58 protein-coding genes, 4 tRNA genes and 1 pseudogene (1 of these 63 only partly in view) are annotated in these 53,811 nt (G+C 74.7%); 33 read left to right on the top strand and 30 right to left on the bottom strand.

Features of this window, described 5'->3' with window-relative positions:
• A protein-coding gene (locus OO57_RS01280; RefSeq protein WP_033250327.1) for a response regulator transcription factor crosses the window boundary here: on the top strand, positions 1–637 show its 3' portion. The gene continues 41 nt to the left of window position 1, outside the view; only the last 637 of its 678 coding nucleotides appear in the window; its start codon lies off the left edge, out of view; it ends in the stop codon at positions 635–637.
• Positions 630–2,123 carry a sensor histidine kinase gene (locus OO57_RS01275; protein ID WP_051776331.1) on the top strand — a complete coding sequence of 498 codons (1,494 nt, stop codon included), beginning with the start codon at positions 630–632 and terminating at the stop codon, positions 2,121–2,123. Before OO57_RS01280 ends, OO57_RS01275 begins: the two co-directional genes overlap by 8 nt.
• 7 nt (positions 2,124–2,130) lie before the next feature.
• On the opposite strand, the gene OO57_RS01270 is transcribed toward OO57_RS01275, so the two are convergent.
• Positions 2,131–5,493, bottom strand: coding sequence for a PAS domain-containing protein (locus tag OO57_RS01270; RefSeq protein ID WP_051776329.1), 3,363 nt, complete (start codon positions 5,491–5,493; stop codon positions 2,131–2,133).
• Positions 5,494–5,694: 201 nt separating this feature from the next.
• Between OO57_RS01270 and OO57_RS01265 the strand changes: the two genes are divergently transcribed.
• The 3 genes from OO57_RS01265 (at position 5,695) to OO57_RS01255 (ending at position 6,155) form a co-directional block, all read left to right on the top strand.
• Positions 5,695–5,785, top strand: a tRNA-Ser gene (locus OO57_RS01265).
• 184 nt (positions 5,786–5,969) lie between these two features.
• Positions 5,970–6,045: transfer RNA gene (locus tag OO57_RS01260), tRNA-Arg, on the top strand.
• A 34-nt stretch (positions 6,046–6,079) separates the two neighbouring features.
• Positions 6,080–6,155 (top strand) — tRNA-Arg (locus OO57_RS01255).
• A gap of 111 nt (positions 6,156–6,266) precedes the next feature.
• Here OO57_RS01255 and OO57_RS01250 read toward each other — a convergent pair.
• Both OO57_RS01250 and OO57_RS01245 read right to left on the bottom strand, forming a co-directional pair.
• On the bottom strand, positions 6,267–7,466 hold the full coding sequence (locus tag OO57_RS01250) for a globin domain-containing protein (RefSeq protein ID WP_051776327.1): 1,200 nt from the start codon (positions 7,464–7,466) through the stop codon (positions 6,267–6,269).
• A gap of 10 nt (positions 7,467–7,476) precedes the next feature.
• Positions 7,477–7,893, bottom strand: coding sequence for a globin family protein (locus OO57_RS01245; protein ID WP_033250326.1), 417 nt, complete (start codon positions 7,891–7,893; stop codon positions 7,477–7,479).
• A gap of 299 nt (positions 7,894–8,192) precedes the next feature.
• Here OO57_RS01245 and OO57_RS01240 point away from each other — a divergent pair, with 299 nt between their 5' ends.
• The 3 genes from OO57_RS01240 to OO57_RS40565 all read left to right on the top strand — a co-directional run bounded on the left by OO57_RS01240 (position 8,193) and on the right by OO57_RS40565 (position 14,148).
• Complete coding sequence (locus OO57_RS01240; protein WP_033250325.1) at positions 8,193–11,618, top strand: Ig-like domain-containing protein; 3,426 nt, start codon at positions 8,193–8,195, stop codon at positions 11,616–11,618.
• Positions 11,619–11,830: 212 nt separating this feature from the next.
• A complete protein-coding gene (locus tag OO57_RS45060; protein ID WP_051776325.1) occupies positions 11,831–13,198 on the top strand; it encodes an SPFH domain-containing protein in 1,368 nt (455 codons plus the stop codon).
• Complete coding sequence (locus OO57_RS40565; protein ID WP_063737470.1) at positions 13,195–14,148, top strand: C40 family peptidase; 954 nt, start codon at positions 13,195–13,197, stop codon at positions 14,146–14,148. The genes OO57_RS45060 and OO57_RS40565 overlap by 4 nt, the downstream gene beginning before the upstream one ends.
• 77 nt (positions 14,149–14,225) lie before the next feature.
• Here the strand turns inward: OO57_RS40565 and OO57_RS01225 are convergent, their stop codons facing one another.
• The gene (locus tag OO57_RS01225) at positions 14,226–15,182 is read right to left on the bottom strand and encodes an aldo/keto reductase (RefSeq protein ID WP_033250324.1); all 957 of its coding nucleotides are present in this window, start codon (positions 15,180–15,182) and stop codon (positions 14,226–14,228) included.
• 150 nt (positions 15,183–15,332) lie between these two features.
• Here OO57_RS01225 and OO57_RS01220 point away from each other — a divergent pair, with 150 nt between their 5' ends.
• Together OO57_RS01220 and OO57_RS01215 are read left to right on the top strand one after the other, a co-directional pair.
• Positions 15,333–15,536, top strand: coding sequence for a hypothetical protein (locus OO57_RS01220; RefSeq protein WP_033250323.1), 204 nt, complete (start codon positions 15,333–15,335; stop codon positions 15,534–15,536).
• 104 nt (positions 15,537–15,640) lie between these two features.
• Complete coding sequence (locus OO57_RS01215) at positions 15,641–16,489, top strand: tyrosine-protein phosphatase (RefSeq protein ID WP_051776323.1); 849 nt, start codon at positions 15,641–15,643, stop codon at positions 16,487–16,489.
• Positions 16,490–16,505: 16 nt separating this feature from the next.
• Here OO57_RS01215 and OO57_RS01210 read toward each other — a convergent pair whose 3' ends face one another.
• The 9 genes from OO57_RS01210 to OO57_RS01175 all read right to left on the bottom strand — a co-directional run bounded on the left by OO57_RS01210 (position 16,506) and on the right by OO57_RS01175 (position 22,469).
• Positions 16,506–17,372: an RNA polymerase sigma factor SigF gene (locus tag OO57_RS01210; protein WP_033250439.1), complete on the bottom strand. Its 867-nt coding sequence runs from the start codon at positions 17,370–17,372 to the stop codon at positions 16,506–16,508.
• 156 nt (positions 17,373–17,528) lie between these two features.
• On the bottom strand, positions 17,529–18,458 hold the full coding sequence (locus OO57_RS01205) for an RNA polymerase sigma factor SigF (RefSeq protein WP_081973386.1): 930 nt from the start codon (positions 18,456–18,458) through the stop codon (positions 17,529–17,531).
• 203 nt (positions 18,459–18,661) lie between these two features.
• Complete coding sequence (locus OO57_RS01200) at positions 18,662–18,955, bottom strand: Dabb family protein (RefSeq protein ID WP_033250322.1); 294 nt, start codon at positions 18,953–18,955, stop codon at positions 18,662–18,664.
• Between the two features lie 76 nt (positions 18,956–19,031).
• Positions 19,032–19,196, bottom strand: coding sequence for a hypothetical protein (locus OO57_RS44520; RefSeq protein WP_199811186.1), 165 nt, complete (start codon positions 19,194–19,196; stop codon positions 19,032–19,034).
• Positions 19,197–19,792: 596 nt separating this feature from the next.
• Positions 19,793–20,458 carry a DUF4328 domain-containing protein gene (locus OO57_RS01195; protein WP_051776319.1) on the bottom strand — a complete coding sequence of 222 codons (666 nt, stop codon included), beginning with the start codon at positions 20,456–20,458 and terminating at the stop codon, positions 19,793–19,795.
• 165 nt (positions 20,459–20,623) lie between these two features.
• Positions 20,624–20,710, bottom strand: a tRNA-Ser gene (locus OO57_RS01190).
• Positions 20,711–20,763: 53 nt separating this feature from the next.
• Positions 20,764–21,357, bottom strand: a complete 594-nt coding sequence (locus tag OO57_RS01185) for a nucleoside deaminase (RefSeq protein WP_081973384.1) — start codon at positions 21,355–21,357, stop codon at positions 20,764–20,766.
• 29 nt (positions 21,358–21,386) lie between these two features.
• The gene (locus OO57_RS01180; protein WP_033250435.1) at positions 21,387–21,947 is read right to left on the bottom strand and encodes a hypothetical protein; all 561 of its coding nucleotides are present in this window, start codon (positions 21,945–21,947) and stop codon (positions 21,387–21,389) included.
• A 285-nt stretch (positions 21,948–22,232) separates the two neighbouring features.
• On the bottom strand, positions 22,233–22,469 hold the full coding sequence (locus OO57_RS01175) for a hypothetical protein (RefSeq protein WP_033250321.1): 237 nt from the start codon (positions 22,467–22,469) through the stop codon (positions 22,233–22,235).
• A gap of 156 nt (positions 22,470–22,625) precedes the next feature.
• On the opposite strand from OO57_RS01175, the gene upp reads away from it, so the two are divergent.
• A complete protein-coding gene (gene upp, locus OO57_RS01170; protein ID WP_030457462.1) occupies positions 22,626–23,261 on the top strand; it encodes a uracil phosphoribosyltransferase in 636 nt (211 codons plus the stop codon).
• A gap of 103 nt (positions 23,262–23,364) precedes the next feature.
• Here upp and OO57_RS01165 read toward each other — a convergent pair whose 3' ends face one another.
• From OO57_RS01165 to OO57_RS01155, 3 genes are all read right to left on the bottom strand, one after another.
• Positions 23,365–24,060 carry a LytR C-terminal domain-containing protein gene (locus tag OO57_RS01165; RefSeq protein ID WP_033250320.1) on the bottom strand — a complete coding sequence of 232 codons (696 nt, stop codon included), beginning with the start codon at positions 24,058–24,060 and terminating at the stop codon, positions 23,365–23,367.
• A gap of 204 nt (positions 24,061–24,264) precedes the next feature.
• Complete coding sequence (locus tag OO57_RS01160) at positions 24,265–24,561, bottom strand: type II toxin-antitoxin system VapB family antitoxin (protein WP_014136828.1); 297 nt, start codon at positions 24,559–24,561, stop codon at positions 24,265–24,267.
• Positions 24,562–24,682: 121 nt separating this feature from the next.
• Complete coding sequence (locus OO57_RS01155) at positions 24,683–25,846, bottom strand: hypothetical protein (RefSeq protein WP_033250319.1); 1,164 nt, start codon at positions 25,844–25,846, stop codon at positions 24,683–24,685.
• A 94-nt stretch (positions 25,847–25,940) separates the two neighbouring features.
• Between OO57_RS01155 and OO57_RS01150 the strand changes: the two genes are divergently transcribed.
• Positions 25,941–26,789 carry an alpha/beta hydrolase gene (locus OO57_RS01150; RefSeq protein WP_033250318.1) on the top strand — a complete coding sequence of 283 codons (849 nt, stop codon included), beginning with the start codon at positions 25,941–25,943 and terminating at the stop codon, positions 26,787–26,789.
• 75 nt (positions 26,790–26,864) lie between these two features.
• Complete coding sequence (locus tag OO57_RS01145) at positions 26,865–27,383, top strand: YbhB/YbcL family Raf kinase inhibitor-like protein (protein WP_033250317.1); 519 nt, start codon at positions 26,865–26,867, stop codon at positions 27,381–27,383.
• A 6-nt stretch (positions 27,384–27,389) separates the two neighbouring features.
• On the opposite strand, the gene OO57_RS01140 is transcribed toward OO57_RS01145, so the two are convergent.
• Positions 27,390–27,884 carry an FBP domain-containing protein gene (locus OO57_RS01140; RefSeq protein ID WP_033250316.1) on the bottom strand — a complete coding sequence of 165 codons (495 nt, stop codon included), beginning with the start codon at positions 27,882–27,884 and terminating at the stop codon, positions 27,390–27,392.
• A gap of 112 nt (positions 27,885–27,996) precedes the next feature.
• Between OO57_RS01140 and OO57_RS01135 the strand changes: the two genes are divergently transcribed.
• On the top strand, positions 27,997–28,512 hold the full coding sequence (locus OO57_RS01135; RefSeq protein ID WP_033250315.1) for a SixA phosphatase family protein: 516 nt from the start codon (positions 27,997–27,999) through the stop codon (positions 28,510–28,512).
• A 37-nt stretch (positions 28,513–28,549) separates the two neighbouring features.
• A complete protein-coding gene (locus tag OO57_RS01130; RefSeq protein WP_033250314.1) occupies positions 28,550–29,146 on the top strand; it encodes a hypothetical protein in 597 nt (198 codons plus the stop codon).
• Here OO57_RS01130 and OO57_RS45055 read toward each other — a convergent pair.
• From OO57_RS45055 to OO57_RS43450, 4 genes are all read right to left on the bottom strand, one after another.
• Entirely contained in the window at positions 29,137–29,493 is a 357-nt protein-coding gene (locus tag OO57_RS45055) for a TolB family protein (RefSeq protein ID WP_234337178.1), read from the bottom strand. The genes OO57_RS01130 and OO57_RS45055 overlap by 10 nt on opposite strands.
• Positions 29,490–29,975 (bottom strand): hypothetical protein, encoded by a 486-nt coding sequence (locus tag OO57_RS45050; RefSeq protein WP_033250312.1) that lies wholly within the window; start codon positions 29,973–29,975, stop codon positions 29,490–29,492. The genes OO57_RS45055 and OO57_RS45050 overlap by 4 nt, the downstream gene beginning before the upstream one ends.
• 233 nt (positions 29,976–30,208) lie before the next feature.
• A complete protein-coding gene (locus OO57_RS42095) occupies positions 30,209–30,532 on the bottom strand; it encodes a TolB family protein (protein ID WP_033250311.1) in 324 nt (107 codons plus the stop codon).
• 110 nt (positions 30,533–30,642) lie between these two features.
• Positions 30,643–31,182 (bottom strand): hypothetical protein, encoded by a 540-nt coding sequence (locus OO57_RS43450; RefSeq protein WP_051776317.1) that lies wholly within the window; start codon positions 31,180–31,182, stop codon positions 30,643–30,645.
• A gap of 313 nt (positions 31,183–31,495) precedes the next feature.
• Between OO57_RS43450 and OO57_RS01105 the strand changes: the two genes are divergently transcribed.
• Positions 31,496–32,293: a VOC family protein gene (locus OO57_RS01105; protein ID WP_033250310.1), complete on the top strand. Its 798-nt coding sequence runs from the start codon at positions 31,496–31,498 to the stop codon at positions 32,291–32,293.
• Between the two features lie 3 nt (positions 32,294–32,296).
• Positions 32,297–32,818 (top strand): DinB family protein, encoded by a 522-nt coding sequence (locus OO57_RS01100; RefSeq protein WP_033250309.1) that lies wholly within the window; start codon positions 32,297–32,299, stop codon positions 32,816–32,818.
• 14 nt (positions 32,819–32,832) lie between these two features.
• On the opposite strand, the gene OO57_RS01095 is transcribed toward OO57_RS01100, so the two are convergent.
• On the bottom strand, positions 32,833–34,332 hold the full coding sequence (locus OO57_RS01095) for an amidase (RefSeq protein WP_234337177.1): 1,500 nt from the start codon (positions 34,330–34,332) through the stop codon (positions 32,833–32,835).
• A 71-nt stretch (positions 34,333–34,403) separates the two neighbouring features.
• On the opposite strand from OO57_RS01095, the gene OO57_RS01090 reads away from it, so the two are divergent.
• Positions 34,404–34,886 carry a hypothetical protein gene (locus OO57_RS01090; RefSeq protein WP_063737468.1) on the top strand — a complete coding sequence of 161 codons (483 nt, stop codon included), beginning with the start codon at positions 34,404–34,406 and terminating at the stop codon, positions 34,884–34,886.
• A gap of 6 nt (positions 34,887–34,892) precedes the next feature.
• Here the strand turns inward: OO57_RS01090 and OO57_RS43445 are convergent, their stop codons facing one another.
• A complete protein-coding gene (locus tag OO57_RS43445; protein WP_051776312.1) occupies positions 34,893–35,579 on the bottom strand; it encodes a Crp/Fnr family transcriptional regulator in 687 nt (228 codons plus the stop codon).
• Positions 35,580–35,828: 249 nt separating this feature from the next.
• Between OO57_RS43445 and OO57_RS43440 the strand changes: the two genes are divergently transcribed.
• The 5 genes from OO57_RS43440 to OO57_RS01060 are packed head-to-tail and all read left to right on the top strand — an operon-like array spanning position 35,829 to position 39,070.
• Positions 35,829–36,581 (top strand): hypothetical protein, encoded by a 753-nt coding sequence (locus OO57_RS43440; protein ID WP_158714993.1) that lies wholly within the window; start codon positions 35,829–35,831, stop codon positions 36,579–36,581.
• Positions 36,578–36,886 (top strand): hypothetical protein, encoded by a 309-nt coding sequence (locus OO57_RS43435; protein ID WP_033250308.1) that lies wholly within the window; start codon positions 36,578–36,580, stop codon positions 36,884–36,886. The genes OO57_RS43440 and OO57_RS43435 overlap by 4 nt, the downstream gene beginning before the upstream one ends.
• Entirely contained in the window at positions 36,883–37,632 is a 750-nt protein-coding gene (locus OO57_RS01070) for a sigma factor (protein WP_033250307.1), read from the top strand. Before OO57_RS43435 ends, OO57_RS01070 begins: the two co-directional genes overlap by 4 nt.
• A gap of 17 nt (positions 37,633–37,649) precedes the next feature.
• Complete coding sequence (locus OO57_RS01065) at positions 37,650–37,922, top strand: helix-turn-helix transcriptional regulator (protein ID WP_033250306.1); 273 nt, start codon at positions 37,650–37,652, stop codon at positions 37,920–37,922.
• On the top strand, positions 37,919–39,070 hold the full coding sequence (locus OO57_RS01060) for a hypothetical protein (protein WP_033250305.1): 1,152 nt from the start codon (positions 37,919–37,921) through the stop codon (positions 39,068–39,070). The genes OO57_RS01065 and OO57_RS01060 overlap by 4 nt, the downstream gene beginning before the upstream one ends.
• A gap of 392 nt (positions 39,071–39,462) precedes the next feature.
• On the opposite strand, the gene OO57_RS01055 is transcribed toward OO57_RS01060, so the two are convergent.
• Both OO57_RS01055 and OO57_RS01050 read right to left on the bottom strand, forming a co-directional pair.
• Positions 39,463–39,843 (bottom strand): MerR family transcriptional regulator, encoded by a 381-nt coding sequence (locus tag OO57_RS01055; protein ID WP_051776308.1) that lies wholly within the window; start codon positions 39,841–39,843, stop codon positions 39,463–39,465.
• The gene (locus tag OO57_RS01050; RefSeq protein WP_033250304.1) at positions 39,840–40,826 is read right to left on the bottom strand and encodes a helix-turn-helix transcriptional regulator; all 987 of its coding nucleotides are present in this window, start codon (positions 40,824–40,826) and stop codon (positions 39,840–39,842) included. The genes OO57_RS01055 and OO57_RS01050 overlap by 4 nt, the downstream gene beginning before the upstream one ends.
• Positions 40,827–40,987: 161 nt before the next feature.
• Between OO57_RS01050 and OO57_RS01045 the strand changes: the two genes are divergently transcribed.
• From OO57_RS01045 to gap, 5 genes are all read left to right on the top strand, one after another.
• On the top strand, positions 40,988–41,524 hold the full coding sequence (locus OO57_RS01045) for a DinB family protein (protein ID WP_033250428.1): 537 nt from the start codon (positions 40,988–40,990) through the stop codon (positions 41,522–41,524).
• Between the two features lie 144 nt (positions 41,525–41,668).
• A complete protein-coding gene (locus tag OO57_RS01040; RefSeq protein ID WP_051776306.1) occupies positions 41,669–42,598 on the top strand; it encodes a sigma-70 family RNA polymerase sigma factor in 930 nt (309 codons plus the stop codon).
• Between the two features lie 16 nt (positions 42,599–42,614).
• Entirely contained in the window at positions 42,615–43,283 is a 669-nt protein-coding gene (locus OO57_RS01035) for an NAD(P)-dependent oxidoreductase (RefSeq protein WP_033250303.1), read from the top strand.
• Positions 43,284–43,988: 705 nt separating this feature from the next.
• Positions 43,989–44,945, top strand: coding sequence for a GlxA family transcriptional regulator (locus OO57_RS01030; RefSeq protein ID WP_033250302.1), 957 nt, complete (start codon positions 43,989–43,991; stop codon positions 44,943–44,945).
• A 127-nt stretch (positions 44,946–45,072) separates the two neighbouring features.
• Positions 45,073–46,068, top strand: coding sequence for a type I glyceraldehyde-3-phosphate dehydrogenase (gene gap, locus OO57_RS01025; protein ID WP_033250301.1), 996 nt, complete (start codon positions 45,073–45,075; stop codon positions 46,066–46,068).
• Positions 46,069–46,148: 80 nt separating this feature from the next.
• Here the strand turns inward: gap and OO57_RS01020 are convergent, their stop codons facing one another.
• A complete protein-coding gene (locus tag OO57_RS01020; RefSeq protein WP_234337176.1) occupies positions 46,149–46,667 on the bottom strand; it encodes a beta-lactamase family protein in 519 nt (172 codons plus the stop codon).
• 88 nt (positions 46,668–46,755) lie between these two features.
• Between OO57_RS01020 and OO57_RS01015 the strand changes: the two genes are divergently transcribed.
• On the top strand, positions 46,756–47,394 hold the full coding sequence (locus OO57_RS01015; protein WP_063737466.1) for a SigE family RNA polymerase sigma factor: 639 nt from the start codon (positions 46,756–46,758) through the stop codon (positions 47,392–47,394).
• A complete protein-coding gene (locus OO57_RS01010; RefSeq protein WP_033250300.1) occupies positions 47,391–48,266 on the top strand; it encodes a lipase chaperone in 876 nt (291 codons plus the stop codon). The genes OO57_RS01015 and OO57_RS01010 overlap by 4 nt, the downstream gene beginning before the upstream one ends.
• 11 nt (positions 48,267–48,277) lie before the next feature.
• Here OO57_RS01010 and OO57_RS38300 read toward each other — a convergent pair whose 3' ends face one another.
• The 4 genes from OO57_RS38300 to OO57_RS00990 form a co-directional block, all read right to left on the bottom strand.
• Positions 48,278–48,694 (bottom strand): hypothetical protein, encoded by a 417-nt coding sequence (locus OO57_RS38300; protein ID WP_158714992.1) that lies wholly within the window; start codon positions 48,692–48,694, stop codon positions 48,278–48,280.
• A gap of 106 nt (positions 48,695–48,800) precedes the next feature.
• The gene (locus tag OO57_RS01000; RefSeq protein WP_033250299.1) at positions 48,801–49,580 is read right to left on the bottom strand and encodes an ABC transporter permease; all 780 of its coding nucleotides are present in this window, start codon (positions 49,578–49,580) and stop codon (positions 48,801–48,803) included.
• Complete coding sequence (locus tag OO57_RS00995) at positions 49,577–50,590, bottom strand: daunorubicin resistance protein DrrA family ABC transporter ATP-binding protein (protein WP_033250298.1); 1,014 nt, start codon at positions 50,588–50,590, stop codon at positions 49,577–49,579. The genes OO57_RS01000 and OO57_RS00995 overlap by 4 nt, the downstream gene beginning before the upstream one ends.
• Before the next feature lie 165 nt (positions 50,591–50,755).
• Positions 50,756–51,427, bottom strand: coding sequence for a DUF4097 family beta strand repeat-containing protein (locus tag OO57_RS00990; RefSeq protein ID WP_033250297.1), 672 nt, complete (start codon positions 51,425–51,427; stop codon positions 50,756–50,758).
• 246 nt (positions 51,428–51,673) lie between these two features.
• Here OO57_RS00990 and OO57_RS00985 point away from each other — a divergent pair, with 246 nt between their 5' ends.
• The 3 genes and pseudogenes from OO57_RS00985 to OO57_RS45035 all read left to right on the top strand — a co-directional run.
• Positions 51,674–52,414 carry a helix-turn-helix domain-containing protein gene (locus tag OO57_RS00985; protein ID WP_033250296.1) on the top strand — a complete coding sequence of 247 codons (741 nt, stop codon included), beginning with the start codon at positions 51,674–51,676 and terminating at the stop codon, positions 52,412–52,414.
• 181 nt (positions 52,415–52,595) lie between these two features.
• Positions 52,596–53,420 (top strand): annotated as a pseudogene (locus tag OO57_RS45045) (cellulase family glycosylhydrolase); the annotation flags it as partial.
• 247 nt (positions 53,421–53,667) lie between these two features.
• The coding region (locus OO57_RS45035) for a carbohydrate-binding domain-containing protein (protein ID WP_324606760.1) at positions 53,668–53,811 on the top strand (144 nt) is incomplete at its 3' end.

Here is a 53,811-nt window from a genome sequence, read left to right as displayed (position 1 = left end):
CACGCTGCAGCGCGGGCTGCGGGCCGAGGGCTTCGCCGTCGACCTCGCCCACGACGGCGAGGAGGGGCTGTGGGCGGCGACCGAGCACGACTACGACGTGATCGTGCTCGACATCATGCTGCCCCGGCTGAACGGCTACCGGGTCTGCGCCCGGCTGCGGGCGGCCGGTGACGACACCCCGATCCTGATGCTCACCGCGAAGGACGGCGAGCTCGACGAGGCCGAGGCCCTGGACACGGGGGCCGACGACTTCCTCTCCAAGCCGTTCTCGTACGTGGTGCTGGTGGCCCGGCTGCGCGCCCTGGTCCGCCGCACCGGGCGCCGCCTGCCGCAGACCCTGGAGTTCGGCGACCTGGCGATCGACCCGGCCCGCCGGACGTGCACCCGGGCGGGCACCGAAGTGCGGCTCACCGCAAGGGAGTTCGCGGTGCTGGAGTGCCTGGCCCGGGCGTCCGGCGGGGTGGTGTCCAAGCGGGAGATCCTGGAGAGCGTCTGGGACTCCGCGTTCGACGGCGACCCCAACATCGTCGAGGTGCACATCAGCGCCCTGCGCCGGAAGATCGACGCCCCGTTCGGCCGCAGCGCGGTCGGAACGCTCCGCGGGGCGGGCTACCGGCTGGCGGTGGACGGTGGCTGACCGGGCGCGGCGCCAAACCCTGCACCAGGCCCTGCGCCGCGCCCTGCGCCGCCTGGTGCCGCGCTCGGTGCGGGCCCGGGCGACCTTCGCCGCCACCGCCGTGGTGGCCCTCGCCCTGGGCGGGACGGCGCTGGCGCTGCTCGGCGTGCTGCAGGCCAACCTGACCCGGGACGTCCGGGAGAGTGCCGTCCGGCAGGTCGACGAGGTGGCCGCGGTGGCGGTGCGCCAGCACCTGCCGCCGGTCATCTCGAACCCCGGCGGCGGTTCGCTCCGGGTGTTCGACGCCGAGGGGAACCTGATCTCGGCCACCCTGGACGCGCTGCCCCGGCCCCTCCCCCCGGTCCCCCTCCCGCCGTCCGTCCCCGACCTCGACGAGGACAGCGTGACGCCGTTCGAGCGCCGGCTCCCGCGCCGGGGCGACGAGCAGGAGATCGTCAAGCTGGTGGACGGCAGCGGCCGGCGGGTGGTCTCGACGTCCGTCTCCGGCCCGGACGGGCAGGTCACCATCTACGCCTCGGTCTCGCTGGGCCCGGTGGACGCGGCCAACCGGACCGCCACCGCCGCGCTCGCCGTCGGACTGCCGCTGCTGGTCGCCCTGGTGGCGCTGGTGACCTGGCGGGTGACCGGCCGGGCGCTGCGCCCGGTGGAGGCGATCCGCTCCGAGGTCGCCGAGATCACCGGCCACGACCTGCACCGCCGGGTGCCGGTGCCGGACACCGGGGACGAGGTCTCCCGGCTGGCCGTCACCGTCAACTCCACCCTGGACCGGCTGGAGGACGCCGGGCAGCGCCAACGCCGCTTCATCGCCGACGCCTCGCACGAACTGCGCAGCCCCATCGCCGTGCTGCGCACCCAGCTGGAGGTCGCCCTGGCCCATCCCGACCCGGAACTGTGGCCGGAACTGCTCGCCGACGCCCTGCAGGACACCGTCCGCCTGCAGGACCTCGCCGCGGACCTGCTGCTGCTGGCCCGGCTGGACGCCGCCGACCCGGTCGCCACCGAACTCCTGGACCTGGACGTGCTGTTCGCCGACGTGCTGGACGCCCGGCCCGCCGACCGCGTCCCGCTGCGGGCCGAACTCGCGTCCGAGGCAAGGGTGCTGGGCAACCGCACCTGGCTGACCAGGCTGCTCACCAACCTGGTGGACAACGCCCAGCGCTACGCGGACGGCCTGGTGGAGGTCCGACTCGCCGTCGAGGAGGGCGGGGTGGTGCTGGAGGTGTGCGACGACGGCCCGGGCATCCCGGAGCCGGACCGGGAGCGGGTGTTCGAGCGGTTCACCCGGCTCGACGACGCCCGCAGCCGCGAACTCGGCGGCGCCGGGCTGGGGTTGGCCATCGCCCGGGACCTCGCCGAGCACCACGGCGGCACCCTGGCCGCCGAACGCCCGACCCGCGCCGAATACCCGACCGGCACCGAACACCCTTGCGGCGCCCGCCTAGTGGCCCGGCTCCCATCGGCCGGGCCACTCCCGCAAGGCAGTTGACGAGACGTCAGTGCGAGGCGCCGCTGCCCGCCGTCACGGCCTGGCCCAACATCCCGACCCGGGCCAGCAGTTCGACGATCCGGCCCTGCACGTCCTCGGTGGTGGAACGCTCGGCGAGGAACAGCACGTTCTCGCCGGTGCGCAGCCCGGCCCTGGCCTGCGGGTCCAGGTCGGCCGAGGTGTAGACGACCAGCGGGGTGCGGTGCAGGCGGTCGTTGGCGCGCAGCCAGTCGAGCAGCCCGAGGTGCTGGCGCTCGATCCGCTGCAGGTCCAGCACCACCAGGTTCGGCTGGATGCTGCTGGCCCGGGCCACCGCCTCGTTCTCGTCGGCGGCGTGCTCGACGTGCATGCCGCGCCGCTCCAGGCTGGCCACCAGCGCGGCCGCGACCTCCGGGTCGGACTCCACCAGCAGCACCCGGGCCGCGTGGTTCTCGCCGTCCCGGGGCGCGAGCGCCCGCAGCAGCACTGCCGGGTCCGCGCCGTACGCGGCGTCCCGGGTGGCCTGGCCGAGCCCGGCGGCCAGCAGCACCGGCACCCGCCCGGCCAGGGCGGCGGTGCGCAGCGACTGCAGCGCGGTGCGGGTGATCGGGCCGGTCAGCGGGTCGACGAAGAGCGCGGCGGGGGTCTGCGGCACCTGGGCGTCCACCTCCTCGCGGGAGGCGACGACGACCGGGCGGAAGCCGCGGGCCTCCAGCGCGCCCCGGGTGGACGGGTCGGGCTCGGGCCACACCAGCAGCGGGCGCGGGCCGTCCGGCGCCTGCTCGCGGGCGGGGGCGAGCTCGGCCATCGGCCGGGGCGGGGTGCGCCCCTCGACCGCGGCGCCGCCGGGCAGCGCCAGGGCCGCCCCCGGCCCGCCGCCCTCGCCGGGGCCGCCCTGCGGGGCCTGGCCGTTCAGGCGCTGCCCGTTCAGTGCCGTGGGGTCGACCGCGGGCGGGGTGCTCCCGGCGGCGGGCAGCGCGTTCGCGGCGGGCGCCTGACCGGGAGCCGGAGGGCCGGGGAACGCGGACGGGAAGGCGGCCTGGAAGCCGCCCATCGGCCGCGGCGGCAGCAGCTCGCCGAGCCCGCTGCCGACCGGCTGCGGGCGCTGCTCCCCGGCGGCGTCCGCGGCGGGCAGCGCCGCGGCGGCGGGCCGGGCGACCTCCAGCGCGGCGGACTCCGGCGCGCCGGACGGCGGCGCGGACGGCTGCGGCGGGGCGGCGGGCGCCTCGGGACCGCCCGGTGCGCCCGGCGCGGGGTCGGCGGCGGGGACGGGCGGCAGGACCGTCGTGACCTCCTCCGCGCTCTCCGCGAGGTCGGCGGGCAGCGCGAGCCGCCGCCGACGCCCGGTGGGCTGGGCGGTCGGCGTGACCGGTTCCGGCGTGGAAGCGGCCAGGGCGCTCTCCAGGCCGGGGTAGACGGGCGTCCCGGGGTCCGGCACGCCGGGGATGTGCAGCGCCCCGGAGCCGTCCCCGGCCGCGGCCTGCGCGGAGGCGGCCCGGCGGGCCCGCCGCCCGGAGCGGCCGCCGCCCTCGCCGCCGGAGGTGTCGTCCGCGGACGACGGCCCGGCACCGAGCGCGATCGGCCCGCGCGGGGCCTGCCCGGGCTGCGCCGCGTCCGGTGCGTCCGGAGCGCCGGGGGCACCAGGGGCGTTCGGCGCGTCCGCGGTGCGGGCCCGGCGCCGTCCGGAGCCCTGGGTGTCGTCGGCGCGCGCCTCGGCCCCGGCCCCGGTCTCGTCCTCCGCGGCCGCTGACGGCGTGTCACCGGCCGGTCGGAGCTCGGGCGGGACGCCCTGGCCCGGCAGGTCCGGGATCATCGCGGTGTCGGAGTCCTCGGGGACGTGCTGCTGCTTGTCCGGCGCGCCGGACGCCTCGCCGTCGGGGTCGAGCGGCAGTTCCACCACGTAGGTGGCCCCGGCCCCGGCGGGCAGGTCGTGGCGCTGCAGCACCCCGCCGTGCCGCTGGACGGCGGCCCGGGCGATCGGCAGGTGGACGGCGCTGGAGCTGCGGGCGGGGCCGCGGACCTCGACCCGGGCGACGTCGCCGCGCCGGGCGGCGGCCAGCACCACCATGGGCGGCTGCTCGCCGGCCGGTGCGGGCCCGGCGAACGGCACCCCGGCGGGGGCGGCCTCGCCCTCGGCCCGGGCGGGCCCGGGGGCGGGCGTGACGCCGCTGACGTCGGCGACCAGGTGGGCGAGCGCCTGGGCGAGCCGCTCGCGGTCGGCGAGCACCTTCACGGCGGCGGCGTGCACCGAGTAGCGGACCCGGCCGGGCCCGACCAGCTCCCCGGCCCGGTCGACGGCGAGCTGCACGACCTCGTCCAGGCCGACCCGCTCGCGCTCCAGGGCGGCCTTGCCGCGGTCGGCGGCGGCCTCGAAGCGCTGGTGCTCCAGGACACCGTCGATCAGCTTCCCGAACCGGCGGCACTCGTCGGCGAGCCGGCGCAGCGTCCAGTTGGCCTCGGGCCACAGCTGCCCGGCGGGGTCGGCGGCGAGGGCGTCGATCCGGCCGTGCAGCGCGGTGAGGGCGCCGCCGAGCTCGGTCTCCAGGACGGCGGTGAGGTGCTCGTTGCGGGCGGCGAGGGCGAGCTCGCGGGTGCGGTCGGTGAAGGTCATCACGGCGCCGACCAGCTGCTCGCCGTCCCGGACCGGGGCGGTGGTGAGGTCGACGGTGACCGGGCGGCCGTCCTTGCGCCACAGCACGGTGTTGCGGATCCGGTGCTTGCGGCCGGAGTGCAGGGTGTCCATCAGCGCGGAGCTCTCGGCGGCCAGCGGGCTGCCGTCGGGCTGCGAGTGCTGGATCAGCGGGTGCAGCTCGCGGCCGCCGAGCTCGCTGGCCCGGAAGTCCAGGATGTGCGCGGCGGCCGGGTTGACCAGCACCACGCGGCCCTCCAGGTCGACGCCGAGGACGCCCTCGGCGGCGGCCCGCAGGATCATCTCGGTCTGCTTGTGCTGGCGCCGCAGCTCGGTCTCCACCCCCAGCCGGGCCGACATGTCGCGGACCAGGAGCAGCAGCAGCCCCTGGTCGTTGGTGCTGAAGGACAGGAAGCCGTGCGCCTCCCCGCCGCCCTCGTCGGTGAAGTCGTTGCCGGACACCTCGACGGTGAAGGCGGTGCCGTCGGTGCGGCGGGCGGTCATTCGGACCGGTCGGTCCAGGCTCTCGGTCTCGCTCGCGGGGGGCCGCATGGAACCCGGGATCCGACTGGGGTCGAACTCCGGCAGCAGGTCCAGCACGCCCATTCCGACCAGCGAGGTGCCGGGTGCCTGCAGGCTCTCCACGGCGGCCTTGTTGACGTCGACCACGGTGCCGTTGCTGTTCACCAGCAGCAGCGGGTCGGGCAGTGCATCGAGTATCGCGGCGAGGCGAGCAGCGCCTCGGGTCGGCCTGCTGCTCACGTCGACAGGTCTCCTCACGGCTTCGGGCCGCCGCTGCGACGGGCGGCTCTGGCTCTCCTCGGAGACCGAAGTATCTCATTCTTCTTTGCGCCGTGGACGACCCGGCCAGTATCGTTGTGGTGGTTGGTGCCGGGGCCGTCGGCTATGGCATCATCTCAGTCGCACGGAACGCGCCGGAGTGCCGGTCGCGGTCCGGGTGTTGGAGGCGTCGCCTAGTCCGGTCTATGGCGCCGCACTGCTAATGCGGTTTGGGCTTTACCGTCCATCGAGGGTTCAAATCCCTCCGCCTCCGCTCACCGGGAGCCCCGTCGGTCACTGACCGGCGGGGCTCCTGCGTTCTCCCGCAGGGCTCCGGCGGGCTCCGGGCGGGGTCTGGACAGGGCCCGGACCGGGCCGTCGGCAATCAATTTCGCCCCAGGTCGCAGGTCATGTAATGTTGTCCCCGCACCGCCCAGGAGGCCAGTCCGCCGGGGCGAGCGCTCATAGCTCAACGGATAGAGCACTTGACTACGGATCAAGAGGTTGCAGGTTCGAATCCTGCTGAGCGCACCAAACTCCGCTCGCGGCCCCGCAAGGTGCCGTCCGAGCGCTCATAGCTCAACGGATAGAGCACTTGACTACGGATCAAGAGGTTGCAGGTTCGAATCCTGCTGAGCGCACCAGCCGAAGGCCCCGGGTTCCCGCCCGGGGCCTTCGTCGTTCCCGCGGTCCCCGGTGCGGTCGTCGGCCCTGCCGTCCCCCGTTGTGGTGGTCGGGGGGCGGCAGGGCCGGCGTCAGCCGAGTTCGGTCCGGTTGATCCAGGGCACGTCGCGCTCTTCGAGGAACCACTCCGCGGGGGTGAGCGGGCGGCTGCGGTTGAAGGTGGGCGTGGCCGGGTCGTGCCGGAGGTGCTCGGGTTCGGCGCCCTGCTCCAGGAGTTGGGCGCCGAGGGTGGGGACGAGGTCGGGCGGGCCGGACAGGTGGATGTCGTGGCCGGAGCAGTCCCCGTACTCCCGCAGCCCCTCGCGCAGCAGCCGGGCGGCCTCGCTGCGGGAGGCGCCGCGTTCGGGTGCGGCGAGCACGGCGTGCAGCCAGGCGTGTTCCTTGACCATGGCGTGCACGGTGTCCAGGTCGTACTGGTCCTCGTCCCCGCGGGCGGCGACGAAGACCGTGGCGGGCCGTCCGCCGTCCTGGGCGAGCTGTTCCAGCAGGGCCTTGACCGGGGCCCAGCCGGTTCCGGCGGCGACCATCAGCAGCGGCCGGTCGGAGCCGGGGGCGAGGACGGCCTCGCCGAGCGGCGGCCCGAGCCGGACGCTCTCGCCGAGCCGGACGTCGTTGACCAGCGCGGTGGACACCTGCCCCTCGGGCACCCGGCGGACGTGCAGTTCCAGGGTGTTGTCGGGACGGGGGGCGCAGGCCAGCGAGTAGGGCCGCCAGACCTGCGGGCGACGGTCGGAGCAGACCGTCAGGTACTGGCCCGCGGTGTACGGGTACGGCCGGTCGGGCCGCAGGGTGAGCACCGCGAGGTCGGGGGTGGCCCGGCGGCGGTCGACGATCTCCGCGTTCCACCAGCGGGGGACGGAGTCGGGGACGGCCGCGGCGGCGTCGATCATGGCCTGCGAGATCACGGTGAAGGCCTCGATCCAGGCCTTCTCGATCTCGGGGGTCCAGTAGTGGCCGGAGAAGTGCTTGAGCGCGGCGATCAGGCTGGCCCCGACGGCGGGGTAGTGCTCGGGCGCGGCCTGGAACTTGCGGTGGTCACGCCCGAGCGCCGCCAGGTAGCCGGTGAGTTTCTCCGGTTCCTCCAGCCGCAGCACGAGTTGGGTGAGCGCGGCGAAGAGGCGGTCGCGCTGTTCGGCGAGCCTGGCCGGGAAGAGCTCTTCGACACCTGGGTTGTTGGTGAACAGGTGGGCGTAGAAGAACTTGGTCAGCTGATCGGCGCGGCGCTCGACGACGGCGAAGCTGGCGCGGATGACCGCGGGGTCGAAGGGCACCGGGGGGCTCTCAGCCCGCGGCTTCTTCGGTGAGCGCCGCGCTCATGACATCCGTGATGACGCCGTAGAGCGCCGTCCACGCGGCTTCGATCTCCGGAGTCCAGGCGTCGCCGGCGAAGTGCGCGAGGGAGGCGAGCAGGCTGGCGCCGACGGCGGGGAAGTGCTCGGGGAGGGCGCCGTACCCGGCGTGCCGGCGGCCCAGGCCCTGGAGCACGTTGACCACGGTGTCGGTGTCCTCGAGCTTGTTGACCAGGGTGCCGATGGCGGCCCAGAGGCGGTCCTGCTGCTCGTTCATGTGCTCGGCGAAGAGCTTGCGCACGCCCGGGTTGTGCTCGAACAGGTGTGCGTAGAAGTAGGCGGTGACCTCGCTGCCGTGGGGCTCGACGGCGGCGAAGCTGGACTTGATGAGAGTGGGATCAATCGTCACGCCCGCCGACTCTACTGATAAACCCACCAATTCGAACAGGGCAGTGTGACCGCAGGTCAACAAGTGGGCGGTAGCGTCCGATTGATACCTGTTCATGGGAGTTGACGGTGAGTCGGGCGGGTATCCCGATGCTGCTGACCGAGTGGCCACCATTCGGGTGGTGTCGGTGGAAATGACCAGGTGTCGCGGTATGACCGAAACCAGATCGTGATTCCCTTTTGTCCGATCGTCATGAGCATTCGGCTACATGGCGGTCGGGCCGCGATCCCGGCGGACGACGACACCGAGAGGAGAGCCGGATGTGCCGACAGTTCCCCCACCGGGCCCCGGCCCCCGATGCCCGCCCGGCCGACCGTGACCGGCCGCGCCCCAGGATCGGCCGGCGCACCGCCGCCCTGATCGCCACCGGCCTGCTCACCGGCGCGCTCACCCCGCCCGCAGCCGCGCAGCAGACCCCGGACGGCTGGTCCGCCGAGCGGCGCGCCGTGCTGCCCTCCGGCCTCGCCGTCCAGTTCGACTACGCGGCCGTCCCCGGGGTGAGCGTCGACGCCGCTCCCGGCCGGCTCGCCGACCGCCCCGGCGGCAGCGGCAGCCCCTACACCGACGGCATCCACCCCGGCGACCCCGCCGAGACCTTCCTCGCCGCCGAGCGCCGCCCCCGCGCCGACGGCTCCTGGCGCACCCTCGGCACCCTCCAGCTCTCCTTCTCCCGCCCCGTCCGCAACCCCCGACTCCACGTCAGCGGCCTTGCGGGCACGGCCACTTCGAAGGACGGCAGCACCAGCACCGACACCCGGCTGACCGTCACCGGCGGCAGCCCCGCCGCCCCCGCCCTGGTCGGCCGCACCGGCTGGCCGGGCTGGACGGTCGGCTCCGGCGAGCTCGCCCCCGACCCCGGGGCGGACGCCGCCCCCGACGGCTCCGGCACCCTCGAACTCGCCGGCACCGTCTCCACCGTGTCGCTCCGCGTCGAGCAGCGCTCCACCGCCCGGAACGGCTCCACCACCCCGCCCGCCCCGCTCCGCCAGGCGTACACCGTCACCCTCGACGAGGGCCTCGGCAGCGCCCCGCAGGCGTACGGGAACGTCTCCCACCTGGTCTCCGACCTGTTCCTCGGGCAGGACGCCGCGACCTCGGCGACCCGGGCCCGCCCCGGCCTCGCCCAGTCCGTCGCGGACCCGCTGCAGCCCGGCCCGCCCGCGGGCCCGCCCCCGCCGTCCCCCGACGCGGGCCCGGTCGCCCCCAGCGTGGAGCTCGACCGCGGGGAGGGCCGCCGCAGCCCCTGGGCCAGCCCGCCCCCGCCGATGCTGCAACCCGGCCGCGCCGAGTACCAGGGCGCCGACCCGACGCTGAACTTCCCGGCCGAGACCGCCATCGGCCGCTACTACCGCCTGGACGTGCCGGTGAACCCGGGCGGCGACCCCGCCGTGCTGGCGGGCTGGATCGACTTCGACCACAACGACCGCTTCGACCCGCTGGAGCGGGTCCAGGCCGACGTCCCCGCCGGGGCGGACCACGCCGCCCTGGAGTGGCAGGTCCCGGCCGGGGCCGTCAGCGGCGACACCTGGGTCCGGCTCCGGCTGGCCCGCAACGGCGCGCAGCTCGTCGTCCCCGGCGGCTTCGCCGACTCCGGGCAGGTCGTCGACCAGAAGGCCGGCATCTCGATCGGCGCCGCCAAGCCCCAGGTCGGCCTCCCCATCCCCGGCACCACCACCCGGGAGACCCGCCCCGAGTTCCGCGGCGACGGCGCGGTCGCCGGGGCGAGCATCGCCGTCCAGGAGAACGGCACCACCGTGTGCACCGCCCGGGCCGGCAACGACGGCTCCTGGAACTGCCGCCCCGACCGCCCCCTCGACGAGGGCACCCACACCCTCGTCCCGGTCGAGACCACCCGCAGCGGCATGGTGCTGCGCGGCGACGAGTTCCGGCTGACCGTCAGGACCACGCCGCCCACCGCCCCCGTCCTCACCCTGCCCGCCTACACCAACGACCCCGGCCTGCTGCTCACCGGCCTCGGCGAGCCCGGCTCCACCGTCACCGTCACCGTCAGCGCGGACGGCACCGGCCGCGACGGCGGCGAAGTCTGCTCCACCGCGGTCTCCGCCGACGGCACCTGGTCCTGCCTCCCGGTCGAGAACCTCGACGACGGCCGCTACCGGCTCACCCCGCACGCCGTCGACGGCGCCGGGAACCGCTCCGACGGCAAGGCGGTCGCCCTCACCGTCGACACCGCCACCCCCGACCGCCCCCGCCTCACCTCCCCCGGCAGCGGCGAACTCCTGCACACCGCCCGCCCCGGGCTCGCCGGCCGCGCCGAACCCGGCACCACCGTCACCGTCACCGCCGCCACCGGCCACGGCGACGAACGCACCACCGCCTGCAGCGCCGTCACCGCCCCCGACGGCACCTGGTCCTGCACCCCCGCCCACGACCTCGCCCCCGGCGACCTCACCCTCCTCCCCACCGCCACCGACCCCGCGGGCAACGGCACCCCGGGCGACCCGGTGGAGGTCCGCGTCGCGGCGACGGGCGTGAGTGCGAGCCCGAGCCCGAGCCCGAGTGTGAGTGCGGAGCCTGGCGTCGAGGCGAGCCCGAGCCCGAGCCCGAGCCCGAGTGCGAGCCCGAGTGCGAGTGCGAGTGCGTCGCTGGCGGAGGGTGCGCCGAGCGCGTCGGCCTCGGCGTCCGGCGTGCCGTCGACGGGCGATCCGGCTGGTGCGAGCGCCCTTCCGACAGCCGAGCCCTCGGCGAGTGCGTCGGCTTCGGCGATCGGGGTGCCGCCGACTCCGCCGACTCCGCCGACTCCGCCGGTGCCGGACGTGACGGTGCCGCCGGAGCTGTTGCCGATCGTGGTGCCGCCGACGGGCGATCCGGCCGGGGTGACGGCGAGCCCGACGCCCGAACCCTCGGCGAGCGTGTCACCGAGTGCGAGTGCGAGTGCGAGTGCGAGCCCGTCCGTGTCGGCTTCGGCGGTGGCGTCGAGTGCAGCTCCGTCGGTCTCGGCGTCCGGTGTGCCGTCGACCCCGCCGACCCCGTCGACTCCGCCGGTGCCGGACGTGGCGCTGCCGGTGCCGCCGGAGCTGCTGCCGGTCGTGGTGCCGCCGACGGCAGTGCCCTCCGCGTCCGCCTCCCCTGCGCCGTCGGACGGCCGGGCCGAGCCCGCGTTGACGTTGCCGGTGCCGGCGGTGCCGAGTGCGCCGGTCGCGCCTGCGGCGGCCACTCCGGGCCGGGGGGCGCCGACCGCGACCACGTCGCCGCTTCCGGCCGGTACGCCGTCGCCGGTGGCACCGACCGCGACCACGCCGCCTCCGGCCGGTACGCCGTCGCCGGTGGCGCCGAGCGCGACCCGGAAGGCTTCGGCCGCCGCGACGGTCCTGTCCGCCACCCCCGCCCCCGCGTCCGCCCCCGCGTCCGTCTCCGCGTCCACGTCCGCGCCGTCGCCCGCTTCGGTCGGGTCCCCCGGTCAGGCGGCGGCGGGGGCGGACGACGAGCCCGCCGTGGAGGACGAGCCCGTCGGGGACGTCGGGGACGCCGCGGACGGTCCGGCCGTTGCGGACGGGCCCTCGCGGGCGGGGGCCGCGCCGCCGCCGGACGCGGTGGCGGCGGCGCACCGGGCGGCGGCCACCGGGTGGCGCGGGCTGGCCTGCGGGGCGCTGCTGATCGCGGCGGCCGTGGGGCTGCTGACCCGGCGGGTGTTCGGCCGGGGGAGTGGCACCCGGCGTCGCTGACGGGCCGTCCGTTCCGGCCCCCGTTCCCGGTCGGCCCGCTCGTTCCCGCAGTTCAGGGCGGGCGGGCCGACCCGTACCCGCATAGCGGACAAATCGACACACCGCCTGGTAAATGTCGCATTTGATGACTTATCAACCTAGCCTGAGTCTGGCACTGCCCGTCAGATCCGGGCCGCCCGTTGCGCGACACTCTGAACCCCTAGGACACGTGCATGGACGTCACCCGCGACTCGTCGCCGCGACCCAACTCCTGGCCCTCCGCCGCACCCGAGCCCCCGGTCGGTGCGACCCAACTCACCAAGGCGGTCGCCAAGGCGGTGACCAAGCCGCTGATCACGACCGCCCCACCCGTCGAGGACGCCTTCGACCGGGGCCCGGACACCCAGCCGCTCCCGGTGGTGGGTGCGGCCGTCGACCCGGCCGCGCTGGTGCCGGTCGGCGCGGACGACCCCGCCGCGTTCCCGTCCGGGCCCCGGGCCGCCGCGGAGCCCGCCGCTCCGGCGCCCGCACCGGCGTCCGCGTCGAGCGGGCTGCGCCGGCTGAGCGCGGCCACCGCGAAGCAGTCGGCGGCGCACCCGACGGTCGCGGACGCCGCGACCCACCGCCGTCCGCCGCGCGCGGACCAGTCGCTGCGCGAGCGGCGGGCGTTCGCGCTGCCGGGCTGGCTGCCGCTGCTGGTGCTGCTGGCCGGGGCGGCCGGGGCGCTGCTGGTGCTGGCCCGGGCGGGGGCGCTGCCGGAGCTGCCGGGGGTGCCCGACCTGCGCGGTGCGGCGGCGCGGGCCGGCGGGGAGGCCGAGGTCGGCGACGGGACGCTCGCCGCGGTCAGCGCGATCGGGCTGGTGATGCTGGCCGCGCTCGGCGGCCTGCTGTCCAACCCGGGCGGCGAGACCCGGGTGCTGACCCGCTGGGGCCGCTACCGCGGCACCGTTCGCCGCACCGGCCTGCTGTGGGTGAACCCGCTGGTGCGCCGCCGCCGGGTGGACGTCCGGCTGCGGCACTGGCGCAGCGAGCCGGTGCACGTCACCGACCGGGCCGGGACGCCGCTGGTGGTGCGGCTGCTGATCGTGTGGCGGGTCAAGGACACCGCCCGGGTGACGCTGGGCATCGCCGATCACGAAACGTATCTGCGCGAGCAGGTGCAGGCCGTTCTCACCCGAACCGCCTCCCTCCTGCCGTGCGACTCCAACTCCGTGCCGGGGCCCGCGCTGCGCGACGGGCAGTGGTTCGCCGACGAGCTGACCCGGGCGCTGGCCGCCGAGACCGCCCCGGCCGGGGTCGAGGTGTACTCGGTGCAGCCGCTGGCCCTGGACTACGCGCCGGAGGTCGCCGAGTCGATGCGCCGCCGCCGGCTGGCCGACCTGGACGCCGGGCTGCGGACCGTCCTGGTGGACGACGCGGTGGAGGCCGCGGCCCTCGCGGTGCGGCGCCTGGAGCGCGCCACCGCCCACGAGTGGGACGACAGCGCGCGCAGCGCCCTGATGGAGCAGCTGCTGGTCGCGTTCGTCGCCCCGGCCGGGGTCACCGCCTCGGTGCCCGCCCCGGCCGCCCGCCCGCACCGCAAGGAAGGGAAACCCGCGTGACGACCGCGCTCGCCTCGATATCCACCGACCCCGCCGACCTCCCGGACTTCTCCGGCGCCCCGCTGCTGGGCTTCGCCGAATCCGACGGTGCGTCAGCCTGCCGGTGCGCCTCGTGCGCCCGCCCGGCGGCCCGCACCGGCGGGTCCGCCGCGGCCGAGCGGCCGGGCCGAATACACCGGGCGGTGCGCTCGACCTTCCTGACCGCCACGGTGCTGGCGGGCGCGGGAGCGGTCGGGCTCGGCCTCGGCACGACCACGGCGCAGGCGATGCCCGCGCCGTCCGGCCCGGGCTGGGACGGCAAGGTCTACTGGTTCAAGAACGCGGCCGGCGAGTGGCGCTACACCAAGTGGTACGACGTCTACCTCGACCGCACCGGCGGTGCGAACGACGCGAAGCCCCAGCCGGTGAAGCAGGCCCCGGCGCAGTCCTCCGGCGGGATCCGGCAGGGCTGGGACGGCAAGGTCTACTGGTTCAGGAACGCGGCCGGGCAGTGGCGCTACACCAGCCACTACGACGTCTACGTCTCCCGGACCGGTGACCGGGGCGCCCCCGGAGGCCAGTCCGGCCAGCCCGCGGAGCCCGCCGCGAGCGGGGTGGAGGCGGCGGTGTCCTACGCGCTGGCACAGGTCGGCAAGCCGTACGTGTGGGGCGGCAACGGGCCGAACGGGTTCGACTGCTCGGGCCTGGTCCAGCAGGCGTTCCGCCGGGCCGGGGTCGCCACCCCGCGGGTCGCCGACGACCAGTACCGGGCCGCCACCCCGGTCTCCTCGGGGCAGCTGCAGCGCGGCGACCTGGTGTTCTGGTCCAGCAACGGCCGGGTCTCCGGCATCCACCACGTGGCCGTCTACCTCGGTGACGGGACGTACGTGGAAGCCCCCCGCCCCGGCAAGGACGTCCGGGTCTCCCGCCTCAACAGCGGCTACTACCCGGACTTCTTCGGCCGCTACTGAGCGGCCGGGCCGGGAAGCACGGCGGCGCCCCTCCCGCAGCGTGGCGGGAGGGGCGCCGCCGCCGTGTGCGGGCCGGGTCAGTCGGAGGCCGCGGTGAGCAGCTTGAGCTCGGCCCCGGTCAGCCGCAGCGAGGCGGCGGCCAGCAGCGGGGGCAGCTGCTCGACGGTGCGGGCGCTGGCCAGCGGCGCGGCGACGGTCGGCTGGGCGGCCAGCCAGGCCAGCGCCACGGTGGCGGGCTGCACGCCGTGCGCGGCGGCGACCTCGTCCAGGGCGGCGAGCACCCGGGGGCCGCGGGGGTCGTCCAGGTAGCGGCCGGCGCCCTGGGCCCGGGCGGAGTCGACGGCGGTGCCCGGGCGGTACTTGCCGGTCAGGAATCCGGAGGCGAGCGCGAAGTAGGGGACGACGGACAGGCCGTGCGCGGCGACGGTGTCGGCCAGCGGGCCCTCGTAGGTGTCGCGGGAGACCAGGTTGTAGTGCGGCTGCACCGCGACGTACTTGGCCAGGCCCTCGCGCTCGGCGAACTCCAGCGAGGCGGCGAGCCGCTCCGGGCCGATGTTGGACGCGGCGACCTCGCGCACCTTGCCCTCGCGGACCAGCTCGTCCAGCGCCGTGACGATCTCCTCGACCGGGGTGTCCGGGTCGTCCCGGTGGGTGTAGAACAGGTCGATCCGCTCCACGCCGAGCCGGCGCAGCGAGGCCTCGGCGCCCCGCCGGATCGTCTCCGGCCGCAGGTTGTCCAGGCCGGACAGCATGCCGACCTTGGTGGCGACCACGATCTGCTCGCGGTTGCCCCGGCTGCGCAGCCAGTCGCCGATGACGGTCTCCGACTCGCCGCCGGAGTTGCCCGGCGCCCAGGCCGAGTACACGTCCGCGGTGTCGAGGAAGTTGCCGCCCGCGGCGGCGTACGCGTCGAGGACGGCGAAGGACTGCTCGGCGTCGGCCGTCCAGCCGAAGACGTTGCCGCCGAGGGCCAGCGGGGAGACGGCGAGGTCGGAGGGGCCGAGAGTCACCCGGGGGGCGTCACTGTTGGTCATGCCCGGGAACAACCCGTTCGGGTCCGGCTTGATTCCGCCGGGCCGTGCGTCCACGCCCGGACCGGCCGGGGTGAGGGGAGCGTGCAGACCTGCTCCGGGACGGGGTCCGGGGTGTCGGCGGGCCGCCCGGGGCGGCTAGAGTCCCGTTCCATGGCTGACAACGACTACGACCCCGCCGGTTCGACCCAGATGTTCCGGGCGTTCGTCGACGAGGCCCCGGCCCCGCAGGCCCCGGGCACCGTCACCACCTACGGCAGCAGCAGCTCCTCGCCGAACCGCACCCCGCTGATCGTCATCGGGGCCGTGGTGGCCCTGGCGGTCGTCGTCGGCGTGATCTGGCTGGCCGTCAAGTAGCACCCGGGCCCGTCCGCGCGGGGCCGGCCGGAGGCACCCGGTGGTCCCGCCGACGGGCGTGCCTACACTGGCCGGGTCCGTCGCACCGCCGCCAGGAGGCACCCGTGACCGCGCCGTCCACCGAGACCGCCAGGAGCCTCGGCCTGGCCGCCGCCGTCAACGCCCGCGACCTGGGCGGCTACCGCACCGCGGACGGCCGCACCGTGCGCGCGGGCGCGCTGCTGCGCACCGAGGCGCTCAGCCGCCTCGGCGAGGACGACCGGGCGCTGCTGGGCGCGATCGGGCTGCGCCACGTGGTGGACCTGCGCAGCCTGGACGAGGTCCGCCACCTGGGCGCCGACCTGGTGCCCGGCCTGCCCGCGGCCGTGCTGCCGCCGGACGCGGCGGCGATGCTCACCGTCCCGGCCCTCGACGGCCTCGGGCCGACCCTGCACCACCTGCCGGTGTTCTCCGCGGACTTCGACCTGTACGTGGAGCTGCGGCGGGCGCTGGGCAGCGGCGACCCGGCGGCGATGCACGCCGTCCTCGGGGACGGGCGGGGCGCCGCGATGATGACCGGGATGTACCGCTGGTTCGTCACCGACGCGGTCGCCCGCTCGCGCTTCGCCACCGTGCTGCGGCTGATCGCCGAGGCGGACGGCGCGCCGGTGCTCTTCCACTGCACGGCGGGCAAGGACCGCACCGGCTGGACGGCGGCCCTGCTGCTCACCGCGCTCGGCGTGGACCGGGAGAGCGTCCTGGCGGACTATCTGCTCACCAACGAGCGGGCCGCCGCCCTGATCGCCCGGGTGGACCCGCTGATGCGGCCGCTGGCCCGGGCGGAGGCGGTCTACCTGGAGGCCGCGTTCGAGGAGCTGGCCCTCGGGTGGTCCGGCTTCGAGCACTTCTGGCAGGACGGCCTCGGGCTGACCGAGGAGCACCTGCTGCGGCTGCGGCGGGCCTGCACCGTCTGACGCCGCCCGCCGCCGCTCACTCCGCGGTGAGGCCCTCCCGGAGGTGGGCGAGGGTCTTGGTGAGCAGGCGGGAGACGTGCATCTGGGAGATGCCGATCTCCTCGCCGATCTGGGACTGCGTCAGGTTGCCGAAGAAGCGCAGCATGATGATCCGGCGCTCGCGGGGCGGGAGCTTGGCGAGCAGCGGCTTGAGCGACTCGCGGTACTCGACGCCCTCCAGGGCGAGGTCCTCGTAGCCGAGGCGGTCGGCGAGCGGGCCGTCGCCGCCGTCGTCCTCGGCGGGGCTGGAGTCCAGGGAGCTGGCGGTGTACGCGTTGCCGACGGCGAGGCCCTCCACCACGTCGTCCTCGGTGACGCCGAGGTAGGCGGCGAGCTCGGGGACGGTGGGGGAGCGGTCCAGGCGCTGGGAGAGCTCGTCGCCGGCCTTGGTGAGGGCCAGGCGCAGCTCCTGGAGGCGGCGCGGGACGCGCACCGACCAGCTGGTGTCGCGGAAGAAGCGCTTGATCTCGCCTACCACGGTGGGCATGGCGAAGGTCGGGAACTCGACGCCGCGGTCCGGGTCGAAGCGGTCGATGGCCTTGATCAGGCCGATGGTGCCGACCTGGACGATGTCCTCCATCGGCTCGTTGCGGCTGCGGAAGCGCGCGGAGGCGTACCGGACCAGCGGCAGGTTGAGCTCGATCAGCGTGTCCCGGACGTAGGTGTGCTCCGCGCTGCCGACCTCCAGCCCGGCGAGGCGGCGGAACAGCGCGCGGGACAGCGTGCGGGTGTCGAGGGCCCGGTCGGGGGCCTCGGCGGGACCGGCCTGGGCCGGGATCGTTGCGACGACGGCTTCGGCATCGGCCTGGGCCTCGATGACCGCACTGCCCGGTTCTGTGAACACGGCGCCCACCCCCTCGTGACTGTCTGTCGAACGGTCGCCACCCCACAGTGGTTCCCGGCTGACGGGTCTGACTCCTCCATACCGGCGCACCGGCCCCGGCAAACCCGATCGTCGCGACTCGTCACCCGCCGGTGACGCGGGGCAACAGGAGGCGACTCACTCCTCCCAGGAGTTCCCGGTGCGCAGCCGGGACAGGATCCGCGACAGCAGCCGGGAGACGTGCATCTGGGACATGCCGAGTTCGGTGGAGATCTGCGACTGGGTGAGGTTGGCGAAGAACCGCAGCATGATGATCCGCCGCTCCCGCTCGGGGAGCTGGACCAGCAGGTGGCGGACCATGTCGCGGTGCTCGACGTCGGTGAGGGCGGAGTCCTCGTACCCGAGCCGGTCGAGCAGGGCGAGACCGCCCTCGTGCTCCTGGGCGGCCTCCAGGGAGGCGGCGTTGTAGGCGCGCCCGGCGTCCAGGCAGGCCCGGACGTCCTCCTCGGGGATGCGCAGGTTGGCGGCGATCTCGGGGACCTTGGGGGCCCGGCCGTGGGTGACGGTCAGCTCCTCCATGGCGCCGCTGACCTGTACCCACAGCTCCTGGAGGCGGCGCGGGACGTGCATGGTGCGGACGTTGTCGCGGAAGTAGCGCTTGATCTCGCCGAGGATGGTGGGCAGCGCGTAGGTCGGGAACTGGACGCCGCGCTCGGGGTCGAAGCGGTCGATGGCGTTGATCAGGCCGATGGTGCCGACCTGGACGACGTCCTCCATGGGTTCGCTGCGGCTGCGGAAGCGGGTGGCGGCGTAGCGGACCAGCGGGATGTTGATCTCGATCAGGGCGGAGCGGACCCGGGCGCGCTCGGGGGCGTCGGGCGGGAGCTCGGAGAGCCGTTCGAACAGCACCCGGGTGAGGGTGCGGACGTCCACGGCGCCGCGGTTGCCGGAGCGGCGGGAGGCGAGTTCGAGGGGGTCCGGCAGGTCCTCGGCGGGCTCCACGGCGAGGGCCCCGGCCCGGGGCTCGGTCCTGGGTTCGAGTCGACTGCCGATCCGGTCCTCGGCCTGGTCCTCGGGCGCACTGCCCTGCTGCGTCCGCACGGACACGTCACCCCTCCCTTGAGAACCACCTCGCCAATTTCCGGCAAAACCGGTCATAGCATCACAAGTCGCTCTGTGGCCGGGCAAGTACCCGACGGAGGCGTGTTGACGAACCGTCCAGCATTCGGCGGAGTGTGCTACGGCCCCCGCTCGCGCGCGGGGGGCGGGGGCCGCCGGGTCGTGCGTGTACGAGGGAAGGCGGGGGAGGGTCAGACCTCCAGGTCGGCGATCACCCAGGTGGCGAACTCGCGCCACTGCGCGGCGGCTGCCTGATGGGCCGGGTGGCCCAGGTACGCGGCCAGCGCCTCGCGGTCCGCGACCAGGCTGTTGATCGCGAAGTCCTGGGCGATGTCCCGCTCGGCGAAGTTCCAGCCGCACTCCCACTCGCGCAGCTCGGGGACCAGCGCGCCGAGCTCCGCGAACGCCTTCGCGCCCGCGACCGCCCGCGGATCCTCCTTGGTGACGCCTTCGTTGAGCTTGAACAGGACCAGGTGCCGGATCACGATGCCGCTCCTCGCGGGGTGGGGGAGGGCGCGCCCGCCCGCGGGAGCGCCCGGAAGGACGAACCCCGCAACGGTACTAGCGCACCAGTCCGGTCATGAACGAGCCGACCGCCTTGGCGGCGTCCGAGATGCCGACGAAGCCGGACTTCACCAGGTCCGCCGAGCGCTCCGGTGAGGTGATGATCGTGTAGATGACGAAGATGACCAGGATCCACATGGCCACCTTCTTCGCCTGAGCCATCGAACGGGCCTGCCTCCCTGAGTCGGGCCGCCGCCCTCTCCCCGTGCGGCCCTGCCACCCGGCAGCTTATCCACCGGACGGCGCAAGGAGTGAGGGGCGTGTTCACCCGCTGGGACGAAGGTCCTGCGCGGACGGGGCTTTCTCCGGATGTGCCCACCGGCGCGGGGCGGCAGGATGGTTGACGTACCGAGGATCTGGCAGGAATCCCCGGTACGGCGATCCGGAGGTCCCCGCTGTGGGACCGGGCACCGCGGCTTCCCCCCGACGCGGACCCGGTTGTGGGACCTCCGCCCGGGGCGGCAGCTCGTCCCCCCGGAGCTGCCGCCCCCACCGCGGACCGAAAGGTTCCGGCCAGGCTCCGCACTCCCCAGGGCACGGTGGTCAACCGCCCGGGAGTGCGGAGCCTTTCGCCTCACCACGGGCACCGTCACCGGGGCCGACGCGCGACGCGGGTGCCTCGCCGACCCGGCCCTCGCGCACGGGAATCCGGAGGGCGCGCCGGTCGGGTCGCCGGAGGCCGGGCACCAGCTGCCGCCCGGGACGGGGAGTGCGCCGGTGCTGCCGCTGCCGGCCGCCGCCGGGCCCTCCGGGGTCCCTCAGGCGGTGACCGGCGGGGCCCAGGCCGCCCGGGCGCGGGCCGCGTGGGCCTCCTGCATGGCGGTCAGCCGGCGGACCATCAGCAGGCCGGACACCATGGCGGCCAGCGTCAGCAGTTCACCGGCGACCAGGATGCCCAGTGCCTCCCGGCGCGAGTCGGCGTAGTGCAGGGAAGCCTCGGAACCGAGGCTCTCGGTGCCCAGGAAGAAGAGCAGCCAGCTGAGCATCAGGCTGACCCACCAGACGTGCCCCGCCCGGGCGGGGACGGGCTGCGGCACGCCGTGCTCGCCGGCCGGGGCGCTGGCCCTCCAGACGTCGTTGGCGACCCGCCACGGGAACCAGATGCCCGCGAACGGGATGAACCAGCCGACCACCGCCAGCACGCGGGCGCGCTGCTGCCCGTGCGGGTAGATCACCTCGGCGTTCACCCGCACCCGGTACATCCAGGGCAGGAACACCGCCGCGCTGCCCAGGAACAGCAGGTACTCCACCGAACCCACCACCGTCGCCAGCCAGTCCGCCTCCGCGGAGGAGGAGCCGCCCGCCGCGTACTGCGCCAGCAGCACGGCCGCCGACCCGAGCGCGGCCGCCCCGTGCAGGGCGAACAGGGCCGTGGTGGCGGAGGCGAGCCCCTGGGGCGAGCGGTAGACGGCGGGGGAGGGCACGGGGGGAACTCCTGCTTCCGGTGGTGAAGGAGTCCGCACAGTAGCGCCCGCCGCTGACCCGTGGCCAGGTAAAATCCCAGCTCAGCAATGGTTTGTCCGCTTCGGGCCGGGAAGGTCCGGAATGCCGAAGGGCCCGACCGGAGACCGGTCGGGCCCTTCGAGCGGCGGTAGCGGTGGGATTCGAACCCACGGTGGAGTTGCCCCCACACACGCTTTCGAGGCGTGCTCCTTTGGCCGCTCGGACACGCTACCGAGGGGAACTCTACCGGATCGGGGGGACGGGGTGAAATCCGTTCCGGGGCGGGTCAGCGCTGGGTCTCGAAGAAGGCCAGCAGCTGGGCGGTGCACTCGTCGGCGAGGACGCCGCCGACCACCTCGGGGCGGTGGTTGAGGCGGTTGTCGCGGACGACGTCGAACAGCGAACCGGCCGCGCCCGCCTTCGGGTCGTGGGCGCCGAAGACCACCCGGGCGAGCCGGGAGAGCACGATCGCGCCCGCGCACATGGTGCAGGGCTCCAGGGTGACGACCAGGGTGCAGCCGCTCAGCCGCCACTCCCCGCCCGCCCGTCGCCCACCACCACCCTCGCCGGACGCGCTTCGCGCGGCTTCGTTCAACCTCTGCGCGGCCTGCCGGATGGCCACCACCTCGGCGTGGCCGGTCGGGTCGCCCACCGCCTCGCGGACGTTGTGGCCGCGGCCGAGCACCGTGCCGTCCGGGCCGAGGACGAACGCCCCGACCGGAACGTCACCGGTGGCGGTGGCCAGGGCGGCCTCCTCGATCGCGAGGCGCATCCGGGCCCGCCACCGGTCGCGGACCGGGTCGGGGCGTTCGGGGGCGGGCAGCGGGGCGATCCGCGGCCGTTCGCCCAGGGTGTCGGCGGGAAGGGGAGCGGGCTGCATGGACCCAGTGTCGGGCACCGGGCCCGCCGCTACCGAACGGCCTCCAGGACCTCGCCGCAGCCGAGCGCCTCGGCGATCTCGCCGAGCGCGTCGCCGGGCGCGGCGCCCTCCCCGGCCAGCTCCATCAGGTCGGCGGCGGCCATCCCGAACTCGGTCAGCAGCTCGGAGTCGCCGATCGGCCCGACCGGGGTCGCGCCCCGCCCGCCGCCCGGCTCCTCGTCGTCCTCGTCATCGGCCTCGGCGACCGCGTCGTCCTCGTCGTCGAGCCCGGCGACGAGCCCGTCGAGGTCGTCGAAGTCGGCCTCCCCGTCCTGTTCGATCAACTCGTCGGTGAGCACCGCGCCGTACGAGCTGCGCGCCGCCGCGGCCGCGTCGGAGACGAAGATCCGCGGGTCGTCCTCACCGTCGATGCGCAGGACGGCGAACCACGCGTCCTCCTGCTCGATGAAGACCAGCACGGTGTCCTCGTCCTCGGCCGCCTCGCGGGCCAGGTCGGTCAGGTCGGCCAGGGTCTCTACGTCGTCGAGTTCCGTCTCGCTCACATCCCACCCGGCACCGGTGCGAGCAAGCACTGCAGCGAAGTACGCCACCAGGGACACTCCCAAGATTGGTCTCGGCTGTCGGCGATCTCGGGCGGGTGCGGTCCGGCCGCCCCCGCGCCAGAAGGCGGTCCGCTGTTCGGACCGTCCCACCGCATCGTGACAGAAAGGCCGCCGCTGCGGGGGGTGTTCGGCAGCGCGTCTTCGCAGGTCGTGTCGGAATGGTCGGCTTCCGGCCGCCGCGGGTGCGGATCTCGACCGTCGGAGGTCTTGCGGCGGGGGCGCCGGGGCGTTCCCGGGGGCGCAACTCCGGTGCGGGGCGCGGCCCGCGGGCCGTCAGATCCGGAAGGTTCGCATTCGCATGGCCTCGCGCATCCGGCGCTCCTTCGTCCGTCTCGGCCGCACCCGGGCCCGCAGTTCCCGGGCCTCGGCCAGCTCGCGGAGGAACACGGCCCGGCGCTTGCGCCGCTCCGCGTCGGTCTCCGCGTCGGTCTCTGCGGTCGGACGGGACTCGTCTGTCGAGCCGGACCCGCCCGCGCCGGCGGTGGTCGCCCGCGTCGGGTTGCTCTTCATAGGTTCCGACTTTCCCAGATCGGCACCGGGGATACCACAGGAGCGGCCCGACTTCCGTGATTCCGGACGCGTTCCCGGGTGGTCCGGCGGGTCGCCCCGGTCGTCCCGGTTCGTACGGAGTCGTACACACGTGCCGGTGGCCGTTACCTTTGGTCCATGCGTCTCCACGTCGTCGACCACCCGCTGGTCGCCCACAAGCTGTCCACCCTGCGCGACGAGCGCACGGACTCGCCGACCTTCCGGCGGCTCACCGACGAGCTGGTCACCCTGCTCGCGTACGAGGCGACCCGGGACGTCCGCACCGACACGGTCGAGATCACCACGCCGGTCGCCGTCACCCGGGGCACCCGGCTCTCCTACCCGCGGCCGCTGGTCGTCCCGATCCTCCGGGCCGGCCTCGGCATGCTCGACGGCATGACCCGGCTGCTGCCGACCGCGGAGGTCGGCTTCCTCGGCATGGTCCGCAACGAGGAGACGCTGGAGGCGTCGACCTACGCGACCCGGATGCCGGACGACCTCTCCGGGCGGCAGATCTACGTGCTCGACCCGATGCTGGCCACCGGCGGCACCCTGGTCGCGGCGATCCGGATGCTGCTGGAGCGCGGCGCGACCGACGTCACCGCGGTGGTGCTGCTGGCCGCGCCCGAGGGCGTCGCGGTGATGGAGCGCGAGCTGGCGGGCCGACCGGTCACGGTGGTCACCGCGGCGGTCGACGAGCGGCTCAACGAGCACGGCTACATCGTGCCGGGCCTGGGCGACGCGGGCGACCGGCTGTACGGGACGGCGGGCTAGGAGCCCCGGAGCAGGGAGGATCCGGCCGGGGACGGGTGCCGTCCCCGGCCGGATCCCGTGCGTCCGCGGGGGCGCGGTGCGGTGGCCCGCGCCCCGGGCGGGGTCAGCAGTGGCCGGGCTCCGGGGAGGGGGAGGGCTTGGTGAGCTCGGCGAGGGCGGCGGCGGCCTGGGTGGGGTCGGCGAGGGCGCTGAAGGTGTCGCCGATGACGAAGTCGACGGTGGCGTCGGTGCGGGTGTCCTCGGTGGCGGTCGCGGCGGCGACCTGGGAGAGCAGCAGGGTGGCGGCGCCGAGGCCGCCGGGGCCGCTGAGGATCTGCGCGGTGCCGGGCACCTTCTTGTCGAGCGCGGCGGGCGCGTTGCCGACCTTGTCGACCACGAAGCCGCGCTTGCGCAGCTCGTCGGCGGTGCGGGCGGCCAGGCCGGACTTGTCGGTGGCGTTGTAGACGTTCACCTTGACGGCGGCGGGCTGCGGGACGGCGGTGTTGCTGGGGACGGGCGCCGGGGCGCCGGCGGCGGGGGCGCCGGCCGAGGGGGCGCCGGCCGAGGGGGAGTCCTCCGGGGCGGCGAGCGGCTTGCCGGAGGCGGGGGCGCAGGCCTGGGCGGTGGCGTCCTTGTGCTTGCCGGTGAAGACGTCGTACAGCTGCACGCCGCCGACCGAGACCAGGGTCAGGACGAGGACGCCGCCCAGCCCGAGGGCGACCTTCCGGCCGCGGCGCGGGGGGCGGCCGAGGCGGGGGTAGGCGTTTCCGGTGACGCGGTACTGCTTCCCCTTCAAACCCCGGGGAGTCAACATGCTCATGGTCTGTCTCCCCATGGGTGCCAGGGTGGGGTGCCGGTGACCGCGGAACGGCCGGGGGGAACGGGCCGCGTGACCGCTGTAGTCAGCAGACTAATCCGACAACGGGTGCGCAGGTACTGGATGATCATCATCCGGGGGATGACGGCACTCGAAAGGACGTACCGGTAGCGATCCCGGTTGCACCCGCCCGCGGACGGCCCGGGGTCAGTCCATCTCCAGCACGCGGGCGTGCAGGACCTGCCGCTGCTGGAGGGCGGCCCGGACGGCGCGGTGCAGCCCGTCCTCCAGGTAGAGGTCGCCGCGCCACTTCACCACGTGGGCGAACAGGTCCCCGTAGAACGTGGAGTCCTCCGCGAGGAGGGTCTCCAGGTCCAACTGGCCCTTGGTGGTCACCAACTGGTCCAGCCGCACCGGACGCGGCGCGACGTCCGCCCACTGGCGGGTGCTGGTCCGGCCGTGATCCGGGTACGGCCGTCCGTTGCCGATGCGCTTGAAGATCACACGGAAAGCCTACCGTTCGGGACGCTCCGGGCGCAGCAGGCGGGGCGAACGGTGCGTTGTCCGGAGGCGGGGACGGAACGGGCGTTGTGCGGGCGAACGGTGCTTTCCGGGCGTCGGGCGGCTAGCGGAGGGCCTGGCCGATCCGGTCCAGCGAGGACAGCCGCATCAGGCCGTAGTGGTAGAACTCGACCTCCGGGACGCCGAGTTCGCGCAGGGCGGCGATCTTGGCGGTGAGGTTGGCGGGGCCGTCGCAGTCGGAGGCCATCGGGCGCAGGATCACCGCCATGTCCCGCGGGCGGACGCCGTGCAGGGCGAAGGCGGCGACCTTCTCGCGGACCTCCTCCGGGGTCCGCGCGTAGCCGAGGGTCTCGATCTGGTGGGCGGCGCCCGCGAGCGAGGGCAGGTCGATGCCGGACAGCCAGCCGGTGCCGGGGCCGCCGCCGTCCATGAAGGTCAGCCGCATGCCGTGCTCGGCGGCGGTGGCGGCCAACTCGGCGGCCAGCGAGGTGACGGTGCGGGCCGAGGCGTCGACGTACGCGGCGAAGGCGCCGCCCGCCAGCTCGTCCAGCGCGGCGGGGGCGAGGGCGCGCGACCCGTCGGCGAGGCGGGAGCGCAGCTCGGCGCGGACGGTGTCGCGCACGTGCTCGGCGGGGACGCCCGCGGCGGTCGCGGCGGCCAGGCAGTGCGGGCAGAAGCAGACCGACAGCAGGGCCTCGGTGACCGGGCCGAGCTCCTCGAAGTAGCGCTCGTGGTGGTAGCCGTGCGCCAGGCCGTGGAAGTGCAGCGACTCGGCGCGGATCGCGTCCACGCCGTAGCGGCCGAGCTCCTCGACCACGGTGCGGCAGTAGTCGCGGACCTCCGGGTTGGCCGGGCACAGCTCGGTCAGGTGGCGGTCGCCGAAGGCGTTGGCGGGCGCGCAGTCCGGGTGGGCGAAGCCGAGCCGGTCGTTGTGGCAGAAGACCGTCCAGGCGTGCAGCTTCAGGCCGCGGCGGCGGGTCTCCTCGGCGGCCTCGGCGAACGGGTCGCGCTCCCCGATCGCGGTGGAGGGCAGCGGGGCGAGCCGGCGCCCGGCCCAGCGGGCCGGGTCGGGGCGGAAGTAGGCGGCGCCCGGCTCCAGGTAGCGCAGCACCCGGCGCGGGTTGTGCGGGAAGACGTCCCGGGCCTCGTGGTAGACGGACGCGAGCGTGACGCCGCCGACCCCGGCCCGGTCGGTAAGGTTGCCGAAGAAGGTGTCGGCCCCTTCGTCGAGCAGGTCGGTGGCGAAGGCGAGGACGGACGTCTCCACGGGGCAACTCCGGAGAAGGAAGTACGGGGAGTGACCACGCTAACCGTGCGCTCCCGTATTGGTCTATACCTGGTTGGGTGAGGAGAGCGGCGTCATGACGGTCTACCGGGGCTTCGACCAGCAGGAACTCGACCGGGAGTACTCGCCCAGCACCCGGGCCGCCGACTTCGACGCCGAACTCGCGGCGTACGCGGCCGAGAGCCGCCGGGCCCTGTGCGAACTGCCCGGCCACCGCGAACTGCGCTACGGGCCCGACGCGCCCGAGCTGCTCGACTTCTTCCCCGCCGCCCGGACGGGCGCCCCGCTGCACGTGTTCGTGCACGGCGGCTTCTGGCAGGAGCTCGGCAAGGAGGACTCGGCCTTCCCCGCGCTGGACCTCGTCCCGCACGGCACCGCGTTCGCCGCCGTCGGCTACGGGCTCGCCCCGCGCTGGACGGTCGAGCAGATCGTCGAGCAGACCACCTCGGCCGTGCGCTGGCTGGTCGACCACGCGGCGGAACTCGGCGCCGACCCGGAGCGGATCGTGCTCAGCGGCAGCTCCGCCGGGGCGCACCTGGCCGCGGCGGCGCTGCTCGACCGGCGGCTGCGCGGGCGGATCCGCGGGGCCGCGCTGCTCAGCGGCGTCTACGACCTGGAGCCCGTCGCCCTCAGCTACGTCAACCAGCCGCTCGGCCTCGACCCCGCCCGGGCCGCCGCGCTCAGCCCGCTGCACGCCGGGCGGGCCGCGCTGGCGGCGCTGCCGCCGGTGGTGCTGGCGCTGGGCGAGCACGAGACGGACGAGTTCGGACGGCAGCAGGCGGAGTTCGCGGAGGCGCTGCGGGAGGCGGACGTCCCGGTGCACGAGCTGCTGGTGGGCGGGCGCAACCACTTCGACCTGGTCTTCGACCTGGGGAGGACCGGCACCGTGCTGGGGGCCGCGGTGGAGGCGCTCTGGCGCAGCTGAGGTCCGGCGGCGGGACGGGGGTCCGCGGATAGGCTGGGCCGGCATACCGAGGACCTTCGACGAGGACGGTGACCGATGACCGGGCGCATTCCGCTTCCGTACGACTTCCTGCCGCCGGTGCCGGCGTTCCGGCTGCGCAGCACGGACCTGGTGGACGGGGGCATGATGCCGGACGCGCACGTGCACGCGCTGGGGAACACGTCGCCGCAGCTGTCGTGGTCGGGGTTCCCGGCGGGGACGCGGTCGTTCGCGGTGACCTGCTACGACCCGGACGCGCCGACGGCGGCGGGGTGGTGGCACTGGCTGGCGGTGAACCTGCCCGCGGAGGTCACCGAGCTGGCGGCCGGGGCCGGGGCGGACGACGGGGGGCTGCCCGGCGGGGCGTTCCACGTCCGCAACGACTTCCCGGGGCACCGGTACGACGGGGCGGCGCCGCCGCCCGGGCCGGCCCACCGGTACGTGTTCGTGGTGCACGCGCTGGACGTCCCGGCCCTGGAGGTCGGGCCGGACACCCCGGCGGCGCAGGTCGGGTTCCAGCTGACCGCGCACGCGCTGGGGCGGGCCCTGCTGACGGTGGAGTACCGCTCGGCGTAGCGGCGCTCAGGCCAGCACCTGGCGCAGGAACGCCTCCAGGTTGGCGACCGTCCGGGTGATCTGCTCCTCCAGCGGGAGCGACTCGTCCGGGCGGCTGACCGAGGCGGTGCGGCGCAGGCCGCGGACGTACAGCGAGCAGGCCAGGTCGGCGCAGAGGTAGGTGCCGACCGAGTTGCCCTCGCGGCCGGCCGCGCCCGCCCGGGGGGCGGTGAGCAGGCAGACGCCGCTGCCCGCGTGGGCGGTGATGCAGACCGAGCAGACGTTGGTGCGGGTCAGGCTGCGCTTCACGTTCGGCGAGCGGAGGGTGATGCCGACCGGGGCGTCGTCCAGGACGGCGACCAGGTAGGCCCGGTCGGGGGCGCCGAGGTCGCGCCAGCCGAGGAAGTCCAGGTCGGCCCAGCGGCGCTCGGCCAGGTCGCGCGGGACGGGGAGGCGCTTGGCCTCGCCCTTGGAGCAGTTGACGAAGGACGCCCGGATCTCGGGCTCGGTCAGGGCACGCATGCCCCCGACGCTAACCGAGCGGACGCGGGGGCGTCGTCCGGTTTTCCGCCGGTATCGTCCCGGCCCGCGCGTTGGGTGGAGCCCGGTTCGCGGGGCGGGCCACACTGGGGGGATGACCCAACAGCGGCGGTTGATCGTGCTGCGGCACGCCAAGGCGGACTGGCCGGACGTCCCGGACGAGCTGCGGCCGCTGGCCGAACGCGGCCGGGCCGACGCGGCGGCGGCCGGACGGTGGCTGGCGGAGCACGAGGTGGTGCCGGAACGGGTGCTCTGCTCCACCGCGGTGCGCACCCGGCAGACCTGGGAGCTGGTCGAGCCGGAACTCGGCGGCGCGCCCGAACTCGTCCTGGAACCGCGGGCGTACCGCGCCGAGCCAGACGAACTCGTCGACCTGCTGCGGGAGTTGCCGTCGGTGGTGCGCACCGCGATGCTGGTCGGGCACCGGCCCGAGGTGCAGGAACTGGTGCTGGGGCTGGCCCGGGGGAGCGGGGGCGGGGGCGGGGCGCTGGAACGGCTCCGGGAGAAGTTCTCCACGGCCGGGATCGCGGTGCTTGACGTACCGGGTGAATGGGGGCAACTCGCACCCGGACGAGCCGAGTTGACCGATTACGTCGTGCCGCGCGGGTGAGTGCGGGGGCGTGCGGGGGGCGTGATAGGCATGGGGCATGCGCTTCGATGCCGTCCCCAAGCCGCCCGCCGTGGCGGACCGCCCGCGTGACGAGCGGGGCTACCCGGTGCCCGCGATCACCCCGTGGGAGGACGGGCGGCCGCAGTTCGCGCTGACCGACCACGACCGGTCGGCGGCCTGCGCCCGGGAGCGGCTGTGCTCGGTGTGCAACACGCTGATGCCGCGCGGGCCGGTGTGGCGGGTGGTCGGCGGCGCGGAGGCGGTGGCGATCGGCGAGGCGCTGGCGGCGGGCCGCCCGTACCGGAACATGGCGCCCACCACGGAGGGCCCCGGCCACCGGGCGTGCATGCTGTACGCCGCGATGGTCTGCCCGTACCTGGCCCGGTCGAACGCCCGCCGCCGGGTGTCGGCCGTGCAGGGCGGCACCCCGGACGACCTCACCGCGCACGTGGTGCGCGGGGCCGCCCGGGGGGACGCGGGCGCGGTGGTCGGCTTCGACGAGTACGAGTTCGCGATCACCCCGACCAAGGTGCTGTTCCGCTTCCTGGACCCGGTCGAGTGGCTGCCGCACGACGACGCCGACCAGCAACTTCCGAATCTGGTGCAGGAGTTGGAGCGGATCGCTCAGCGGTAGGCGGGCAGGCCGACGGTGTCGGTGACCTTCTCCGGCTTCCCGCCCGTGAACGGGACGGTGTAGATGCCGTCCGGGCCGCGGAAGGCGACGGTCCTGCCGTCGTGGCTGATCGCGGGCTCGGTGTAGTCGACCGTCGCGTCCGGGGTGAGGTCGATCTGCTGGTCGGCGTTCTCGTCGGCCGGGCTGGCGAAGACGTGGCTGTGTCCCTTCGCGGAGCGGACGAACACCAGCGCGCCCTCGTCGGCCAGCGCGGGCTGCGAGCCCTCGGCGACGGCGCCGCCGTTGGTCCGGCTGACCACGTCGTGGAAGTAGACCTGGCCGTCGTCCTTGTTGGCGTACACCGTCATGCCGGACAGGCCGTTGGAGTACGGCCACTGGTTGCCGGTCTCCGGGATCTGCGCGCCCTCGGAGTCGCGGACCAGGTGGTGCCGGAGGGGGCCTTGGCGACGACGGTCTTGTGGCTGCCGTCCGGGTCGGAGGTCTCCAGGTTGCCGTTGCCGTCGACGAAGGCGGCGTGCTTGCCGTCCGGGGACCAGGCCAGGTCGCGGACCACGGTGCCGAAGTCGACCGCCCTGCCGTCCATCAGCACGGTGCTGGTGCCGGTGCTGACGGTCAGCTTGGTGCCCGCCGTCCTGTTCAGCTTGCCGCCCTTGGCCGGGGCGGCGGTGGTCGCGGCGCTGGTCGGGGCAGTGGCCGGGGCGGAGGCGGCGGTGCTGCCGGTGTCCTCGCCCTCCGGGTCGCAGGCGGTCAGCAGCAGGGCCGACCCGGTGGTGACGGCGGCCACCAGCAGGGCGGCGGCGGACCGGCGCGGACGGGTGCGTTCGTTCATGATGCGGTTCCCCCAGAACGGAATGCGGAGGGCGGAGCCGGGCGTCCGGGCGGGCGGACCGGCCCGGGCTGGCTGCCGCCGGTGCTTCGGGCACATCCTGGCAGCAGCGTGCGACAGCCCGGGCGGCGGGGGCCGCTCGGGCTGTCGCACCGGGGGCCCCGGTTCGCGGAGCCTGAATTCGCGGACCGGGACGGGTCGGTGACGGTGTGTCGGGAGTCGGCTCCCGGGGCGGGTCAGCCGCGGTAGGCGGGGAGGCCGACGGTGTCGGAGACCTTGGTCGGGGTGCCGCCCGCGGCGGGGACGGTGTAGATGCCGTCCGGGGTGCGGAAGGCGACGGTCCGGCCGTCGGGGGAGAAGGCGGGCTCGGTGCAGTCCGCGGTGGCGTGCGGGGTGAGGTCGCGCTCGGCCGCGCGGTAGTCGCTCCCCTTGGTGAACAGGTGGCTGTGGCCCGCGACGGAGCGGACGAACACGATGTCCCCGTCGTCGTCGCGGTCGGGCTGCGAGCCCTTGGCGACCGCCATGCCCTCCTGCCGCAGGTACTGGTCGCGGATGTACACCTGGCCGTCGTCCTCGTTGGCGTAGACCGAGGAGCCGATCCGTCCGGCGGTGTTGGGCCACAGGTTGCCGGTCTGCGGGACCGGCGCCGGGTCCTCGTCCGCGTAGGTGTTCAGGGTGATCGGGGGGACCAGGTGGTGCCGGAGGGGGCCTTGGCGACGACGGTCTTGTGGCTGCCGTCCGGGTCGGAGGTCTCCAGGTTGCCGTTGCCGTCGACGAAGGCGGCACGCTTGCCGTCCGGGGACCAGGCCAGGTCGCGGACCACGGTGCCGAAGTCGACGACCCTGCCGTCCATCACCACGTAGCGGGTGCCGTTGCTGATGGTCAGGCCGGTGCCCTCGGTCAGGTTGAGGGCGGCCTCGACCGGCCGGGCGGACGGCCGGGCCGGGGCGGTGGTCGCGACGCCGGACGGGGTGGCGGCGGGCGCGGAGGCGGAGGCCGGGGCCGACGGGGTGGCGGCGGGTGCGGCGGGCGCGGACGGGGTCGCGGTGGCGGACCCGGCGGTGCGGGACGGCGTGGCGGCGGCCGACCGGGCGGCGGCCTTGCCGTCGGCCGACGGGTCGCAGGCGGTCAGCAGGAGGGCGGAGCCGGCGGTGATCGCGGAGACCAGGGCGACGGCGGAGGAGCGGCGGAGGCGGGCGCGCGCGGACATGGATGGTTCCCCCCGGGAACGGAGCTGGTGGTGGGTGGTGCGGGTGCCCCCGCCGGTTCTTCCGTTCCGTCTTCCGGGGCGATGAGTGAAGCTTCACAGTCGGATGACCCTGCGGGGTAAGCGAATTGTCACTGTGCGGCAACAGGCGTTCGGGTGCGTCCGAGCGCCTCGCCGCGCGGTCGGCGGGGGCACTGGCTAGCGTGGCAGGGCATGTGCTTTCACCCGGGGCGGCGGCCCCGGGGCCCGACCCCGGGTCCGACCCCGGGCCCCGGTCCCCGACCGCGGGGACCCCGACAGCGGAGGGAGACGCACCATGACGGCACCACCTGAGGGCACCCCCGTCTGGGCCGACGCGACGTTCGCCGACCCGGAGGGCGCCCAGGCGTTCTACGGACAGGTGCTGGGCTGGACGTTCGGCGAAGCCTCGTCCGAGTTCGGCAACTACACGCAGGCCCTGAAGGACGGCAAGGCGGTCGCCGGGATCGTCCCGCCGCCGCCCGGGCAGGAGGGCCGCTCCGCGTGGGTCCTCCACCTGGCCACCGCCGACGCCGCGGCCGCCGCGGAACGGGTCCGGGCGGCCGGCGGCACCGTGCTGCTGGAGCCGGTGCAGGTCGGCAGCCTCGGCTCGATGGCGCTCGCCCAGGACCCGGCGGGCGTCGTGTTCGGCCTCTGGCAGAGCGGCGACCACCGGGGCTTCGAACTGCGCGACGCGCCCGGCAGCTACGGCTGGGCCGAGGTGTTCACCCGGGACACCGCCGCCGCCAACTCCTTCTTCCCGCAGGTGTTCCCGTACCGGGTGCGGAAGATCGTCGACGACAAGGTGGACTACAGCATCTACCACCTCGGCGACACGCCCGTCCTCGGCGCGATGGGCATGGGGCCGGACGTGCCCGCCCAGGTGCCGCCGTTCATCAGCGTCTACTTCCTGGTGGACGACTGCGACGCCGCCGCCGGACGGGTCGCCCAGGCCGGCGGGCAGCTCGTCTTCGGGCCGATGAGCAGCCCGTTCGGGCGCTTCGCCTCCTTCGTCGACCCGCAGGGCGCGGCGTTCTCGCTGATCGACCCCGGCGCCGCCGAGGGCGGGCGGCCGAACACGGTGGAGGTGGGCTGAGGCATGGTCACCCCGCTCCCCGACCTCACCGGCGAACGCGCCGACCTGCTCGCCGCCCTCGACAAGCAGCGCGGCTTCCTGCGCTACACCGCGCGCGGCCTCACCGACGAACAGGCCCGACAGCGCACCACCGTCAGCGAACTCACCCTCGGCGGGCTGGTCAAGCACGTCGCCGGGGTCGAGGAGCGCTGGCTGCGGTTCGCCGTCGGCGGCGCCGAGGCGATGCGCGCCGAGGGCGCGCCCGACGACGCCGACAGCTGGGCCGAGCAGTTCCGGATGACCGACGGCGAGACCCTGGACGTCCTGCTGGAACGCTACCGGGCCGTCGCCGAGCACACCGACAACCTGGTCGCCACCCTCGACCTGGACAGCGAGCAGGCGCTGCCCGCCGCGCCCTGGTTCGAACCCGGCGCGTCGTGGAGCATGCGCCGCGTCCTGCTGCACGTCATCGCGGAGACCTCGCAGCACGCCGGGCACGCCGACATCCTGCGCGAGGCGCTGGACGGGCAGAAGACCATGGGCTGACGGCTGACGGTCACTCAGAGTGCGGGCTCCAGGTGGGCCCAGGGGCGGGCCGACTCCAGTTGGGCGGCGAGGGCGAGCAGGGTGCCCTCGCCGCCCAGCGGTGCCACGAACTGCACGCCCAGCGGCAGTCCGTCCGGGGTGCGGTGCAGCGGAACGCTGGCGGCCGGGCGGCCGGTGATGTTGGCGAGCTGGGTGAACGGGACCGGCGCCAGGTTGGTGATCACCGCTTCCTCGTACGCCTTCGTCCGGCTGAGCAGGCCCAGTAGGCCCAACGGCAGCAGCAGCCGGGCCAGCGTCCGGACGGCCGGGGGCGTGTCCAACTCGCCGATGTGGACCGGAGGGCGGGCGAGGGTCGGGGTCAGCAGCAGGTCGTAGCGGGTGTGGAAGGTGGCCAGCTGCCGGTTGTACAGGTTCCAGCGCTGGTGGGCCGCGTAGTAGGCGGGCGCGCGCATCCGGCGTCCGGCGGCGGCCAGTACGTGGGTGTCCAGTTCGAAGCCCGCGTTCCCGGAGCCGGTGAGGCGCTTGACCTCGTCCACGGTGGCGGCGGTCTCGGTGGCCCACATGGCCAGGAAGTCCAGGGCCAGGCCGCGTTCGTCGATGCCGGTGTCGGCCTCCTCGACGTGGTGGCCGAGGCCCTCCAGCAGGGCGGCGGCGTCCGCGACGGCCGCGACCGCCTCCGGGTGCACCTCGGTGCCCAGCGGGGAGCGGGTGGTGAAACCGATCCGTAGCGGGCCGGGCGCGCGGCGGGCCGCCTCGGCGAAGGGCTCCGCCGGGCGGTGGGGCAGGTACGGCCCGGCCGGGTCGGGGGCGCCCGCCAGCACGTCCAGCATCGCGGCGGTGTCCCGGACGCTGCGCGAGACGACGCCGTCGGTGGCCGCGCCGTGCAGGTGCTCGGCGGCCGCTGGGCCGGCCGGGACCAGGCCGCGGCCCGGCTTCAGGCCGAACAGGCCGCAGCAGGCCGCCGGTATCCGGATCGACCCGCCGCCGTCGTTCGCGCCCGCCACCGGGACGACGCCCGCCGCGACCGCCGCCGCCGAACCGCCCGAGGAGCCGCCCGGGGTCCGTCCGGTGTCCCACGGGTTGCGGGCCGGGCCGGTCGCCTCCGGCTCGGTGACGCCCTTGCTGCCGAACTCCGGCGTGTTGGTCTTCCCGAACACCACCAGCCCCGCGTCCAGCCAGCGCCGCACCGACTCGCCGTGGGCCGCCGCCGGGACGTCCTGCAGGGCCCGGCAGCCACTGCCGGTCGGCAGGCCCGCGTAGTCCTGGATCAGGTCCTTCACCAGGAACGGCACCCCGGCGAACGGGCCGCTCAGCTTTTCGGCGGCCCGGGCCCGGGCCAGGTCGTACATCGGCCGGACGACCGCGTTCAGCCGACCGCCGACCTGCTCGGCCCGCTCGATCGCCACCTCCAGCAGCTCCCCGGCCGAGACCTCCCCGCCAGCCACCAGCGCGGCCAACCCCACCGCGTCGTACCCGCGGTACTCGCCGTACTCCACCACGACCTCCGAGATCACCCAGCCCGAGCGTGCCGGTGACCCTACCGCCGAGTAGGCCCGCTGCCCAGGCCCCAGTAGCAGGAGACGACATGACAGTGCACGACATCGAACGGATCGGGACGCTGGCGGCCTTCGGCGCGGTGTGGGCGGTCCTGGCGACCGGCCACGCCCTGGCCGACCACGTGTTCGGGCAGACCGACCACCAGGCGGCGAACAAGGCCGCGCCGACCCGGGCGGAGGTCGCCGCCGGGGCGGACCCCCACCGCGGCTGGAGGGCCTGCCTGGCGCACGTCGCCCAGTACCACCTGGTGATGGCGGCCGTGCTGGCGCTGGTGCGGCTGTTCATCCCGCTGCCGCTGTCGCCGACCGGGACGGTCGCCGGGTTCGCCTGGTCGATGACCACCCACGCCTGGCTCGACCGCCGCTGGCCGGTGCGCTGGCTGCTGCGGCACCTCGCCTCCGCCGCCTTCGCCGAGCTGCGGACGGCCGGGATGAACGGGATGTACCTGGCCGATCAGGCGCTGCACAAGGGCGCGCTGCTGGTCGCGGCGGTCCTCGTCACCCGGCTGTGAGCGCGGTCAGCGGCACTCCAGGGACGCGGTCCGCAGGATCCAGTCCCGCCGCAGGACCTCCAGCGCCCCGCGGTGGCTGGCGAAGTTCTGGACGAACTCGGGCCTGTCACGGGCCCGGACCAGGGCCGCCCGCCGCACGCCCAGCCAGCGGCTCACCTTCTCGTTGCTCAGTGCCAGCTTGATCGCGCGGAAGTCCCGGGGGGTGCCGTCGGCCACGCGCACCGCCGGGTGCACCCCCACCGCCAGGCGCTTCAGCGGGTCCTTGAACTGCCGGAGCAGGTGGTCGACCCGCTGGCGGTGGTGGAGCAGGGCGGCGACCGAGTCCTCCAGGCCGGGCCGACGCAGGAGTTCGCGCAGTTCGGCGGCCGGAACCCGGACGAGCTGGCAGTCGGTCAGCGTCACGGCCGTGGCGGTGCGGGGCTCGCCGAACAGGGACGCCTCGCCCAGCAGGTCGCCCGGCCCGCGCAGGTGGCAGGAGGTGCCGCCGTGCCTGACGCATTGCTCGATCCAGACCAGACCCCTGAGGACGAGGAAGACGTAGGGGCCCGGTTCGCCCTGGTTGAGCAGTCGGTGGCGCGGCGTCCGGGTGATCCGCTCGAACCCGGTCGTCACGGCGTGCCAGGTCGATTCGCCGACCAGCGCGCGCCAGGGGCCGAACTCGAAGGAACGGGAGGGCTGGGGCGTCCTGTTCATGCCGGGGAGGCTACGGGGCAGCGGACGGTGTGCGCGCCGGGGTTCCCGAAGGAAGGAAGGGCCGGAACGCGGATTGACGGGAAACAGCACCGGTGTTCGGTTTGTCGCCCCTGTCACTTCTGGTTCGGCCCCGGGAACGGACGCCACCGTCCCGCACCGCACATCCTCGTGGTGACGAAGAGGCCGCCGACCACGAGGAGAGTGCCAGTGCCCACTCCACCGCTTGCGCCCGGACACCGAACCGTTCCGATGCCCGATACCCAGGGGATGGCGGCGTTCGACGCGAAGGGGTTCTCCGAACTGCCGTCCCTGACCCAACCGGGGGCGAGCCGGCTGATCGCCGAACTGGTCGACGAGAGCTTCATCGAGGCGGGACTCCAGCAGGTGCTCGACGAGCGGTCGTTCACGGCCCCGCGCGGCGACGGTCTCGCGATGGGGTTCCCACCGAAGTACCTCCCCGCCGTGATCGACTGGTTCGTCCCGCTCCTGGACCGCGCCGCCGCCGCGTACAACGCCTGCCGGCGGGACGCGCCGGTGCGGTTGCGGATGAGCCTGCACCTCGGGCCGGTCACGATCGACGGCAACCCGCCCGACGCGAACGGCGCCGCCCGCAACGACCTGCACCGGCTGCTGGACAGCGAACCGCTCAAGCGGGTGCTGGACGCGTCCGATCCCGAGGTCACCCACCTGGTCTCGGTCTTCTCCGACCGGGTGTACCAGGACGTCCTGGTCGGCGGCTACAGCAAGCTGCGACCGGGGGCGTGCACCCGGGTGGAGGCCACGGTCAGCGGAAAGGCGGCGTTCCACCAGACGGCCTGGCTGTACATTCCCTCGCCCTCGGGCGGGGCGACCACGAATCCCGCCGCCCGTCCCGGTGCCGGCGGGGCGCCGGACGGTCCGTGGCGCTTTCCGCGCCGGCCCCGGCTCAGCCAGACCGTGGGGAACGGGACCGCCGTCGCCGGGGACGTGTACGGCGGCCTCACCATCGTCCACCGCCCATGACCGACGGGCCCGAAGCAGGACCCGAACCTGTCGGTGCCTGCGCCAGCTGCGCCGACCACGGCAACCGCGGCGGCCAGCAGGTCGGCAGCGGCCTCGCTGTCGGCGGGGGCATCGGAGAACTGAACGTCTACATCGGGCAGCTGCGGGTGCTCCCCGACCTCGGCGCCCTGATGCGGAGCGGGCTGGGCGAGGCGGTCGGCAGGCTCGCCCAGGTGACCCGGGCCACCGCCGATTTCTTCGACCGACACACGCCACAGCAGGGCCGTTTGACCGACGAGCCCGCAGCGGAAGGAACGGACCCATGACGACCCTCGTCTTCACCGGACTGCTCGACAGCATCCACCACCGGGTGCTCCACCCCGATCCGGACCGGCGGCTGCGGCTGGAGGTCTCCGGCCCGGCCGGGGGCCGGCTGCTGCTCGACCCGCTCGCCGCGCGCGACCTCGCCTACCGGTCCGCTCCCGAGGAGGGCCGGGAGGTGTGGGCCGGGGCGATCCGGCTCGCCCAGCGCTCCCAGCGGCCGGAGGGGGAGTGGTCGACCTACCTGGTCTGGCTGTTCTCGCCGGTCCTGCGGCGTACCGTCCGGAAGGTCTCAGGCCGACTCGCCGCGGACCGCAGGGACGTCGAGGCCGAGGCCGTGGCCGGCCTGCTGGACGCCGTTCCGGACGCCGACCCGGACCACCCCGAGGCGTCCCGCTGGTTGCTCCGGCGGGCGGCCCGCCGGGCCTGGGACGCGGCGAGGACGGCCTGGCCGGAGCGGCCGGACCAGGCGGCGGCGGCGATCGCCGACCGGCAGACGCTGCGTGACGGGACCCCGGCGCAGGCACAACCCTGGGAACCGGACTGGGAGTTGGCGATCAGTCCGCCGGCCCGGCCGGACGGGCTCGCGGCGCAGCTCAGGTTCACCGTGTCGCCCACCGTGCGCGAGGGGGAGCGGCTCGGCGCGCTGGCCGAGCGGATGGGCCTGGCCGAGGTGGTGCGGCAGGCCCGCAGGCCGCGCGGCCCCGTGGTCGGTACCCTCTCGCTGCGTCCCGCAGGGGCCACCCGGTGAGCGGGACCGGCGGAGGCATGCGGTTCAGCGAGGTGTTCGACCTGCCGCTGACGATAGACGTGCGCACCGCGGCGCGGATGCTCGGGCTCTGCCCGGCCACCGTGTACCGCCGTCTCAAGGAGGACGACTTCCCTTGCCCGGTGCTGCGCCCGGGGTGGCAGTACCGCATCCCCACCGCCGGCATGCTCCGGGCGATGGGCATCGAGGAGATCCCGGTCCACGCCGAGGACCTGCAGCGCGGCGCCGAGTACGCGGCCGCCGAGGACGCCGATCCGGAGGACCGGACATGAACGTCCCCGTTCCCAGCCAGTCCGCCCGGGACGGCGCGTCCGCGCTGAGCTGCTTCGTCATCGGCCCGATCGGTGACCGCCACAGGGACTGCGGGAGCCCGGAGCGCCTCGCGTACGAGGAGGCGCTGGAGGTCTACGAGAAGGTCGTCCTGCCGGCCTGCGGCAGCGTGGGGCTGGAGCCGACCCGGGCCGACCTGATCGCCCAGCCCGGCGAGATCACCGAGCAGGTCTGCCGGCACGTCATGCACGCCGACGTGGTGGTCGCGGACGTCACGGGCGGGAACCCGAACGTCATGTACGAGCTCGGCATCCGGCACCTGTTGGGACGGCCGACCGTGCAGCTCGGCGAGCACGGACGGCTGCCGTTCGACATCTCGCTGATCAGGACCATCCAGTTCAAACGCACCAGGGGCGGGCTGGTCGACGCGCGCAAGGAGCTGGAACAGGCGCTGCGCAGCGGCCTGCGGGACGGGTTCGGGATCCCGACTCCGGCCCGGGTGCTCAACGGCACCGAGCCCCGGGAGCCCGCGGACCCCGGCGCCGGGACGGCTGACCTGGCCGATCCGGACGACCCGGACGCCCCCGGGCTGTTCGAGCGGTTCGCCGCGGTGGAGGCGGACATGGAGGTGATGGGCGAGGACATGAACGCGATGACCCGCTCGATCAACGACCTCGCCGAGGTGATGGAGCAGTTCGGTCCGCAGATCCAGAGTGCGTGGGGCACCGGTACGCCGCTGTCCGCGAACCTCGCGGTGACCAAACGGATGGCGGCGGCGCTGGCCGCCCCGGCGGGTGAACTGCGGGTGCGGGCGGACCGGTTCGCCTCCCACATGGAGCGGATCGACCAGGCGGTGGGTTCCGCGTTGGACCTGCTGCAGCGCTCCCCGGAGTTCGGGGACGTGCTGGGTGCGGATGCGTTCGTCAACGACCTGGTGGGCGTGGCCGTTTCGATCCGGGAGGGGCTGGCGGTGATGGAGCAGTTCCGCGCGCTGCTGGCCGTGCTGGCGGGGATGAGCATGTCGCTGCGGCAGCCGGTCAGGGAGATCGCCCGGGCCATCGACCGGCTCGGGGAGGTCGTGGCCCGGGCGGAGTCCTGGGAGCGGCGGGGGACCGCGATGCTCCGGGAACGGGTCGCCAGGACGGCGTAAGCGGCTTTTCCGGGGCGGGCGGGGCGGGAGGTGGTCTTCGACACGTACGCGCTGGGCGAGAACGTGATCGCGGGCAACGCGAGGCCGCGGAGGAGGTCGAGCTGCCCGAGGCGCCCGGTCGGCGTCGGCGCGACCGCGGCGACCCGGTCTCGCTGCACCCGCGCCCGCCGGTGGAGGCCGCCCGCCGGTACGTCGAACTGATCGGCGCGGGACGGGTGTCGGCGGAGGGGCGGCGGGACCGACGGTGTCCGGCCGACGGCGGTGCTGGCCGGGTGCCGCTCGGGCAGGGCGCCGGGGGCGAGCGGCAGGGGGCGGCCGACTCCTGGAGGAGTACGGGGAGTTGCTGGACGCGTCCGCCCCCGGCTTCCCGGTGGTGACCCCGTAGGGCGGGTTCAGTCGGCGGGCAGGACGCTCCGGTAGTAGTCGATCTTGTCGCGGAGGTGGGCGCGCTGGCGCTCCAGCAGGGCGATCCGGTCGTTGACGGCGGTGTCGTGCCGCTCCAGCAGCTCGATCCGGCCGAGCAGGCTCTCCGGCCCCTCGGCGCGGGCGAGTTCGGCGTACCGGCGCATGTCGGCGATCGGCATGCCGGTGTCGCGCAGGCAGCGCAGGATGCCCAGCCAGCCGATGTCGTCCGGGCTGAAGCGGCGGTGGCCGCTGGTGGCGCGGGTGATGGAGGTGAGCAGGCCGATCCGCTCGTAGTAGCGCAGGGTGTCCAGGCTGAACCCCGAGCGTTCGGCGGCCTCGGCGGGAGTGAGCAGCTGTTGGGTCGTCACCGCCCCGATTCTGCCTGCCCGTCGGCCCGCGTGCAGCGGGTGAAGCGCTCGCCCCAGGCGGCCAGCAGCGCGGACAGCTCCGGCGGGGAGGCGACCGCGAAGTCCGCCCCCAGCGAACCGAGCGCCATCGCGGGCCACTCCAGGGAGTCCGCCTTCATCAGCACCCGGCTGCGCCCCGGCCCGGCCTCCTGCACCTCGGCCCAGGTGCCGAGCCGCTCCCGGACGGCCGCCGCGGGCGCCTTCACCAGCGCCTCGACCAGGTACGGGCGGGGCAGGCCCTGCAGGCCGGCCCGGACGAACTCGGCGGCGTCGGCGGCCGGCAGGGTGCGCGGCAGGAAGCGGGCGCCGGTCGGCTCGGGCCCGGCGAGGCGGTCCAGCCGGAAGGTGCGCCAGTCCTGGCGGGTCAGGTCGTAGGCGACCAGGTACCAGCGGCGGTCCAGCCGGACCAGGCCGTGCGGCTCCGCGTGCCGCTCGGTGGCCGCGCCCCCCGCCGCCTCGTACCGGAAGCGCAGCCGCTCGGTGTCCCGGCAGGCCAGGGCGACGGCGGTGAGGACGTCCGGGGCGATGCGGGCGGCGGTGTCGACGCGCCAGTCCGCCGGGACGGTGACCGTCCGCAGCGCCTCCACCCGGCGGCGCAGCCGGGCCGGCATCACCTGCACCACCTTCGCCAGCACCCGCACGGACGCCTCCGCGAGGCCCTCCACCGCGTTGTCCGCCGCGACCTGGAGCCCGACGGCCAGCGCCACCGCCTCCTCGTCGTCGATCACCAGCGGCGGCAGCGCCGCCCCCGCCGCCAGCTGGTAGCCGCCGTCCACGCCGCGCCGGGCCTCCACCGGGTAGCCGAGCTCGCGCAGCCGGTCCACGTCGCGGCGCAGCGTGCGCGGGGAGACGCCGAGCCGGGAGGAGAGCTCCTCGCCTGGCCAGAAGCGGTGGGACTGCAGCAGGGTGAGCAGGCGCAGGGTGCGGGCGCCGGTGTCGGCCATGGATCCCATCCTCCCGAAATTGCGGCCGGGAAGTGACCGCAATGGTCCGTAGCGTGGAACACGAAGCGAGCAGGACAGCGCATCGTGACCGGGGAACAGAGAGGGACACCATGAGCACCGAGACCGTCGAGACCACCGAGGCCGTCGAGACCGCGGAGGGCATGTACCCCGTCGCCACCGCGGAGGGCCCGACCGCCGAGCACGCCGACCTGATCGCGCAGCTCCGCGCCGGCCGGCACTTCCTGCGGTTCACCGCCCGCGGCCTCACCGACGAGCAGGCCCGGCAGCGCACCACCGCCAGCGAGCTCACCATCGGCGGCCTGATCAAGCACGTCACCTCGGTGGAGCGGAGCTGGGCGGCGTTCATCGCGGTCGGCACCTCCGCGCTGCCCGACTTCAGCGCGATGACCGAGGCCGACTACCAGGCCCGGCTGGACGAGTTCAAGCTGCTGCCCGGCGAGACCCTGCTCGGCGTCCTCACCGCGTACGAGGCGGTCGCCCGCGGCACCGACGAGCTGCTGGCCGGGCTGGACGACCTCGGGGTCTCCCACCCGCTGCCCGCCGCACCCTGGTTCACCCCCGGGGCGAGCTGGTCCGCCCGGCGCACCGTCATGCACATCATCGCCGAGACCGCCCAGCACGCCGGGCACGCCGACATCATCCGGGAGTCCCTGGACGGGCAGAAGAGCATGGGCTGACCTCCGGCCCGCTGCGCAGGGGGCCGGACCGCCGACGGCGGCCCGGGCCCCTTTCTGCGTTTTCTCCGGTCCCCGTGTCACACCCCGGGGGATCCGCCACTCTCGGGGTGCAGCCGGAAGACGAAGACGGAGGAGGCGGACCCGATGGACGAGGCGGACCCGATAGAGGAGGCGGACCCGATGGACGAGGCCACCGAGGTGTTCACCAGCCACCGGGAGCTGCTGTTCTCGATGGTCTACAACCTGCTCGGCACGGTCGCCGACACCGAGGACGTCCTCCAGGAGACCTGGCTCGCCTGGTCCGGGCGGCACCGGTCCGCCGGGGCCGCGCCGGTGCTCCACCCGCGCGCCTACCTGGTGCGCACCGCCGTCAACACCGCCCTCGCCCGGCGCGCCGAGATCAGCCGGCGGCGCGAGAGCTACTTCGGGCCCTGGCTGCCCGAACCGCTCCTCGCCCCGGCCGAGGAGGACCCGGGCGAGCGGGCCGAAGCGGTCTCGATCGCGCTGCTGGTGGTGCTGGAGACGCTCACGCCGCTGGAACGCGCCGTGTTCGTGCTGCACGAGGTGTTCGGGTACAGCCACCCGGAGACCGCCGGGATCCTCGGACGCACCCCCGCCGCCGTCCGCCAACTCGCCCACCGGGCCCGCGAACACGTCCGCGCCAGGCGACCCCGCTACCGGGCCGACCCGGCCGTCCGGCGGCAGGCCACCGAACGCTTCGCCGCCGCCGTCGGCGGCGGGGACCTCGACGCGCTGCTGCGGCTGCTCGCCCCCGACGTCACCCTCTGGGCGGACGGCGGCGGCAAGGCGACCGCCGCCGGGGCGCGCCCGGTGCACGGCCGCGGGCAGGTCGCCCGGCTGCTGGTCGGCAGCGCCGCGCGGGCGCAGGGCGTGCGGGTGCGGTGGGCCACCGCCAACGGCGACCCGTCGGCGGTGCTGTTCGTCGGCGAGGCCCCGTTCGCGGTGCTGGTGCTGGACCTCGCCGCGGACGGCGAGCAGGTCACGGACATCTACTTCGTGACCAACCCCGACAAGTTGCAGGGCGCGAACTCCGTTGCGACCGAAGAGAACTGAGGAAGAGGAGAGAGTGATGAAGCTGACCGTGGTGGCCGCGTCCGGGGGGATCGGGCGGCAGTTGCTGGAGCAGGCGCTGGCGGGCGGGCACGAGGTGACGGCGGTGGTGCGGGACCCGGGGAAGCTCGGGGAGACGGCGGCGCGGGTGGTGCGGGCGGACCTGGCGCGGGCCGGGGCGGGGGAGCTGCGGGCCGCGGTGGCCGGGGCGGACGCGGTGCTGTCGGGCCTCGGGGCGGTCGGGAAGGCCGGCCTCGGGGTCGCGGAGGCGGGGACGCGGGCGCTGGTGGACGCGATGCGGGAGGCCGGGGCGCGCCGGCTGCTGGTGGTGAGCGCCGCGCCGATCGGGACGGTGCCCTCGCCGGAGCGGCCGAACCCGCCGCGGCACGACCCGGGGGAGGGGCCGGTGATGCGGTACGTGCTGACGCCGGTGGTGAAGCGGGTGCTGCGCGCGCACTACGCGGACCTGGCCCGGATGGAGGACGCGGTGCTGGCCAGCGGGCTGGACTGGACGGTGGTGCGCCCGCCCCGGCTCACCGACGGGCCGCTGACCTCCGACTACCGGGTCGCGTACGGGCGGAACCTGCGCGGCGGGTCGAAGGTGTCGCGGGCGGACGTCGCGCACTGCATGCTGCGCTCGGTCGGCGACCCGGACACCGTCGGGCGGATCCTCGGCGTCGCGGACTGACGGCCCCGTCCGGCCCGCGTCACCAGTAGGAGCCGTCGTCGAAGGACTCGAGGACGGCGTACTCGGCCGGGTCGTCGTCCTCGTCGAAGGTGGGCAGGCCGGGGGCTTCCAGGTCGCGGCGCAGCCAGGCCAGCAGGACGTCGACCAGGCCGCCCGCCAGCGGCGGACCCTGGTCGACGTGCCGGGGGTGGGCGGCCAGCGGCCAGCGGCCAGCGGTCCGGGTCGGGGCCCTCGGTGAGCCGGCCCAGCCCGTCGCCGTGGGCGGAGGCGGCGAAGGGCAGGCAGCCGCCGGGCTCCGGCCAGACCGCGAGCGGGAAGTCGTCGGGGTCGTCCTCGCGGAAGAGCAGGTAGCTCTCGCAGGCGTCCCGCTGGTGTGCGAGGAAGTCGTGCCCGCCCTGGCGCAGCGGGGTGCGGAAGCGCAGGTGGCCGCCGAGCAACTCGCGGTACTTGGAGGGGAACCGGCGCCCGAGCCGGTGCTCGACCGCCGCCCAGTCCACCGGGACCGGCACCGGCCGGGCCGGGTGCGCGGGCGACCGCTCGGTGTGCGCGGTGACGTACGCGGCGATGTCCATTCCTGCTCCCGTTCCCGCCCGTTCCCGCCCGTCCCGGCGCTGTTGGTGCTGACGGCGCTGACGGCGTCGTCGGCGCTGTCGGCGCTGCCCGGTGAAGCGACGGCACCGCCCGGACGGCACCTACCCTGAGGGGATGTCAGCTCCTCGTCTGCGCCGGGTGGCCGTGCTGGTCCTGGACGGCGCCAAGCCGCTCGACGTCGGGATCCCCGCGCAGGTGTTCTCCACCCGCGGCAGCATGCCGTACGAGGTGCGGGTGTGCGGGGCCGCGCCCGGGCTGGTCTCGGGCGGGGACGGCCTGTCGTACCACGTGGCGCACGGGCTGGAGGCGCTGGAGTGGGCGGAGTCGGTGTTCGTGCCCGGCTACCGGCACCCCGACCGGGACGACCCGCCGACCACCGTCGTCGAGGCGCTGTGCGCCGCGCACGACCGCGGGGCCCGGCTGGCGGCGATCTCCACCGGCGCGTTCGCGCTGGCCGCGACCGGGCTGCTGGACGGCCGCCGCGCCACCACGCACTGGCACTACACCCGGGCGCTGGCCGCCAAGTACCCGCAGGTGCGGGTGGACGAGAACGTGCTGTTCGTCGACGAGGGCAGCGTGCTCACCTCGGCGGGCGCCGCGTCCGGCATCGACCTGTGCCTGCACGTGCTGCGCAGCGACCTCGGGGTGGCCGCGTCCAACCACACCGCGCGCCGCCTGGTCGCCGCGCCCTACCGCAGCGGCGGCCAGGCGCAGTACGTGCCGCGCAGCGTGCCCGAGCCGGTCGGGGAGCGGTTCGCGGCCACCCGGGAGTGGGCGCTGCACCGGCTGGACGGGCCGCTGACGGTGCGGACGCTGGCCCGGCACGCCGCCGTCTCGCCGCGCACCTTCTCCCGGCGCTTCGTCGAGGACACCGGCTACACGCCGATGCAGTGGGTGCTGCGGGCCCGCGTCGACCTGGCCCGTGAGCTGCTGGAACGCTCCGGGCACAGCGTCGAGCAGATCGCCGCCGAGACCGGCCTGGGCACCGGCGCGAACCTGCGCGCGCACTTCCAGCAGATCCTCGGGACCACGCCCAGCGAGTACCGCCGGACGTTCACCAGGGGGCAGTGAACGGCTGGCACGATCCTTGCGAACAGTGGCACGGGCGCCACTGCCACCGGCCCTCCCGGCGAGCGACAGTGGAAGCACACCACCCCGCAGGAACGCCGCAGAAGAGCCGCAGAGAAGGGCACCACCCATGACCCGCATCGCCGTCAACGGATTCGGCCGCATCGGACGCAACGTGCTGCGCGCCCTGCTGGAGCGCGACAGCAAGCTGGAGGTCGTCGCCGTCAACGACCTGACCGAGCCGACCGCGCTCGGCCGGCTGCTCGCCTACGACACCACCTCGGGCCGGCTCGGCCGCCCGGTCACCGTCGAGGGCGACACCCTGGTCGTCGACGGCCGCCGGATCAAGGTCCTCGCCGAGCGCGACCCCGCCGACCTGCCCTGGGCCGAGCTCGGCGTCGACATCGTGCTGGAGGCCACCGGCCGGTTCACCTCCGCCGAGGCCGCCCGCGCCCACCTCACCGCGGGCGCCAAGAAGGTCCTGGTCTCCGCCCCGTCCGACGGCGCCGACGTGACGCTCGCCTACGGCGTCAACACCGACGCGTACGACCCGGCCGTGCACACCATCGTCTCCAACGCCTCCTGCACCACCAACGCGCTCGCCCCGCTGGCCGCCGTCCTCGACGAACTCGCGGGCATCGAGCACGGGTTCATGACCACCGTGCACGCCTACACCCAGGAGCAGAACCTCCAGGACGGTCCGCACCGCGACCCGCGCCGGGCCCGCGCCGCCGCCGTCAACATCGTCCCGACCACCACCGGCGCCGCCAAGGCGATCGGCCTGGTGCTGCCCCAGCTGGACGGCAAGCTGTCCGGCGACTCGATCCGGGTGCCGGTGCCGGTCGGCTCGATCGTCGAGCTGAACACCACCGTCGCCCGCGACGTCACCCGCGAGGAGGTGCTCGCCGCCTACCGCGAGGCCGCGGCGGGCAGGCTCGCGGGCGTGCTGGAGTACTCGGACGACCCGCTGGTCTCCTCCGACATCACCGGCAACCCGGCCTCCTCGATCTTCGACTCGGAGTTGACCCGGGTCGACGGCCGCCACGTCAAGGTGGTCGCCTGGTACGACAACGAGTGGGGCTTCTCCAACCGGGTCATCGACACCCTGGAGCTGCTCGCCGGCTGACGCCGCACCGCGACGGGCCCGGACCGGTTCGCCGGCCCGGGCCCGTCGCGCGTGCGCGTGCGCTCATGGCGTGGGCGGGGTCAGAGCGGGGGCAGGTCGAACGCCGCGGCGGCGACCCGGTACTGGACGGGGAACGGGACGCCCTGCCGGGAGGTCGGGGTGAAGGAGTACACCAAGTCCCGGGAGGCGTCGCGGGTGGCGAACACCGCGCTGGTGCAGCCCGGGCGGCTGCCGGTCTCGCCCCACAGCTCGACGCCCGGCTCGGGGGTGGAGCGCATCAGGCCGGTGCTGAAGCGGGCCCGGTCGGCGGTCGGGCCGAGGCCGCAGTTCTGGTTGCGGAAGTTCGGCACGTCCGGGACGGCGAACAGCTCCGCCTGCCGGGCGGGCGGCAGCAGCTCGCCCCGCAGCAGCGCGGACAGGAAGCGCTCCAGGTCGGGCGCGGTGGAGACCATGCCGCCCTCGGCCCACGGCCACGGGCTCTGCCGGGTGACGTCCACCGGGTCGCTGCCGCCGCCGGGCCGGGGCACGGCGCGGCCTCCGCTGCGGTCGGTGGGGGTGTCGTCGAGAGGACTGCGGAGGGCGGCGGTTCGGTTCTGCACGGACCCGGCGCGGAACGCCCGGCGGCACCGGGAGCAGAACGGTGCGGCGGCTGACAACCTTTCCGCGGGGCCCGGGCGTCTGGTCGGTGTGAGCCGAGAAACCGAGGACGACGCCTACACCGATTTCGTCGCGACCGCCTGGCCCCGGCACCTGCGCACCGCGACGCTGATCGCGGGCGACCGGCACCGGGGCGAGGAACTGCTCCAGGACTGCCTGGTCAAGCTGTACGTGCGCTGGCGACGGATGCGGACCGACGACCCGCACGCCTACCTGCGGCGGATGCTGGTCAACAACCACATCAGCTGGTGGCGGCGTCGCCGCCGGGAACTGCTCATCGCCGAACCGCCGGACGGGCCCTCCGGCGGTGCGGCGGGGACGGAGGCCTCGGACGAGCTGTACCGCGCGCTGCGCGAACTCCCGCCCAGACAACGGGCGGTGGTCGTGCTGCGGCACTTCGAGGACCTGACGGAGAAGGACGCCGCCGCGGTCCTCGGGTGCTCGGTCGGCACCGTCAAGAGCCAGCACTCCCGGGCGATGGCCCGGCTGCGCACCGTCCTGGCACGGAACACCTCCGAGGGCGGGGACCCCTCCGGGGGACGGGACCCGTCCGGGGGCGGGGCGGGGAACCACGCGCCCTACCAGCGGCCGCACCGGCCGCAGCAGCACCAGCCGCAGCACCACCAGCCGAAGAACCGCACGAAGAACCAGGAGAGTGTCACCCGATGAACGACACCGAGCACCAGGAGATGTCCCGCGCCCTGCGGGACCTTGCCGACCGGCACGGCCCGGCCGGGCCCGCCCCGGTCACCGAACTGATGCACCGCGGCCGCCGCCGCCGCGGGCTGCGCACCGCCGCCGTCACGGGCAGCGTCGCCGCCGTGGCCGCGGTCGCGGTGTTCGGCGGGCTCGCCCTCTCGGGCGGCCCGACGGCGACCGTCGCGGGCCCGGCGGGGGCGGGCACCGCGTCCACCTCCGCCTCCACCTCCGCCTCCGTGACGCCCGGGGGTGCGGTCCAGCTGGGGCCGACCAGCGGGGCCGAGGTCGCCGCGCTGCTCAAGAGCCGCTTCCCGCAGGGCTACCGGGCGGACGGCGAGCCGTTCCTGGTCGAGGACAAGGGCATCGACTGGGAGCTGCTCAACAAGCAGCTCACCGAGGAGCAGAAGAAGCTGGCCGCCGAGCAGGGCGGGCTCCCCGACCGGCTCAAGAACGGCGCCCGGATCGGCGGCCAGGTCGGCGCCGGGTACACCATCGCCAAGGGGTCGAAGACCGGTACCGTGCAGCTCACCATCAGCCGCGGACAGGACGGGGCGCCCCACCGGGCGCCGGCCACGTGCGGCACCCCGGGGTGCAGCGCCACCAAGCAGCCGGACGGCAGCACCCTGGTGCTCAACCTCCCGCCCGCGGCGGCGGGCGGCGAGCAGGTCTGGCAGGCGACCCTCTACCGCACCGACGGCAGCATGATCACCGCCGAGTCGGGTACCGTCCCGCTGCCCGGCCACGGCTCCGACCTGTACGCCGGACCGCCCGCGCTGGACGGCCAGCAGCTCACCGCCCTCGTCCTCGACCCGGCCTGGGTCCAGGAGGCGGCCGGCCACTGATCCGGGGCCGGTCAGAGCCCCGAGTCCCACCAGCGGTGGGGCGGGCCACCGGCCGGAACCAGGTACCGGCGGCGGAGGATCTCCTCGTCCAACGCCCGTACCAGCAACAGTAGTTCACGCGCACTGCGAGTCGGCAGCGCATGCACCGCCCGCTCCAGGACGTCCCGCGCCTCCGCGGGCTCGGGGCAGCAGGACGGCTGTCCGCAGCGGTCCCGGTAGAACGGCGGCAGGCTGAGCCCGGGCGCCCGGGCGATCGACTCCCAGCGCCGCAGCGCCACCTCCACGGCACCCGCTCCCCACCGCTCCCGCTCCAGTCGGGCCAGCGCGGCGTGCGCCGGGCCGGACAGCCGGCCGATCCGCGAGTACCCGCGCGGCGGGCCCCAGGCCCGCGGCGGCACCCGGAGGCCGGAGGGGCGCCTACGCGGCAAGGCCCTTTCGACGGTTCGTCATCCCTCCACCTTGTCGGACACCCGTGGTGCCGGACAAGCGGTTTGACGTGCCGTCGAAAGGGCCGGGACGGGGTGGGGCGAGGGGCTACTTCGGGTCGCGGTCGAACTGGGCGCGGGACCAGCGGTAGCCGAGGACGGTGAGGCCGAGGCACCAGAGCAGGGCGATCCAGCCGTTGTTGCCGATGTGGGTGCCGAGCAGCAGGCCGCGCAGGGTCTCGATGGCGGGGGTGAAGGGCTGGTACTGGGCGATCGGCTGGAACCAGCCGGGCATCGAGTGCAGCGGCACGAAGGCGCTGGAGATCATCGGCAGCAGGATCAGCGGCATCGCGGCGTTGCTGGCGGCCTCCGCGTTGGGACTGCCCAGGCCCATGCCGACGGCGATCCAGGTCAGGGCGAGGGAGAACAGCACGAGCAGCCCGAACGCGGCCAGCCACTCCGGCGCGCTCGCACCGTGCGAGCGGAACCCGATCGCCGCCCCGACCAGGCCGACCAGCACCACGCTGGCCACCGACTGCAGCACGCTGCCGACCACCCGGCCGAACAGCACCGAGTCGCGGTGGATCGCCATGGTGCGGAACCGGGCGACGATGCCCTCGTTCATGTCGGTCGCCATCGACACGGCGGTGCCGATCACGGTCGAGCCGATGGTCATCAGCAGGATGCCGGGCACCAGGTAGGCGACGTAGGCGGAGCGTCCGGCGCCGCCGCTCATCGCGCCGCCGAAGATGTAGACGAACAGCAGGAGCAGCATCACCGGGGTGAGCAGCAGGTTCAGGGTGAGCGACGGGTAGCGCCGGGCGTGCAGCAGGTTGCGCCGCAGCATGGTGGACGAGTCGCGGACGGCGAGGGCGAGTTGGCTGCTCATCGGGCGTTCTCCTCAGCGGAAGCGGTGCTGGCGGCGGCGGTGCTGGCGGCGGCGGTCTGGTGGGGGACGGCGGGGGCGCCGGGGACGGCGGGGGCGCCGGTGAGGGCGAAGAAGACGTCGTCGAGGTCGGGGGTGTGGACGGTGAGTTCGTCGGCCTCGGCCCCGGCCGCGTCGAGGCGGTCGAGGACGGAGCGCAGGGCGCGCTGGCTGCCGTCGCTGGGGACGTCGAGGGTGAGGGCCTCGTCGTCGCGGGCGGCCTCGGTGAGGGCGGCGGCCGCGGCGCGGTGGGCGGCCGGGTCGGTGAAGCGCAGGCGGACGTGGCCGCCGGGGACGAGGCGCTTGAGCTCCTCGGCGGTGCCCTCGGCCGCGATGGCGCCGCCGTGCAGGACGGCGATCCGGTCGGCGAGCTCGTCGGCCTCCTCCAGGTACTGGGTGGTGAGGAGGACGGTGGTGCCGTCGGCGACGAGTTCCCTGATCACCTGCCACATGCCGTGGCGGCTGCGCGGGTCGAGGCCGGTGGTGGGCTCGTCGAGGAAGATGATCCGGGGGCTGCCGACCAGGGTCATCGCGATGTCGAGCCGTCGCTTCATGCCGCCGGAGTAGGTGGAGGCGGGTTTGTCGGCGGCGTCGGTGAGGTCGAAGCGGGCCAGGAGTTCGGCGGCGACCCGGCGGCCCTCGGCCTTGGGCAGGTGGTGCAGGTCGGCCATCAGCAGCATGTTCTCGGTGCCGGTGATCAGGCCGTCGACGGCGGAGAACTGGCCGGTGACGCCGATCGCGGCGCGGACCTGCTGGGGTGCGGTGGCGAGGTCGTGGCCGCCGACGGTGACCTGCCCGGCGTCGGGGCGGATCAGGGTGGAGAGGATCTTGACGGCGGTGGTCTTGCCGGCCCCGTTCGGGCCGAGCAGGGCGAAGACCGTTCCGGTGGGGACGGCGAGGTCGATGCCGTTCAGCACGGTCTTGTCGCCGTAGGACTTGTGCAGCCCGCTCGCCGCGATGGCCAAGCCGGTCATGGGGTGCTCCCTGTGGGTGTGGGGTACTGCGGTGGGGTGGTGCGGCGGTACGGGGTGGTGCGGCGCTGGCGGTGCGGGTGCTGTCGGTGCTGGTGGGCGGGGCGGCGCCGCCTCGGCGGGGCGGCGCCGGTGCCGCGGGGGGGGGTGGGGGTGGGTGGCGTCGGGTCAGGCGGCGGTGGCGGCGGAGATGTCGCCGTGCGCGGTGGTGGCGCGGATGGTGACCGCGGGGGCGTCGTCGGCGTTGCGCAGCGCGTTGTGGATCCGGCCGTGGCCGGTGCCGGCGTCCAGCGAGGCGGAGACGCCGCGGGCCACGCCGACCGAGATCGAGCCGGACCGGGTGGTGAGTTCGAGCGGGCCGCGCACCGCTTCGGTGACGGTCAGGTCGCCGCGCTGGGTGGTGAGGCCGCCGGGGCCGGTGAGGCGGCCGACCTCGATGCTGCCGTCCTGCAGGGTGAGGCTGGCGGCGGAGGCCTCGTCGAGCTTCACGGTGCCCCGGGCGCTCTCGAAGGACACGTCGCCGAGCCGTCCCACGCCCCGGAACTGGGCGTCCGCGCTCCTCGCCTCGACCTTCGAGCCGGAGGGCAGCTGCACGGTGACCTCCAGCGCGCCGGACGAGCCGAGCAGGCGGTGCGCGGCGGAGTCGGTGACGATCCGCAGCACGCCGTCGGCGTAGCTGACCTCGGTCTGCTCGACGGCCTTGGCGTCGCGTCCCTTGGCCGGGTCGGCGGGCCGCAGGTCGACCACGGTGTCGGTGCGGTCGGCGGCGATGAAGCGGACCAGACCGGCCGGGACGTCCAGGACGACGGTGACCGGGGCGGGGGTGTCGAATTTCTGCACGGTGTGCTCCCTGGGGGTTCCGAGTGGTGCGCTGCTTCGTTTCTGACATTGGAAACGCTACGTTGCGTTCACTGTCCTGGCAACGCTCTTGTTGCAATCAAATGGCATTGCAGCAGCTCAATGCGGGAAAATCGTTGCAACCGCCCTGGAGGTAACGCAACGTCAGAAGCGGTATTCGTTGCAATGGAATGAGGGTGAACGCTATGCTGGACGCGCAGACGCCACACATCGAAGAAGGGGGCCCCGATGCCGGGAGGCAGGCTCACCCAGCAGGAGCGCCAGCAGATCGCGCTGGGCCTGGCCGACGACCTCGCCTATGCGGAGATCGCCCGCCGGATCGACCGTCCGACCTCCACCGTCACCCGCGAGGTCATGCGCAACGGCGGTCCGACCGGCTACCGCGCCGACCTCGCGCACCGCGCCACCGAGCGCCGCGCCCACCGCCGGGCCGCACCGGCCCGCGGCCCGCTCCCGGTCGACCGTTCGGCCGACGGGCGCGACCCCGAGGCGCTGGACGCCTTCGAGGAGACGATCACCACCGTCTTCATGCACTCCGGCATGAGCCGGATGCCCGCCCGGGTGCTGGCCGCGCTGCTGCTCACCGACTCCGGCAGCCTGACCGCCGCCGAACTCGCCCGGCGCCTGCAGGTCAGCCCGGCGTCGGTGTCCAAGGCGGTGGCCTTCCTGGACGAGCAGTCGATGGTCCGCCGGGAGCGCGACGAGCGCCGCCGCGAGCGCTACCTGGTGGACGAGGAGATCTGGTACCAGTCCGCGGTGACCAGCGCCCACGCCAACTCCGCGGTGGCCGCCACCGCCCGCCAGGGCGTCTCCCTCCTCGGCTCGACCACCCCCGCCGGGGCGCGGCTGGAGAACGTCGCCCGGTTCCTCGACCACCTCTCCGAGGTGCTGCTGCGTGCTGCCGATCAGGCGCGCGAGGTGCTCTCCAGTCGGCCGGCCGGTGAGGAGTCCGTCGATTCCTCGCTTTAGTTAACCGTTCTACTTAATGGTTCGGATATTTGCCTAACTTTCTTAAGGCGATGGCTAGTTAATCGGTTAAGCGCAAACCATTGACCGAGGTGTTTCGGCGTGCCAGGATCCCGCAGACAACGTTGCCAAGGCCCTGGCGTTCCGGGGCGGCCGCGTTCCCCACCCCCACCTGAGGAGAGTCATGGAAAAGCCGCCGAGCCGCAGGGCGCTCACGGCTGTCGGCGCGGCAGTCGCCGCCGTCTTCGGCCTGCTGTTCTCCGTCTTCGGGTTCACCCCCGGCAGCGCCGAGGCCGCCACCTCCGGCATCCACGTCAGCAACGGCCGCGTCTACGAGTCCAACGGCAACCAGTTCGTCATGCGCGGCGTCAACCACGCGTACGCCTGGTACCCGAGCCAGACCACCGCGATCGCCGACATCGCGGCCAAGGGCGCCAACACCGTCCGCGTCGTGCTCAGCAACGGCGACCGCTGGACCCGCACCACCACCGCCCAGGTCTCCGCGCTGATCGCCCAGTGCAAGGCCGCCAAGGTCATCTGCGTGCTGGAGGTGCACGACACCACCGGCTACGGCGAGGACGCCGCCGCCACCACCCTCGACCGGGCCGCCCAGTTCTGGGTCGACAACAAGAGCGCGCTCGACGGCCAGGAGAACTACGTCGTCGTCAACATCGCCAACGAGCCCTGGGGCAACAGCGGTTACACCTCCTGGACGGCCGCCACCAAGAGCGCGATCGCCAAGCTGCGCAACGCCGGGATCCACCACGCGCTGATGGTCGACGGCCCGAACTGGGGCCAGGACTGGTCGAACACCATGCGCGACAACGCCGCCTCGGTGCTCGCCGCCGACCCCGACCGCAACACGATCTTCTCGATCCACATGTACGGCGTCTACAACACCGCCGCCAAGGTGCAGTCCTACCTGAACGCCTACACCTCGGCCGGGCTGCCCGTCGTCGTCGGCGAGTTCGGCGCCCAGCACAGCGACGGCGACCCGGACGAGGACGCCATCATGGCCACCGCCCAGACCCAGGGCATCGGCTACCTCGGCTGGTCCTGGAGCGGCAACGGCGGCGGCGTCGAGTACCTCGACCTGGTCAACAACTTCGACAAGAACTCGCTGACCAGCTGGGGCAACCGCTTCTTCAACGGCGCCAACGGCATCGCCGCCAGCGCCGAACGGGTACCCGTACTGCGCGTCGGCCTCGTCGGACCCGGACGGGGACGGCTGGGGCTGGGAGAACAGCGCCTCCTGCGTGGTGCGCGGCGGCAAGGCCGACACCGGTGCCACCGGGACCACCGCGCCGAACGGGTACCCGTACTGCGCGTCGGCCTCGTCGGACCCGGACGGGGACGGCTGGGGCTGGGAGAACAGCGCCTCCTGCGTGGTGCGCGGCGGC

It is taken from the genome of Kitasatospora phosalacinea (genome assembly GCF_000717185.1).
GTDB lineage: Bacteria > Actinomycetota > Actinomycetes > Streptomycetales > Streptomycetaceae > Kitasatospora > Kitasatospora phosalacinea_A.
Note: the sequence above shows the minus strand (reverse complement) of the source record. Positions and strands in the feature narration are given on the sequence as shown.

Bases quoted from the DNA above. Each gene is read 5' to 3' on its own strand.
- OO57_RS01240 (WP_033250325.1), top strand. From the start codon at position 8,193: ATGTGCCGACAGTTCCCCCACCGGGCCCCGGCCCCCGATGCCCGCCCG.
- OO57_RS45060 (WP_051776325.1), top strand. From the start codon at position 11,831: ATGGACGTCACCCGCGACTCGTCGCCGCGACCCAACTCCTGGCCCTCC.
- OO57_RS01225 (WP_033250324.1), bottom strand. From the start codon at position 15,182: ATGACCAACAGTGACGCCCCCCGGGTGACTCTCGGCCCCTCCGACCTC.
- OO57_RS01220 (WP_033250323.1), top strand. From the start codon at position 15,333: ATGGCTGACAACGACTACGACCCCGCCGGTTCGACCCAGATGTTCCGG.
- OO57_RS44520 (WP_199811186.1), bottom strand. From the start codon at position 19,196: ATGGCTCAGGCGAAGAAGGTGGCCATGTGGATCCTGGTCATCTTCGTC.
- OO57_RS01185 (WP_081973384.1), bottom strand. From the start codon at position 21,357: ATGCAGCCCGCTCCCCTTCCCGCCGACACCCTGGGCGAACGGCCGCGG.
- OO57_RS01175 (WP_033250321.1), bottom strand. From the start codon at position 22,469: ATGAAGAGCAACCCGACGCGGGCGACCACCGCCGGCGCGGGCGGGTCC.
- upp (WP_030457462.1), top strand. From the start codon at position 22,626: ATGCGTCTCCACGTCGTCGACCACCCGCTGGTCGCCCACAAGCTGTCC.
- OO57_RS01165 (WP_033250320.1), bottom strand. From the start codon at position 24,060: ATGAGCATGTTGACTCCCCGGGGTTTGAAGGGGAAGCAGTACCGCGTC.
- OO57_RS01150 (WP_033250318.1), top strand. From the start codon at position 25,941: ATGACGGTCTACCGGGGCTTCGACCAGCAGGAACTCGACCGGGAGTAC.
- OO57_RS01145 (WP_033250317.1), top strand. From the start codon at position 26,865: ATGACCGGGCGCATTCCGCTTCCGTACGACTTCCTGCCGCCGGTGCCG.
- OO57_RS01140 (WP_033250316.1), bottom strand. From the start codon at position 27,884: ATGCGTGCCCTGACCGAGCCCGAGATCCGGGCGTCCTTCGTCAACTGC.
- OO57_RS01135 (WP_033250315.1), top strand. From the start codon at position 27,997: ATGACCCAACAGCGGCGGTTGATCGTGCTGCGGCACGCCAAGGCGGAC.
- OO57_RS01130 (WP_033250314.1), top strand. From the start codon at position 28,550: ATGCGCTTCGATGCCGTCCCCAAGCCGCCCGCCGTGGCGGACCGCCCG.
- OO57_RS45055 (WP_234337178.1), bottom strand. From the start codon at position 29,493: ATGACGGTGTACGCCAACAAGGACGACGGCCAGGTCTACTTCCACGAC.
- OO57_RS45050 (WP_033250312.1), bottom strand. From the start codon at position 29,975: ATGAACGAACGCACCCGTCCGCGCCGGTCCGCCGCCGCCCTGCTGGTG.
- OO57_RS43450 (WP_051776317.1), bottom strand. From the start codon at position 31,182: ATGTCCGCGCGCGCCCGCCTCCGCCGCTCCTCCGCCGTCGCCCTGGTC.
- OO57_RS01105 (WP_033250310.1), top strand. From the start codon at position 31,496: ATGACGGCACCACCTGAGGGCACCCCCGTCTGGGCCGACGCGACGTTC.
- OO57_RS01100 (WP_033250309.1), top strand. From the start codon at position 32,297: ATGGTCACCCCGCTCCCCGACCTCACCGGCGAACGCGCCGACCTGCTC.
- OO57_RS01090 (WP_063737468.1), top strand. From the start codon at position 34,404: ATGACAGTGCACGACATCGAACGGATCGGGACGCTGGCGGCCTTCGGC.
- OO57_RS43445 (WP_051776312.1), bottom strand. From the start codon at position 35,579: ATGAACAGGACGCCCCAGCCCTCCCGTTCCTTCGAGTTCGGCCCCTGG.
- OO57_RS43440 (WP_158714993.1), top strand. From the start codon at position 35,829: ATGCCCGATACCCAGGGGATGGCGGCGTTCGACGCGAAGGGGTTCTCC.
- OO57_RS43435 (WP_033250308.1), top strand. From the start codon at position 36,578: ATGACCGACGGGCCCGAAGCAGGACCCGAACCTGTCGGTGCCTGCGCC.
- OO57_RS01070 (WP_033250307.1), top strand. From the start codon at position 36,883: ATGACGACCCTCGTCTTCACCGGACTGCTCGACAGCATCCACCACCGG.
- OO57_RS01065 (WP_033250306.1), top strand. From the start codon at position 37,650: ATGCGGTTCAGCGAGGTGTTCGACCTGCCGCTGACGATAGACGTGCGC.
- OO57_RS01060 (WP_033250305.1), top strand. From the start codon at position 37,919: ATGAACGTCCCCGTTCCCAGCCAGTCCGCCCGGGACGGCGCGTCCGCG.
- OO57_RS01050 (WP_033250304.1), bottom strand. From the start codon at position 40,826: ATGGCCGACACCGGCGCCCGCACCCTGCGCCTGCTCACCCTGCTGCAG.
- OO57_RS01045 (WP_033250428.1), top strand. From the start codon at position 40,988: ATGTACCCCGTCGCCACCGCGGAGGGCCCGACCGCCGAGCACGCCGAC.
- OO57_RS01040 (WP_051776306.1), top strand. From the start codon at position 41,669: ATGGACGAGGCGGACCCGATAGAGGAGGCGGACCCGATGGACGAGGCC.
- OO57_RS01035 (WP_033250303.1), top strand. From the start codon at position 42,615: ATGAAGCTGACCGTGGTGGCCGCGTCCGGGGGGATCGGGCGGCAGTTG.
- OO57_RS01030 (WP_033250302.1), top strand. From the start codon at position 43,989: ATGTCAGCTCCTCGTCTGCGCCGGGTGGCCGTGCTGGTCCTGGACGGC.
- gap (WP_033250301.1), top strand. From the start codon at position 45,073: ATGACCCGCATCGCCGTCAACGGATTCGGCCGCATCGGACGCAACGTG.
- OO57_RS01010 (WP_033250300.1), top strand. From the start codon at position 47,391: ATGAACGACACCGAGCACCAGGAGATGTCCCGCGCCCTGCGGGACCTT.
- OO57_RS01000 (WP_033250299.1), bottom strand. From the start codon at position 49,580: ATGAGCAGCCAACTCGCCCTCGCCGTCCGCGACTCGTCCACCATGCTG.
- OO57_RS00995 (WP_033250298.1), bottom strand. From the start codon at position 50,590: ATGACCGGCTTGGCCATCGCGGCGAGCGGGCTGCACAAGTCCTACGGC.
- OO57_RS00985 (WP_033250296.1), top strand. From the start codon at position 51,674: ATGCCGGGAGGCAGGCTCACCCAGCAGGAGCGCCAGCAGATCGCGCTG.